Origin of the sequence: Trinickia sp. (assembly GCF_051954495.1) — a bacterium.
Lineage (GTDB): Bacteria > Pseudomonadota > Gammaproteobacteria > Burkholderiales > Burkholderiaceae > Trinickia.
In genome coordinates this window covers 1-40,964 of record NZ_JBQCHR010000146.1, presented here as the reverse complement: position 1 = coordinate 40,964, position 40,964 = coordinate 1, and the positions used below count along the sequence as shown (strand labels likewise).

Sequence of the window (40,964 nt, the reverse complement as noted above, 5' to 3'; positions counted from 1 at the left end):
TTGAAACCCCGCCCTTCAGGGCGGTGAGCTGGGACCCCGGCCTGAAGGCCGGGGTTTCAGCGATTCTTTGGGAGGGGTGCAAACCCCTTCCAAAAGTGTTCAGCCAAACCGGCCTGAAGGCCGGTTGTGGACAGTTGCTCGTTTGGAAGCCGCCGTTGAGGGTCGTGGAAGTGGCGAGTCCACCTGAGTTGACGGTCTGTATGTTGCCGCCTCCGAGCGTGAGGCCGGTGCACGACGAAGGGCAGGAGTACTGCGCGAGTGCCGATTGAACGAGCAGGCCGCGGGCAGCGATCGAAGCGAGCAGGAAGGTCAGTAGTTTCGACAACCTCCCGCGTTGCGGGTTGAACTCATGGGCGCCGGACTTGCCATGAACGAAACTCGGTTTCATGCCCGTGCTCCTCCGATATCGTTTTTTCTTGCCGCACCGGCGCCGCATGGGAATAATATGACGATTACGAGCCCTGTGTAGGCGGTGTAATTACGGGTTGCAACGCTGCTGCAACGCCGCATCCGGCGGCGAGCGCTTTTCGTGCCAGAGGTCCATTAGGCTCGCTAGGGGTCTCGCGTTTTCGCTGCGCGCTCGAGCGATCGCGCTACGCGGGCCTTAGGCTGCCAACGCCTGCGGTTTCATCTCGCGCGTCGAGAAAACCGCATGGGGTTTGGCATTAAACCGATCCTGAATTGCTTGCCGGCCGGCAATATTAGGATTTACATACTATGAAACACATTAATACGATTCGTCTAAGCGATCATGGTATCGTTTTGCCAGGCCAGTTTTAGCCGCGCGGCCCCGTGCGCGGCATGCCTGAACTTGGCAGGTAACGCATGAAAAATGCTTCGCGCGAATCGCTGAACGATGTGCAGGCGCTGCGGCGGGAGAACGATGCCTTGCGTGAGGCGCTGCAGGCGCTCGAACGGCAATTGGCTCAACGCGACGAGTGCATCGCTTCCAAAAACGACGTATTGCTCGAAACGGAGCATCGCTTCGAACTGCTCTTCGAGCACTCGGGTGATTTGCTCTTTCTGCTCGAGCCGGCGTCGAACGGGAGGTTGCGATTATTGCGGGTTAACCCCGCCTGCGCGCGATTGTTCGGGGCGCAGGCTGCCGAACTGTCCGGCGTGTTCATCGACGACACGCAACTGAGCGATCTTGCCGACTTCATTCACGGCGCCGCTTGCCGCTGCATGGCTCGGCGCGAAGCGTGCGAGGACGAACGCACGATTGAATTGGCCGACGGATGCCGCGATCTTCACGCGGTGCTGCTGCCGTTGTGCGATGCCTCGGGCCAGGTTCGGCGCATCCTCGGCATGGCGCGCGAAGTCACGGACGATAGGCGCACCGTCTCGCTCGAGTCGATCCGCAACGAACTCGAAGGGCAGTTTCGCAGCCTAGCCGAGAGCAGCTCCGACATCATTTGCCGATACGATCGCGCGTGCCGCCTCGTGTATGCGAATTCAGGGCTGACGGCGCTGATGCGCAGGCCCCTGCAGGACCTTTTGGGCAAGACGCCGAACGAGCATGAACCCGACCTGCGGCTGGCGCGGTATCAAGCATTGCTCCAGCAGACGATCGAAACCGGGAGCCAATGCGACATCGAACTGAAGCTGCCCGATGCGGGGAACGGGCCTCGCTACCATCACATCCGCATTTTCCCGGAGCGCACGTTATACGGCGAGACGATTGGCGCGCTGGCGCTCGGCCGTGACGTCACCGAACGCAAGTTGGCGGAAGATCGGCTGCACGCGAGCGAGCAAGCCTTTCGCGCCGTCGTCGAGCACTCGCCGGATTACATCGCGCGCTACGATCTGAGCTTCCGGCGCATCTACGCGAACCCGGCGCTGCGCTCGCTCACGAAAGATGACGTCGTCGGCAAAACACCCGCGGAAACGGGGGCGTTCGTCGATCCCGTGCATTACATGCGCCGATTGCGAACGGTGGCGGAGACATGTCAACCAGTGACGGAAGAGGTTCGCCTGCGCGATGCCGCCGGGCGGATTCGCTGGGGGCACATTCGCATCGTTCCGGAGTTTACGCCGAGCGGCGAGGTGGCGAGCGTACTCGCGATTAGCCGTGACGTCGACGATCTGAAGCGTAGCGAGCAGTTGTTCCGCACGTTGACGGAAAACTTCCCCGATATGATCGGCCGATTCGATGCGCAAGGCCGGTATTTGTACGTGAATCCGGCTGTGACCAAAGCGTTCGGCATCGAACAGGACGCGATCGTCGGAAGGCCGCTGGGCACGCTGGAGATCGATGGTTCGGCGGAACTGATCGATAGTATTCGGAAGGGCATCGAGCGGACTTTCGCGGAGGGTGTGCCGAACGAATCGGAGGCGCGTTGGTATTCCGGATCCGGCGTACGGGTGTTCGAGCTTCGACATATTCCCGAACACGATTCAGAGGGACATGTCGTGAGCGTACTCGGCGTGGCGCGCGACATCACGTGGCTGCGCGCAATGGAAACCGCGCTGCGCGATAGCGAACGCGCATTCAGAACGCTGGCCGAAAACGCACCGGACCCGATCATTCGATACGATCGCGAGTGCCGCCGTATCTATGTCAACCCGGAATTCGAACGCGTATGCCGCCGCGATGCGGCGGCCCTGCTCGGCAAGAAAGCCGGAAACGTGCTCGATGCCCCCGCTGCGGTCTCGCGCCGATTCCGCGATAAGCTGCGGGCCGTCATGAGATCCGGCGTGGGGGCCAAGTTCGAAATGAATTGGGAGACGCCCACCAAGCCGCAATGCTGGTCCGTGCAGCTCGTACCCGAGTATGACGCCCACGGACAGGTGCAGAGCGGGCTGACGATCTGGCGGGACATCTCCGATCGCAAGGAAGTGGAGCAGCGCCTGCGCGAGTCTTACGACATCCTGCGCGAGCTGACTTCACGGCGCGAGACCGCGCGCGAGGAAGAGCGCAAGCGCATTGCGCGCGAATTGCACGACGAACTCGGGCAGCAATTGACGGCTTTGCGCATGGGCGCATCGACACTTCGTATCCGATTCGGACCGGACAATCCCGAGCTGACCGAACAAGTGCAGAAGCTGCTGGAGCTGGCGGATCAAACGATGCAAGTCGTCCGCGATGCGGTGTCCTCGCTGCGTCCGGGCGCGCTCGACGCGGGCATCGCGGCCGCCCTCGAATGGCTGACCGCTGAATTTTCTCGGGGCACCCAGATCGGCCACTCGCTATCGGTGCCCGACGAGACGCTGCCTCTGGCCGAGGAGCGCGCGATCGCGCTGTTCCGCATCGTTCAGGAATCGCTGACGAACGTCGCGCGCCATGCGCGGGCTCGTCATGTATGCGTCACGCTCGAGCGCGTCGGCAACGATTGTCTTCTGCAGGTGCGCGACGACGGCTGCGGATTCGATCCGGTGGCGACACGCAAGCGATCGTTCGGGCTTGCCGGCATGAAGGAACGAATGCTGATGCTCGGCGGCAACATCGATATCGTGAGCGCGCCGGGTAAAGGAACGACGATCAAAGTCGAGCTGCCGATCGGGCAAGCGAACGATGCCGCCGTCGACCGTGTTGCCGAGCGGGCCTAGGGCGCGCCGCCAAGGTCCCGTCGAGCGCGCCTCAAGCCGTACGGGCGAATGCGCGCAACTCGCCGAGCAAGGCGGCATCGATCTTGCCGCGATGCACGGATCCCAAGGCGTTCGCCATTTGTTCCCATCGGGCGCCGAGCCGTCGATGGGCCTCCGTTTTGACGTGGATGGCCGCGAGTCTCCTGAACGGTACCGTGCCTGCCGTTGCAGCATCCATGAGTTCGGCCGTGTGCAAATGCACGAACAGCGGGCGCGCCGCCTCGCCGCTCGCCAGCGGCTTCGGCTGGATCGTCATTTCGAAGAGCGTGCCTTTGTCTTCCACGTCGCCGGTGGACCGTAGTCGGAGCGGGGCGCCGACGCGTTCAATTTGATTCAATTGCAACAGTCGCTTCAAGTGCTTGGCTTTCGGACAGGCGAGTGCCTTGAGTGCGTCCGATTCCACCGTGGCGATATGTTGGTGAATCACCGTCAGCGCATCGAGCCGGTCTGTCAGCTGCTCGATCCGCGCGGGGGCGGCAGACGCGCCCGTCGTTGCGCGCCGCAATGTCTTGCGAACGTTGTCGATGTCGCCCAGCCAGCTTTGCACGGCATTGCGTGCGTACTGCGCGGATTCGATGGGGTCGAACGACGCACCGCGCAATTGCTCCAGCGTGCTCGAATCTTTTCCTAGCGCACGGGCCATCGATACGACATCGCCGTCGACGCTGCGCGCCAGATCGCGGTAGCTGATTCGCGGCGCCGGAGCCGGTTCTTGCGTGACTGTCGGGCGTCTGCTCGGGACGGTGCGCTCGGCAGCTTGTTCGTGCGCGGTCGAGGCCGCAGGCGCCCGTGCGCGCTGGCGCGATGCGGCCGCCGTTTGGCGTCCCTGGCCCGCATCCCCGGACGAGGCGGCGCGCGCGTCTTCGGCGTTCGGCGTTGGTCGCGCCTGGGGCGTCTCGGCCGGCGCGGCCGGTGCGGCCGAAATGGACGACGATGCGGCCGCCCCCGGACGCGCTTCGTCACGCACCTGGCGCAAGTAAGCGCCATACGTCTGGAAGGCGCCGGCCGCTTCGAGCGCGCAGCGCCACAGAGGCGAGTCGTCGTTCACATCGATTCGGGAGGCCGCTTCGATACATAGCTGCTCGCTCAGCGCATCGACGCCGTCCAGATAGGCCGACGCCACCACCTTCGCATTGGCGAGTTGCTTTGCATCGACCTCTTGGGCCCGATCGATGACATGCCATGCCTCGTGCACGGCCGGCACGTCGCCGACCGCTTGGATCGATCTGGCATTCATTCGCCCCATGATGCCGTCGAGCGAAGTGCCCATCACCTCGAGCCGTGCGATGTGCAGTTGGATCGAAAGGCTATTGAAGTCGCGTGTGACGGATTGCGCGACGACCTTCGAGAGTCGTGCGAGTTCGTGCAGGGCGTCGTGTGGCGCGCCTTGCGCTTGCGGGCGCGGAAAGGCGTCGACGATGTGTTCGTATCGGGCGAGTTTCCCGCGCGCGTCGGACAGCATCTGTAGCCCGAGCGTGATGAGGGTCGCTTGCGCCGGAGGCGATGCTGAACGCGCATGCTGTTGCGCGCGCTCCGGTTGATGCGAGGGCCCAGCGGTTGCGCCGGCGGCGGACACGTTCTGCGCGCCGGAATCGTCCTTCGGCATACGTCTGTTGTCGACGGTCATGCCATTGCTTTGCCATTGCTGCATTTGGTCGCTCAGCGCGAGAATGCCCGATTCGGCCGCTTGCAGCAGGTATCGATTCAACTGCGCCTTGATCGCCTCGTAGCCTTGCGGTGGCTCGAAATTCAACGCGTTCGCGCTGTCGAGCGCTTGCAGGCCGCGATGTAGCTCGGCGATGAGGGCATCGGCTGAAGCGAGCGTTGCTTGCACATCGACATGTCCCCCCAAGGCCCGGAGCAGTTGCCACTGACTGCCGTGCCGTTGAGCAATTTCGACCGCCGCGACGTATTCGACGATTTGCGCTTGCTCGCTTTGTGTCACCGTGCGGTGGCGAGGCAGCGCCGCGACGCGAGCGCGGCGTTCGGGCGCGGACGATGCCGCGGCGGCTCGACGCCCCTGCAATCGGTTCAACGCTTCGGGGCGGGCGGGCGAGTTCGGTTCGCCCGCGCGGGAGTGGCCGGCTGTTGTGGCGGCCGGCGGGGGCGTGCCGGATGACGATGCGTTGCTCGGGTCTCCGGACGGCGTGTGGCGCGTGTGGCCGATTCGATCGTTAGACATGCCGCGCAGTATCGAACGGCGATGAACCGAGGCTGCGAGCGCAAGGCGAAATTCACGGGCCGCGAGCGAAACGGTGGAACGGTGATGCGTTCACGTACTGCGGGGGCTGTCCTACAGGCTTCGACAATTCGTCGTTGGCAAGGGCTTTTCGCTGCAAGCAGCGCTATCGATCGACGGGTGTCGATATCGTCCCGACAGAGCGACACGTTCGCCTGCCACTTCGGCGAACGGGGATCCATCGCGCTGCTCCCGCGAAAGGCCGGCCGTGCGAACACGTGACGGCCATATCCACCATCGAGGCCCTCATGAACGTGAATGTTTCCAGCAACAGCCAAGTCAATACCGATCAGCTCGGCAATTCCGATTCCAAAACCAAGTCGACGTCCGGCGGCGCGGGCATTACCGCCGACTACGAGGCGCTTTACGAGTCGGCGATGACGTCGCTCGAGAAAATGCTGCAGTCGGTGCTGGGTGATTTGTCGAAAATCGGTTCCGCTCCCGACACGGGCGCTTCCGACGCCGGCGCTCCGGCGCAGGGCACGCAAGCAGCCGATCCGACGCAGCAGGCGGCTCCCAGCATGACCGCGCAGAGCGCAGCCGGGGCCTTGGCCGCTTTCATGCATGAGCACAACGTCAACACGCTCAATCCCGACCAGCTTTATCAACTGGCCTATAAGCCGGCCGCGGGGACGCCTCCTGAAGTGTCGCAGGCCGCCAAGTTCATGCTGCAGAACCCCGACGCGTTCAATCAGATCGAGACACACGACGTGGCCGGCTCGGATGGCATTGCGGGCGTAAACGACTTCGATTGGGCCGCACAAGGCGGATTGGCCGCCTCGGGCGGCGCCCAAAAGGGGACGTCCGCAGGCGATCGAAGCGCGTTCGCTGGCGGGATTCAAGGCGCCTCGGGCGCGATCGCCGCGTTCATGAACGCGCATTCGATCGCTACCCTGACGCCGAGCAAGCTCTACCAACTCGCCTTCAATCCGCCCGCAGGCACGCCGTCGACGGTGTCGAAAGCAGCGAAGTTCATGCTCGCGAACCCGGATGCCTACAACCGTATTGAAACGCACGACGTGGCCGGTTCCGACGGGATCGCCGGTGTGAACGACTTCGACTGGGCAGCGCAAGGCGGCCTCGATCAGAAGAAGTAAGCGAAAACGGCCCGCTCGGCTTTCAGGCAACAGTGCCTGCGTCGAGCGGGTTCGTATCCGCATGGCGGCGCGCCGTCGCTGGACCGAGCGCGCGACCCATCCTGCCTCGATCGATCGGATCGATACGACCTCATGTGATACCGAATGCCTACCCCCATCAATCGACTCGCACTCGCCTCCCACGCCAACGCGTCCGCTGAACGATCCGGCGAGCGGCCGCGACTGTCCGCCCATGCGCCGTCGGCGGGGACCAAGCGTTCCGCCGCAGCCGCGGAACTCGATGCGTTGCAGCCTCGAATTTCGGCGGATGCCTCGGGCGCTTCCGCTGCGGCGCCATCGCCGGGGCCGGCTAGCAAGCGCCCAAGACTGGCGATGCAAGCGCTATCGCGTCTGTCCGCGCGGCCATCCGTGGACGCAGGGGCGGCTCGGTTGCAGCCGAACAGTCATTCACAGCACGATGACGTAGAGCCCGAGGCGATCAAACCGTCCGTGCTGGGGCGGCACTTCAATGCTCACGAAAGCCACCGATTGGAGGACATCATTCATCGGTTGAACAACCTGCATCACGAGTACGGTTCGGAATTGACGCCGAAATCGGTGGAGCAATTGAAGCGTGAAATTAGCGAATTGCATCAGATCGCGAAGATGGTTCTCGATATCAAGAAACGCTTGATGAGGAAGGTGAAATGATAAAACCGACTTTGGTGGTTTTTTAATTTGATGCAATGTCGTGCTTGATTAAAGCGCAAATCGCAATTGAAATTAACGCCGGGAAATAGGAGGTGAGACGAGAAGGCGGGAGATTTAAGAGGGGAAAGTGACGATTTCGCTATCAAGGCGCGAGCCGCGAAGGCTGGAACCTGTACTGCCGGTACGACACAGCGCAAAAAGGGTGCGCCCCGCGCGGCGCGAGGGCACACCTAAGCGCTGCTAGTGCATTAGCCTTGCGTCAAGCTCTTGGCATTCTTCGGGCCCGACTCAGCCAGCTGGTCCTTCGTCATGTCATTGTTGATCGCGTTTTCGAGCTGCGTTGCGTAGTCTTGCAGCGCGATGCTTTCCGCGGTGTTCTTGCCCCAATCAGCTGCAGCTGCTGCGTTTGCACCGGATCCAACCGACGACGGAACGGAAAATGCCATGATCAACTCCTCGATTCAAAGTTAAGCCCTAAACGGGCGGTGATTGCCATGGCTTCGCGGCTGCGAAGTATGGCCGATACGTACTTTCGTACGAATAACAACTTTCGGCTTTCGAGGTTTTCTACTCTGGGCCACGCAATGTTGTCTGCGTTGGATTGAAGTTTGCCTATGTTCAAAAGGCCAATTTCGTATGAGAACGAATTTTCTGGGACGATAGCGAATCGACGATGTGAGGAATAGACCGCGGTTCGATTCGAGGATCCAGTATCGAAAAGATATCGCGTCGGTTTCGCTTCGATGAGTTCGATTTCGTCGTATTGGCGGGTGTGCGATATCGATGCGCAATACGCTTTTGATTTCCTTGGCCTCCATCGGTGCTCGCGTAACGGTCGATTCTTCGGGCGACGCACGGACGATGGTCGAGGGCTAACGGAGGCAGTCATGGATATCAACCGAACGCATGCTTCGAGCGCGCAGAGCGAACCGCAATCGCCAAGCGAGGAATCGCGCAGTCCCGCTCGTGCCGCACCATCCAACCCACCGGCGGCGACGGAAGAGCCGGGAGGCGCGTTGGCGTCACTCGCCGGTCGCCGGCGATCGCGCTCGCCCGATGCGGATGAAGTATCCGAGCAGCCCGATGCGGCTACCGGTGCGCAGCCGCCGCGCAAGAAGCTTCGCACGGCACACGGCGTACGCTTCGCGGAGCCTGCGCGCGAGGGAGCCGCGAGCGGCTCGGGGCCGTCTTCGTCGCAGCCCATGGCACGCCAGCAAGCGATGCCGCGGCATGAGGCCGAGGATCCGGAGCAGCGCGACATCAACGAACAGATCGCGCGAAATCAGCGCGCGCTGATCGATCGCTTACATGTGGAGCGGCAACCCGCGGCAGCGTTCATGCGGCAGGATTGGTTTTTGGCGGAAGCTGGGCAGCATTTGACGCCTTCCGACCAGCACACGTTGTTGAACGACGTCCTGCATCTGCCCGAAGAAGCGCGTGTGGAATTCGCGCGGTTGCTACCGTCGGGGCTCGCCGGCGCCTACCTGTCGCGCGACGAACAAGCGCTCGCTCATGCGCTCGGCGGCGGTTCGCCCGATGTGGTCGTGAGACGCGCCGGCTGGCTGATGCGCGCTGGTCTCGCGGGCAGGCATTTCCCCGGGGCGCTGCGATCGGAGTTGATGTCGCGCACCATCGAGCAGGCCGAGGCGGATCTTCGCGCGCACTTCGAGCATGGCGGACCGAGCGCACAGGCCAACGCGGTACTCGATCTGGTGGCATCGGCGTTGTTCGCCCCGGCGCTGGAAGATGCCCACCGTTTCGCACAGCTAGCCTTGCAGCCGCAGTATTTTCGTGCGCTGCCCGATAGCCAGCGGGCAAGCGCACTCTCGTTGCTTTGCCACGGTTTGCTCTCCGCCAATGCGTTTGCGTGGATCGCGCTTTCTTCGACCGCGGGCGGCGCGGCGGCCGGCGACGAGCACGACGTCAATGCGGCGCGCGTCGCCGCTTTCGCGGCGGTCCATCGAAACGCGCTTGCCGAGATCATGCCGATGGTGCTCGAGACCGCCCGCGGGATAGCATCGATGACGTCGAGTGCCGCGCACGGCATCTTGTTTGCCGCGTCGCAGATGGCGGGGCGCGGTATGCCGGATGTGGATGCCCAGCGCGCGTTGCTGGATCTCTACGATCATCTACTTGCTCACGTTGAAGGGCCCGAGCGAGACCAGGCCTATACGGGCCTCTCGACGATGATTTCGGCATTGGGCGAGCCCGGGCTTCGACGTCGCGCATTCAATCTCGTCACGGGGCATCGTCCGGGTGCTGCTCGCGCGAGCGACTGGCTCGCTCACCTGGACCCGTCGACGAGAACCGGAGTGCTGCTGACCGTGATCTATCAACTGAATACGCTCGACGACGAATTGCGCGACGACGCGTTTGGTTTGCTGCTCGATCAAACGGCGCCGGGCACGATCGAGCAGTTTCCGGGGGACGCACGGCAACGGCTGCTCGAACAGGCGCGCGAGCTCGATGCGCCGCCGGGCGACAACTTGAGGTTGCTCGCCGTCGTCGGGCGCCTGCTCGACCACGCGCCGGTCAACGACATCGTGCAATCGTTGGAGGTCCTGTTCGGGCACGCGAACGAAGCGGTCGAAGACGATGCGCTCGAACAGGCGGTATGGCAGCAGTGGGACAGATTCCTCCCGCAGCTTCCAGCCGACGCCAGCGCGCACTTGCTGGCGCATGCGGTCGCCGTCGATCCGGCGTACATGCCGTTCGCCATGCGCCGCTTCGTTAGTGTGGACGCAAGCCGGTTGCACGCCATGCTCGGGGCACTGAACGACCCGCGAAGCGCACCGATGGCGAGCGATCTCGTCGAACGCGGCACGGACGAACCGGACGCGCTCCATGCGACCTTGCAGACCATTCTTGCGGAACTGCCGCCGGCGCAGCGTGCCGCGGCCGCGTCATCGATCGCTCAAGTGCTTGTCTGGTCCGCGACCGCGATGCCCGAGCCGGCGCGTCCTCAGGCCGTCAGAAACAGTGTGAGGGAAGCGGTGCGCATCCTCAACGATACGCCGGCGCAGGCGCGCGCCGCGGTGCTCGCCGCCTACCTGCGCCCCGAACCCGCGCAGCGGGTCGGCCCCGTGGCCTACCAGTACCTGGCCAACGCAATGTTCTCGGGCAATGCGCAGCAGTTTCACCGCTGGCTCGACGCCGTGCCCGTAAGCGAGAGGTTATCGATCGCGGTCGGCGTTGCACGCTTGCTTCCCTCCGCACGGGGGCAAGCGGCGGCCGCTCGCGCCGTGACGGTCGTCGAGGGGCTCTACCCGCGATCGCTCCAATCGTGGAGCGATCATCACGCGCTGGTGGGGGCGTTGACGGACGCCCTCGCGCGCTGGCCCGCGACGTTCGACGTCGAACGTCTGCGGATCGGCGCCATGATCGAACATGGCATTCGCGCGCTCCCGCCGGGCGCCGAGCACGCACAAGCGCTGCTCCAACTCGCCGCGATGGCGCGACAGCTTCCGCAGGGGGCTTCGTCCAGCAGCGAAGCGACACCCGGCACCCATGCATGGGCGATGCAGTTGATCCAATTGGAACTCGGTCGCACCGACGACGCAACGCGTGAGCGCGTCCTGGGCGAAGCGGGGGAATAAAGGCGGGGCGTGAGCGCGGTCGCGAGGGGCGCGGCCGCGCCCTACGCGCGAATCCAAATATAGTCGCCGTTGGCGAGATGGCGGAACATCTCGTCGTCGGAAAGCAGAATGTTTTCGCGCCAGTACCGCCCATGCTCGACATAATGCTCGATCAATTCGACCAACCATTGTCCGTCGGTGTTGGGCTCGAGCACGGCGCGCACGACGAGCACCACACCTCCGGTATTGGCTTCGACGCCTAGCTGCGCTTGATCCTGCGCGTAGACGGACAGATTGGCCTCGAGCAGCAGCCGAAAAACACGCAGCGTGCGCCCGCCCGACACGACGCCGAATTGGAAATTGACGTAGATCGCCGCGGGGTCTTCCTGGTAGAAATCGATCGCGACATCGAAGTCATCGATGGCGATGACTCCGCGTTCGATGACGAGATCGGCGCTGCCAATTCCTCGCAGGCTGCAGAGCTCCCGAATGAGCTGGTTTCGACGTTCGAGGCTCATAGGGCGGCCGCCTTTCTAGACCGATTGCGACCGCACGGCGGATCGCCGTTGTGCACGCGTCATTCGGGCCGCGCATCGAAGGCGGCGCGGCACAGTTGCGCTGCCGCGCTCAGCCCGTCGGCGACGGTCGTTGCGTGTTGGCGGGCCATCGGATCGGCGAGTTTGACGGCTTGCATGGCGATGCCGGCCGCTGTGCGTTCGAGTCCCGTTGCGGCCAGCGAGAGCGGCCGACGGTCGGAACCGGGGGTGTCCGCCAGCGTGCCGGCCTTGTCGATGGCATCGATCATTTCAGGCGTGATTGCGTCGTACATGATTAACCTCCGTTCGTGTGGCGTGTTTCGGTGTGCGAATCGATGAATTGCTTGGCGCCGTCGCTGGCTTCCACATACTGCAGGGTGTCCACGGCCAGCGCCGATTCGACGTTGGCCGGCGCCGCGAAGCTGTCGTTCAGCGCGAATCGCTGGTCGATGCGCGTGACCATCGGCGCCAAGTCCGTACTCATCCGATCGAGCGTCTCGTGGACGGCCGTCGCGTTTTTGGCCACGCCGGTCACCTCGAATTCGCGGCGTCCGAGATAGCCGACCTTCAGCGCCGGCTCGTGCAGGGATTCGGCCAGGTCGCGCGCGATCTGATCCGCGCACCCCAGCCGCCAGACGATCTTGCCCGGCGCAACTGCTTCCAGCGCGGTGCGCAACGTTGCGTCGTGTGCGCTGTCCGGCACGATGCCGACGACGGCGAAGCGCGCGCCGATCTGCGTGACTGATACGTCCTCCGCATGCAGGCGATCGAGTACGCGCTGCAGCGTAGCCGCTGTGGGGGCCGGGAGCGGCGCTTCGAGTGCGCTCCTTCCGCGCGGGTGGAGGACGGCAGGCAATGCAATGCCGGCGCATCCGATCGCCATCAGTGCGATACCGGCGACCGCCGCCGCATGGAGCCCGCGACGTGCGGCGGCGCCGGGGGCGGGTTCCGATGGCGGCGTCAATTCAAGGCTGGTCGTGATCGCCGGCGGCGCCGATGCGGGACCGGGCGCCGGGGCAGGTGAGGGCGACAACAGTGCCTCCAGCAACTCGATATCCGACGGCCATTGCGCATTGGCGTCGCCCACACACAGCACCACGTTGCCGAAACGATGCGGTTTGAAATCGTCCATGACGACGGCTTCGCCCGAATCGTCGCGGGAAACGATGATCAGGGCGCCGTCCTCGCGTCGGACCACCTGCATGGCGCGCTGGTCCCAGTCGCTGATCTGGATGTCCGATTGCTCGTCGTTTCCGATCACGGTCGGCATCGCGTTCAGCGTCACGCGCGCCCCGGCGTGGCGACCGGTCAGCAAACGTATTTCTTTGGTCATGATCGACTTCCTTTCGATGAAATGCCGCGCGTGGCGCGGCGGCTATTTTTGGGGCGATTAAGCGGCAATACGGCGGCGGCTGAGCAGCGACTTCAAAATGGCGGTACCTCGCGCGCGTTCGTCATCCGTTCGCCGGCGTGTGAGGTTGAGCAGCAACAACGGCAGCAGCAAGTTGGCGGACTGCTGGTGCTGCGGCGCGGCGCCGGCCGGTTTTTCCACCGCCTGCACGAGACGCTCGCGCACCTGCGCGAGCCGGGCCGGCGAAACGAGCTCGCCACCGGGAAGCGCCAAGAAGTCGAGCATCACTTTCATCGGCTCGTAAGTCGAACCGGCGGTCGGCAGCGCGGCGGCCTGCGCCTTGCGTGCATCGAGCAGCGCCTGCTCCGCGTCCTTTCTGGCCGTTTCGGTTTCTTCCGCGCTGCCCGCGCCGCGCAGGAACCGTTTGCCACTTACCCCGCGCACGACCGTGGCGTCTTCTTCGTCCTGCTCGCGCCCGTCGTCGCCGCCGCCCCTTGACCCCGAATGTTCCTGCTGAGAGCGATCGCCCACGCGCATGACGCTTTGCGAGTCCTTTTGCAAATGCTCGGTGAGCATCATCAATAGTTCTTCGCTGGCGCCGGCCTCGTCGATGCCATCCTGCGAATCAGCCCCGCGCCTGCGTTTCATGCGCGAGCGGTTCGTCTTTTGGGCGTGATGCGCATGGTGGTGCCGATGATGCGCCTGTTGCGCCTGTTGGGCGGAGGGGCTTTCGGCATCGCTCGCGTCGCCGACGGGAACGACGCTCGTGCCGGAAACGCGTAGGCGGCTCATGGGAACACCGTGTGCATGACGGATTGCGCGAACTGCAGGATGGCCGATGCGCCCCACGGCGCCGCGACGATGATGACGACGGTCACGACCAGGAACTTCACGCCGTGCGAGATCGTCGCGTCCTGCAGCGACGTGACGGCTTGCAAGAACGCGATTAGCAAGCCCGCGGCGGCCGCGACGCCTACCGCGGGCAGCGATACCAGCAAACACAATGTCAAGGCGTTGGTCGTCAAATGGGTAATCGCATCTGTATCCATACGTCACCTATACGTGGAAACGAGCCCGTGAATCAGCGTGGACCAGCCGTCCATCGATACGAACAGCAAGAGCTTGAAAGGAATGGCCACGTTGGTCGGCGTCACCTGCGAGAGGCCCAATGCCATCAACAGATTCGCCACGATCAGATCGATCACCACGAACGCCAGATAGAGCAGGAAGCCGATCTTGAAGGCGGAGGTCAGCTCCGTCAGCGTGAATGCGGGCGCGAGTACGATGAGGTCGTCGGGCTTGAGCGCCGCGACTTTGTCCGCCGGCCAAATCTGCTGGGCCGAACGCATGAAGAAAGCCTTCTCGCGTTCGTCCGTGTGTTTCAGCAGAAACTGGCGGAACGGTTCGCGCGCCGCATCGAAGATCGGCATGACCTGGCTCGTCGCGCTTTGCTCGCTCGACACCTGCGCGCGATGCATCGCTTCCATGCCGACGGGCGCCATGACGAAACACGTCACGATCATGGCGATGCCGTTGAGCACGGTACTCGGCGGGACTTGCTGCACGCCGAGCGCATTGCGCAGCAGACCGAGCACGACGACGATCTTCGTATACGACGTGACGACCATCGCCGCGAACGGCAGCAAGCCGAACGCCAGCAGCGCGACCAGCAGCGATGCGACATCAAGATTGCCGTTCATCGCTCGCCGCCATTCTTTCGATTTGCACGCCAAGATTCTCGCCGACCGCCACCAGTTTGCCGAAGGCGAGCGTTTGCCCGTAGGAGACGAGCCGCACAGCGGCGTCCTCGAGCGGCAGCGGCAGGTCGAGCACGTAACCGGGTTGCAGCGCGCTCACCTGCGCGAGGCCGAGATTGACACTGAATAGCTCGACGTGGACCGGCATCTCCATCGACGCCACCGGCACCAGGGGTTCGGTCAGCGGGAGGTTAGATGCGCCTTCAAGTGGGTCGAAGTCGTCGGGTTGTGCGGTGTCCAGAGTCACGGGAGTCTCCAAAGTGACGGTGTTCGTATCGACGCTTACCGCGGCACGCAGCTGGCGGCCGCGCGGCGCGCCGATACGCAGCATCGCTCCGGGCAGCGGCTTGCCCGGCACATAGGGGAAAGTCGGCTGCCATCCGAGCAGGATGTCGTTGCGATGCAGGGAGGCCAGCACCTGCGGCGAACAGCGGCGGCTGCGCATTCGGATGGCGCAGGCCAGCGTGAGGCCATCGAGCGTGTCGAGGTTCGCGTTCGCGCGGGGCGGCGTCCAACGGCGTTCGAATTCGGCGGCCAGCGCGGCCGGTAGCTCGAGCACCGCGCAGCGGCATTCGATGTCCGCGGCAATGAACGAAAACAGCAACCCGCGCCGCGTTTCCCCACGCCGAGTTGCCGTGAAGGACCGAACGATGGGCGCCGCCGCGTTGCCGGCATCGAAAGTTGCAAGGAGATCCGCCAGCCACAGATTGGCGAGCGCGGCCGATCGTACCGAGTCGCCATCGTGCGCGATCGTTTGCAGCGCGGTGTGATCGGCGACATCGACGACGAGCGTGACGGGACCGTGCACGGTATCGACGATCAGCGTTGCGCATTGCCCATCGCGCAATTCGCCCATCCCGTGCAGTCGCAGGTCGTGCCGCGCGCCCGGATGAACGGAGCCGCGCACGCCGAGTGCCCGCGCGAGTTGCGCGAGTTCGCTCGGATAGCGCTGCAGCTTGCCGTTGAGCGAGGTCGGGCGGGCTTCGAACATGATCCGGTGATCTCCTTGTCAAACGCTTGATGCGGCGACGTCGACGTCGATGTGTCGGCCTAGCGCATCGGCCAGCCGCACACGCAGCGCGTCGGCGTTATCGGAGATTAATTGCAGCGCTCGCGCGTTCGGCGTTTCAAAGCGAATTGCAATGGACGACGGCGAAAGTTGCAGATGCAAGAGCGTATCGGGCAACACGGCTGGATTCATCGGCAGCGTGACGGCCCACGACGAATCGCCGCCGCCGCCCGACATCGAACAAAATCGCGCGATGCGATCGGCGAGTTCGCGTGTGAGTAGATCGCCATGCGCGGCTACCGCGCAGGCGTGTACGATGTGTCGGCCGAGGACCGTGTCTTGTTCCGGCCGCGGCACACCCACGGCTTGCTTGCCTTGCGTGCGTTGAAGCCGGAGCGTGCGCGGCGCGCTGGTAGACGCGGCTTGCGGGGCAGGGTCGCCGGCGCGTGCCGGCGATGCGGCCTCGCCGCGCGCCTGCGGACCTATGGATTCGCCGCAAATTGCGTCGCCAATCGCGTCGCCGATCGCGCTATCGGCCGAACCTTGCTCCGGCTCGTCTTGCGCGTCGTGATCGGAAGCGCCGCCGCCGTCGGAGGAGTCGAACAGGGGGGCGGCGCCGCTTCCCGACTGCGCCGCCAGCAAGCGGGCGAATTGAGCAGCCGCTCCAGCCGATACGCGGCTCGGGGAAGAACCGGCTGGGGCGTTGGGGAGCGCGGCGGGCAAGATGCGAACGTCCCGCGCGTTGTGCGTGCGATTCGACATGGCGATGTCCCCGATGATCAGAGGCTGAGGCGACCGACCGGCGTGAGATGCGCGTCGGAGCCGAGTTCTTGGAAGGAGTAGACGGGCAGGGCCGGGAAGCGATGCTCGATCATTCGCCTCACATAGCGGCGAATGTCCATGGCGGTGACGATCGCCAGATGCTCGGCCGGCGCGGGGCCGCAGATCCCTTCGAGATGGCCGAGCAGCACATCGATCGTGCTGGGTTCGAGCGCGAGGAAGTTGCCGGCCGGTGTCGGCTTGATCGATTGCCGAATCGTTTGCTCGACGTTCGGATCCAGCACGATGGCGGGAAGCTCGCCCGTGCCGCCCGTCGCGCGGTGCGCGATGAAGCGGCCGATATCGCCTCGGACATACTCGGTCACCATCAGCAGATCCTTTTCCTTCGGCCCCCAGATGATCAGGCTTTCGAGAATCGCGCGCATGTTCCGAATCGGCACGCGCTCTTCGAGCATCCGGCGCAGCACCTCCGCGATGCGCTGTGCCGGCAGTGCTTTCTGCACTTCGGCGACGAGCCCGGGGTACTCGATGCCTGCGCGCTCGAGCAGCCATTGCGTTTCTTGCAAGCCGACGAACAGTTTGGCTTCGGCGCCGAGCTGCGCGATCGCATGCCCCGCGATCAGCGCTTCGCGGCTGACCACCGCATTGGCGGAATCCGGCGGCACTTTGTCGGCATCGATCCAGTAGCTCTGCGCGAGCCCTGCCACATCGCGCCGTTCCTCGCATTGCGGCACTAACGTATCGGGCGCTTCACGCAAGACGGAAAGCCCGGGCGGAAGATCGACGGGCAGCGACGGCACGTCTTGCACGATCAGTTGATAACTGTGCCCCGTCAGTTCCTCGGACACCCATAAGGCTGTGCGCGGAAACGGCAAACCGAGATCGGCGGTCAGTGCCCGGCGGCCCTTTTCGAAGGCGTCGTCGAGCTTTCCGGCGTCGATCAGCGACGCGAGCTGCGGCGAGAAGCGGATCGCGAGCGGGACCGCGAAGGACGGCGCCATTTTCGCGATGGTTGGCGCGCTTTCCTTGGATCCTTCACGCGTGAGCGCCGGCAGCTCGGGGCCGGCGGGCGCATCCGCTTTGCGCTGCTTGCGGGTGAGCGCAAAACCGCCCGCCGCCAGCGCGCCCGCCAATACGACGAACAAGACCGATGGGAATCCGGGCACCAGGGCGAAGCCGCATAGCAAGGCGGCGGCGCTGAATAAGGCGCGTGCGTTCCCCGACAACTGCTCGATGATTTCCGTGCCGAGGGAGCGCGGCTTGCTGTCGTCGTCGGCAACGCGCGTGATCAGCACGCCCGCCGCGACGGAGATCAGCAGCGACGGAATCTGCGACACCATCGCATCGCCGATCGACAGCACGGAAAAACGATTCGCCGCTTCGCCAGCGGTCATGCCGTGGTAGGTCACGCCGATGACGATCCCCGCCAGAATGTTGACCATCGTGATGACGAGCCCGGCGATCGCATCGCCTTTCACGAACTTCATCGCGCCGTCCATCCCGCCGTGCAGCTGGCTCTCCAACGCGAGCAGGGCGCGACGCTTTTGCGCTTGCTCGGCCGTGAGGTTGCCGGCCCGCACATCGGCGTCGATACTCATTTGCTTGCCGGGCATGCCGTCGAGCGTGAAGCGCGCGCCCACCTCCGCCACGCGCTCCGAACCCTTGGCGATGACGATGAACTGCACCGTGGTGATGATCAAAAAGACGACGAGACCGACGACGAGGTTGCCGCCCACGACGAGTTCGCCGAAGCTCTGAATGATGTGGCCCGCTTCGGCCTTCAACAGAATCGACTTCGTCGATGCGATGTTCAGCGAGAGCCGGAACAGCGTGGTGAACAGCAGCAGCGACGGAAACGCCGACAGCGAGGTGGCGTTCGGGATGTACATGGTCACCATCAGCAACACGACGCTGGCCGTGATGTTCACGCCCAGCAGCATATCGATGAGAAACGTCGGCAGCGGAAGGATCATCAACGCGACGACGGCGACGATCACACCGGCGATACCGACCTCGCCGCTGTATTGCGACACTCGTGAAAGCGATGCGGCTCTTGTCATGACGGCAGTCCTTCATTGGGTTGTACGTGCACGCTCATTACGGGGGCGGGGGAGGCGCGGCTGCTCTCGCCCTCGCCCGCTTGCATATCCTCGACCCATGCCAGAACGGCGGCCACGGCCTTGAAGCACGATTCGGGAATCGCGTCTTCGAGCGGCACCAGATAGAGCGTTCGCGCGAGCGGGGGATTGCCGACGATCGGCACGCCGTGGCGTTCGGCCATGCGGCGGATTTCCATCGCATCGGCGTCGACCCCCTTGGCGACCACGCGCGGCAGGTCATACTCGTCGGGCTCGTAGCGCACGGCGACGGCATAGTGCGTCGGGTTCACGATGACGGCGCGCGCGCCGGCGACGGCCTTGTCGGGGTTCTCCTGAACGATCTCGCGCGCGATCTGCTTGCGCTTGCCCTTCAGCTGGGGATCGCCTTCCGAATTTTTGAATTCGCGCTTGACTTCGTCCTTGCTCATTCGGTGATCGCGCATGAACAGCCAGCGTTGAATCCCGTAATCGACCGCACCGAGCACGAGATAGAGCACGCCGCCGACGGCGAACAGACGGCACAGCGACGACCAGGAAATTTCGATGAGATCGGGCACCGGCTCGTAAGCCACGCCGACGATCAGCGGCATGAGCGAGATCAGCGTCTTATAGAGCGCCGCGGCGATGATGACGGCCTTGATCGTCATCTTGATCAGATCGACGAACGAGCGCATCGAGAACATCCGCTTCAGTCCCGATCCGGGGTTGATGGCGTTGAATTTGGGCTCGAGCGGTTTGAACGAAATCACGAAGCCGATTTGCGCGGCCACCGAGGCGATGGCGGCCACCACGGCCACGCCCACGGGAATGGACAGCAGCAGCGCTTCGATGCCGATGCGGGCCATGGCGCGGCGCAGATCCGCATCCGTCGCGCCGGCTGAATGCACGTCGAGTGCGATGCGCAGCAGCGCACTCAGGTGCTCCCCCATCGCTGGGCCCGCCAGCGATAAGCCGAGCGCCGATGCGAGCAGCAGCATCGCAAACGACAAATCGGGGCTCTTGATCGTCTCGCCGTCCTGACGCGCGTCTCTGAGCTTCTTTTCGGTCGGCTCTTCGGTTTTCTCGTCGGACATGGGGGGCTCGCTGGTAGACCATCAATTCATCGATCGAATTGGCGGCGAGTGTCGCCCGGCGCCGCCGCGCCCGCGTTCGCGTACGACGAAACAGCGCGCCATCGAACGAAATCGCGACCTGTGATTCGTTGCCGGGTGAGGAAATTCGCCGGGTGCGCCGCGGTAGGCGGATCAATCCCGTTACGTTACGTGGCATCGGCGGCGCGCCTTTCGTGTCGGCCGTTTCGGGCGGTCAGCCCTGCTTTCGATTCGAACTTCGCGAGGGGAAAGATGGATCTCACGACATGCAGCAAAGACCTGGTATCCGCGCTGGTGGAGATGTTGACTTGGGCGGCTCGCAAGGGGCATTTGGACGAAGCCGAGCGAATGCTGGCTGCGCTTCACGTCATGCGGCCCGACTTCATCGAACTGCAAGCCTACGACGCATGGCTGCAGATTCGGCGCAATCGCCCCGCCGAGGCCGCGCAGTTGCTGCGCCAACTGGAAGGCCGGGATCTCAAGCCGCCTTTTGGGCCTTACGTCACGGCGCTGCTCGCGCTGTGCCTGTCCTCGCTCAAGGATCCCTCCTGGCGCATCTACGCCAATGAAGTCCTCGAGCGCGACGAAGACCCCGAATCCGTTGGCCTGATGAAGCTGTTGACCGGCAAACGCGACGAGATGGCTCAGGAGCCGGCGCCGACTGAAAGCAAGAGCGCGGACGCCGATCTGATGCGGCAAGCGATGTCGTTCAGCTACATGCGCGCGTGAGGTGCCGACATGACCGTTCCTATCACCGCTATTACGCCCCCTGTCTCGCTGTCGAACGTCGCCGCCGCGGGCGGGCCCGCCGACGCGACGCCCGCCACCTTCGGCAATCATGCACCGGAGGGTCTCGGCGCCCGCTTTCGCGAGGCGCTCGAACAAGCGCGCCTGGTTCCCGAGCAGTCGGGGCACATCCAGGGCCCGTCGACGATCTCTCGGGCGATCACGCAGCAGGACGAAGCATTCGGCGCATTGACCGAGCGCATCAACGCGTTCGAAGCGCAGAGCGGCAACATGTCGATTCAGCAAGTGGCGGCGCAGACGATGGCGATCCAGCACGCCGTTACCGATGAAATGGTCAAGATCTACACGGGTACCGCGGTCGCGCAAGGCGGCAAGAGTACCGTGCAGACCCTGATGAAGAACCAATGACGGAGGGCGCCATGCGCCGCTTTTTCAGCCTGCTTCGAACCCTGGCGATTCTTGCGGCCATGACGGCCGCACTTGCCGGGTGCAGCAAGCAACTGTATGCGCAGCTGACCGAGCCGGACGCGAACGACTTGATGCGGGTGTTGCTCGAAGCCGGCATCGACGCCAGCAAGTCTTCCCCCGACGGCGGAAAGAGCTGGGCCGTCGAAGTGGGCAGCGACGATTTCGCTCGTTCGATGGAAGTGCTCCGCGCGCACGGATTGCCGCATCCGAAATACACCTCGCTCGGCGACATGTTCAAGAAGGATGGGCTGATCTCCACGCCGACGGAGGAACGAGTGCGCTTCATCTACGGCGTGTCGCAGCAGCTTTCCGACACGTTGTCGAAGATCGACGGCGTAGCGGTGGCCGAGGTGCAGATCGTTCTGCCGAACAATGATCCGCTGTCGAACGTCATCAAGCCGTCGTCCGCGGCCGTCTTTATCAAATATCGAGCGGGCACCGACATTCAAGCGCTGGTGCCGAGCATCAAGAACCTGGTCGTGCATAGCGTGGAAGGCTTGACCTACGACAACGTCAGCGTGACGCTCGTGCAGGCGAGCCAGCCGATCCCAGAGGGGATGGTCGCGGAGCAGGAACGCGTCGGCGGATCGACGCTGTGGATCGCGGGGGCGGCCGTCTTGGGCGTCATCGCCGCCGCGGCCGCCCTGTGGCTGGCATTTGCGCCGCGCGCCTGGCGCGATGCTGGGCCGAAGCATTGGTTCAAGCGCGTGAAAAAGGAGAGCGGTGCACCCGCCGTCGCGCCATGAGTTCGAACCAATCGCTGATTCGCGTGCTGAGCGAGTTCGATGCGCGGGTGCGGGAATTGACCTCGGCACTGGCCAACGAGGCGGCGCGCAGGGCGCCGTTCGCCATGCCGGGTGCGGACTCCGAGCGGCGCTCGTGCGCGCTGCGATTGGCGTCGGCGCGGCGTTTGTGGTTCCTCGCGCCGGTGCCGGCGGAAGCATTTCTAAGCGCCGGTAATCGCTTGGCGACGGTCGCGGCGCACGCGTTGAAGCCGATTCTGTCCGCACGCGCGTTGTACGACTGCCGCGATGCGATTCGCCGCTGCGTCGATCGCGAGACCAAGCGTGCGCTGTCGCTCAGCATGGGGACGACGGCCTTCGCGGCGCTGCAAGCGCATGCGCTGACATCCACCTCGGGGCAGCCATTGCCCGACGATCTGACCGCCGATGCCCTGGCGCACCGCGGCTGGGCCTTAATCCTGGCGGATGGCGCGTGTGCCGATCCGACGCTGCGCCGGACCGTCGAATTGGGCCTGGCGGTGTCAGCGGGGGGCGACATCTGGCAGAACGTGTTGGCGGCCGAGCGCCATACCTCGCTGCTCGCGGGTGATTTTGCCGCCGATGAGGTGAAGCCCGGCATGAGCGCGACGGACGAGTTCCTTTCCATCGCAGGCAATTTGTTTCCGGAGTTCCAATGGCTATTTGGTTGAAGCAGCAGCCCAAGGTCATCGCGATCGACACCGATGTCGTCCGCGCGGGGGAGTTCGCACGGACGATGGAGTTGAACGATGCGATGCAAGCGCTCGACGAGATGGTGCGCGCGACGATGTACGACGCGCAGCAGCGCGCGGCGCATCTGATCGAAACCGCGCGGCGCGAGACGGAGGTGTTTGCCGCCGCCGCACGCCGCAACTTCGAGAAGAGCGCCCGGCTCGGGTATGCGGCAGGACAACGGCGTGCCCTGGCCGAAGCGCATGCGGACTTGCTCGCGCGTGCGCGCGACGCGCGCGAGGAGCTCCATGATCAATCGGCGCGACTCGCAAGGCTCGTGATGAGCGCTGTCGAGCAAGTGATTGCGGAGAGCGATCGCGACGCCCTGATGCGCCGCGTCGCGGCCGCCGTGTCGCGCGCGATCGACGATGCATCCCACCTGAGCGTGATCGTTTCTCACGCAGACGCCGAAAGCGCGAGGCGTGCGTTCGGCGTGCTCGCACGCGAAGCAAACCCGCCGCTGAACCTCGAGGTGGTGGTCGACGACGCGATCGACGAAGGCTGCTGCGTCTGCGAGTGGGATTACGGCGTGATCGAAGGCAACCTTCGCGCGCAATTGGCGGGGCTCGAACGCGCCTTGAAAGGCGCCGTCATGTCCGCCGCCGGGGCGCCGACCGCGGAACGCCTGCAGCAGGGCGAGTGGGACGAGCACGCGTTCGACGGCGAGGAAGCTTGAAATGAGCGCGATCGCCCGCGTTGCGGACCGGTTCGAGGCCGCGCTCGGCCAAAGCGCCTCGCTTGAAAGCTATGGGAAAGTGCTGGAGGCGGTCGGTACGTTGATCAAGGTGGGGGGATTGGATGCGCAGCTGGGCGAGCTATGCGAGTTGTGGGGCCCCGACGGATCGCTGATGCAACGTGCGGAAGTCGTCGGCATCGCGCGGCAGCACGTGTTGTTGGCGCCGTTCGGCAACATGACCGGCATTTCGCGCAGCACGCGCGTCACGGGCAGCGGCGCGCCGCTTTCGGTCCCCGTCGGCCCCGGGCTGCTCGGGCGAGTGCTCGATGGGCTCGGCGAGCCGAGCGACGGTCTGGGACCGATCGAAGCGCTGCAGCGCGTGCCCGTATTCGCGAATGCACCGGATCCGCTCGAGCGTCGGATGATCGAGACGCAGCTCGGCACCGGCGTGCGGGTGATCGACGGTTTGATGGCGCTGGGCGAGGGTCAGCGCATGGGTATCTTCGCCCCGGCGGGCGTCGGTAAGAGTACGTTGCTCGGCATGCTCGCTCGCGGCACCGAGTGCGACGTCAACGTCATCGTCCTGATCGGCGAGCGCGGACGCGAAGTGCGCGAATTCATCGAACTCATTCTCGGCGAACACGGTATGGCGCGCAGCGTCGTCGTCTGCGCCACCTCGGATCGTTCTTCGATCGAGCGGGCGAAGGCGGCCCACGTGGGCACGGCAATCGCCGAGTACTTCCGAGACCGGGGCCAGCGCGTGCTGCTGATGATGGATTCGCTCACGCGTTTTGCGCGGGCACAGCGCGAGATTGGGCTGTCGGCCGGCGAGCCGCCGACGCGCCGCGGTTTTCCGCCATCGGTGTTCGCGGAGCTGCCGCGTCTGCTCGAGCGCGCCGGCATGGGACGGGACGGCTCGATCACGGCGCTGTATACGGTGCTGGCCGACGACGAGGAAGGCGGCGATCCGGTCAGCGAAGAAGTGCGCGGCATTCTCGATGGGCACTTGATTCTTTCGCGCAAGATCGCAGCACGAAACCGGTATCCGGCGATCGACGTACTCGGCAGCTTGAGCCGCGTGATGCCGCAAATCGCGTCGCCGGCGCACTGCGCCGGAGCCGGGCGTATCCGCCGCTTGATGGCGAAATACGACGAGGTGGAAATGCTATTGCAAATCGGCGAATACAAGAGCGGTTCCGATGCGCTCGCCGACGAAGCCATCGCGATGCATGAAGAGATCGAGGGATTCGTGCGTCAGCGTACCGACGATTTGGCCGATCTAGCCGAGACGCGCGATGTGCTGTGCAGCTTCGGCGAGCCATGAGCTGCGCGATCGAGCAAGTTTGGAAGATCGTCGTCGCGTCCAAAGCGCGCGCCAAAGAGCGGCTCGAGCGCGCGCTCGCCGATGCCCGGCACGAACTGCAGCGACTGATGGATGCGGCGCAAGAAGCGGAGCACGCGCTCCAAGCGGCGCAGGATCGTCGCCTTGCACATGAAACGCGCATTGCGGAACTGCTGAGCGATCCGAGCGGACTGTCGCCCACCACGTATCTCGACCTCGATCGTTACCGGACGCCATTGATGGAGGCCGTCGAACAGGAACGCGCCGCGGTGCGTCGCGCGGCCGATGCCGTCGAGGCGCAGCAGGGGGTGATCGAACAACTTGGGATAGACGTACGTCGCGCCGATGCATCGCTGGAAGCCGCGCGCGAGCAATTGCGTAAAGCGGTTGCGGCGGCGCGGCGTCGCATTGAGGAGCGGGCGGACGACGAGGCGGGAGAAACCGCCGCCGCGCGTCTCGTTCGCGCGAGGGGGTAACGATGGGCGAGGGATTGGCGACGGCACGCGTGCTTGCGGAGCTGTTCAACGAGTATCAGGGTTTCTTCTTTACGCTGGCGCTGAGCGCGGCGCGCATCGCCGTGGCTTTCTCGATCTTTCCTCCTACGAGCGGCGATATGCTGCCGGGGACGGCGCGCAACGGCATCATCTATGTGCTTGCGGTGTTCGTCGCCGCCGCCCAGCCCGCCCACCACTTCGATGGGCTCGGCTCGGCGCAGCTCTTGATGATCTCGCTGAAGGAAATGTTTCTCGGCGCCTTGCTGGGCTTCGCCGCATCGTCGGTGTTTTGGATCGCGCAATGCGTCGGCACGCTGATCGACGATCTCGCCGGCTACAACAGCGTGCAGATGAACAACCCGCTGCGGGGCGATCAAAGTACGCCCACGTCGAACACGCTGATGCAATTGGCCACGGCGTTGTTCTATGTCGGAGGCGGCATGACGTTCTTGATGGGCGCCGTATTCGAATCGTTCAAATGGTGGCCGCTTGCGTCGCTGACGCCGTCGATGGCAAGCGTGGCGGAAAGCTTCATCATTTCGCAGACGGATTCGATCATGACGGCTACCGTGAAGTTCGGCACGCCGGTCATGCTTGCGTTGGTCTTCGTCGATCTGTCGATCGGCATGTTGGCGCGCGCCGCGGAAAAGCTCGAGCCGTCATCGCTCAGTCAGCCGCTGCGCGGCGCGATTGGCCTTTTGATGCTGATCCTCCTCGTGGGCGTGCTTTCTCAACAGGTGATCGGTTCGCTGCGTCTTGACGGTTTCGTGCGGCAAGCGGCTGCACTCGCATCGCCGAGCGCCATCCGTACGCCGAACTGACCTCCTTGTCGAAGCGTTTTCCCGCCTAATGGCGCAACGGGCATGTCGCCCGTTCGCCCCCCTCGATATCCCCTTGTTCACGAACGTTGCGCGACGCGTAGTGAGAATTTTTGTGCTTTGGCGCAGGCGATATCTTTGGGTCGAACACCGTAGTCAGAATTGTTGTGAATGCTCGTGAGATTGTTGAAATTATGCGAACGGCAGCCGACTAATATCCATTCAAGCACGGTGATGCGCGAGCGACTCGCGGTTCGATCCGATGCACGGCTTAGCCCGGTCGGCCGACAAGTGACGGGGCGTATTCGAAGAGTGTCGAGCTATGTATCCGACGGTCTATCTTGCGCTGCTGTCAGCCCTGAAATCACGTGACACCCTACCGCGTTATTGCGCTTCGATGCTCGAGGGCGATTTCGCACGGGCCTACTGTGTCGTCGACGATGTCGCCGATCAGAGCGAACGCGTGCAGTTGCAAGCGCGCGGGCAATCGAACCACGAACTGACGGCGTTGGCCGACGTGTCGGTCGTCGTTGGCGATTTCGAGGCAGCGGAGAATCACTACCGCCGCGCGCAAAAGCTGACCTGGAAGGACGATGACCAATTGCGCGTGCAGTCGTGTCGCAACACAGCCTGGATCAGCCTGTTCCGCGCGCGCCCAGCCGTCGCGCAACGCGGCTTCGCCCGTGTCTGCGCGGAGAGCGAGGCGCACGTCGAGCAACGGATCGAAGCCTATATCGGCATGGCGCTCGCGCATCATCAATTGGCTCAGCAGCAAGCGGCGGACGATGCATTGCTGCGAGCCGCGAAATTGGCCGACGAGCACGAGGAACCTCGCTTTCGGCTCGTCGTCGATTTGCTCGCGCAAGAGTTCGACATACGGTTGCAGGTGCGTGCATCGCGCGCGCTCGACGACCACGCATTTTGGCAATCGTCCTTGGCTTCGGTGTCGCTCGCCGCGGGCGGCCGCGTGCCGATCGAACCGGCGTCCGCGGTGGCCGTGCGCCCGGCCTTGCTGTCGTTGCATCAGGAATGGCTGCACGGCATGGAGCGTCTGGCGAGCGGCGAGTGCGGTACGCCGGCCTCGGTGATTGCGACGCGGATTTCACGCGTGGCACCGAATCCCGACTTCGAATTCCATGCACTGTTGGAAATGGCGTTGGCCGCGTTCGCCGGCGGTGGGGCCGATCTCGGCGTGGAAATCATGGGCGCTTTGGCGGCGCTCGACGGGCAAGCGCATCGCAACGTCGACTACTTTTACAGCATGGCGAAAGTGGCGACCCGCCGCGGCGAGCACGTGCAGGCGCTGAAATTTTATTGTCAATACACGGCTGAAGCGCTGCGTTGTCTGCGCAGCGACGCGGCGCCGATACGCCCGGCAGGCGCGGCGCGCACTCATGCCGTGGCGCCCGTGAACGACGACGTGTCGGCACGTCTTCCGGCGAAGTATCGGCGCGCCTACCGCTACATCATCGACAACATCGACCGCGAAGATCTGACGACGCGCGAGGTCGCGGCCGAAATGAACGTGACGATGCGCACGATTCAACTCGTTTTCAAACGCGCGCTGGGCGTTACCCCGTGCGGCTTGATCCGGGCGTTGCGGCTGGAGGGCATTCGCCGCGATTTGCTCGACGAGAACGGACCTGCCTCCTCGATCCACGATACGGCCAACCGATGGGGGCTGAAGAGCCGCTCGACGCTGGCGAAGGGCTATCGCAAGCACTTCAACGAATCGCCGTCCCAGACGATCATCGCCTGCACCCCGTAACGGCACCGATTTTCGCGGAGCAATCAAGCATGAAATATCAAGGACGCATGCGCTGCATCAGAGCGCTCGTGTTGTCGGCGTTGGTGGGGATAGGATCGAGTGCGAGCGATGCGCTAGCACGGCCGATTCCCTGGAAATCGAATCACTTCGCCTATGTGGCGGATCACAAGGACGTCAAGGAGGTCCTGCGCGACCTGGGTGCGAGTGAAGGCGTCATGACATGGATTTCGCCCCAAGTCGAAGGTGTCGTGACGGGGCGATTCGACGAAACCCCGCAGCGCTTTTTGGATCGGATGGCCGATTCATTCGGGTTCATCTGGTACTACGACGGATCGGTGCTGCGTGTATCGGGCCCGAACGAAGCGCGCAGCCAGACGATCGGGCTCATGCATGCGACGACCGACGATCTGCGTTCGGCACTTTCGCGGCTGGGTGTGAAGGATCCGCGGTTCCCGGTGCTCTACGACGACAAATCGCGGACCGCGGTCGTATCGGGACCTCCGCGCATGGTCGAACTCGCGTCGGACGTCGCCCACTTGATCGATCGCGACGTCGAGCGCGGCGATACGCCCGAGGTGCGTTCGTTCAAGCTGCACTATGCGTGGGCCACCGATCGATCGCTGATGGTCAACGGAGAATCGGTCATCGTGCCGGGCGTCGTGACGGTGTTGCGCAGTCTGTATTCGAACGACGCGGACCCGAGAGTCGGCAACGCCCCCACGCAGCTCGGGGCCGATGCGTATCGGCTGCGTAGCATCGGCGGTTCGTCGGGCGTTCAGGAGTCGGGCGCGAACGGACGACTGTTCCCGCCGCTGCCGGGTTTCCTCGGCGGATCCGGGCCATCGCAGTCAGCGCCCGCGGGCGGCGCCGATCCCGGGCATAACGCCTCGATCCCCCCGTTGCCGGACGACATGATGAGCGCGAGCTCTGGGGCGCCACCGGCGACAGGGTCGGCGTCGGCCCATCCCGACGCGCCGATCATCCGAGCGGACGCACGCGACAATGCAGTGCTTGTTCGCGCACGCGCTGAGTCGATGCCCGCGCTGGAACATCTGATCACGTCGCTCGATCGTCGCCCGGGCGTACTGGAAATCGACGCGAGCATCATCGAGATTTCGGAAACCGGCTTGAAGGAACTCGGCGTCGATTGGCGGCTGAACGCGAGCCATATCGATATCGAGACCGGAAACGGACAAAATGCACAGGCCAGCTTCCCGGGCTCGATCAATCCGCAGGGCTTCCCGAATACGAATTCGAATACATCGTCGACGCTATCGAGCGCGGCCGGCGCGGCTGCCGCGATGACACCGGCCGGCGGCGTATTGACGGCGGTGATCGGCGGCACGGGGCGTTATCTGCTTAGCCGCATCAGCGCGCTGGAGCAAACGGATAACGCGCGCATCACCGCGAATCCAAAGGTCACCACGCTCGACAACGTGGAGGCCGTGATGGACAACAAGCAGACGTTCTACGTGCCGGTGCAGGGCTTCGAATCCGGCAGCCTTTACAGCGTATCGGCCGGCGTGGCGCTGCGTGTCCTGCCCAGCATCGTGTCCGAGCAGGGTAAGCCGCAAATTCGGCTCGATGTGCATATCGAAGACGGTCAATTGACGAGCCAGACGGTGGGACAGTTGCCCGTGGTCAGCAAGAGCACGATCGATACGCAGACGTTGATCGATCAGGGGCAGAGCTTGCTGATCGCCGGCTATTCGGTGGATCAGGACGATCGCAGCGAGTCGGGCGTGCCGGTCTTGTCGAAGATTCCCGTCATCGGCGGGCTGTTCAAGTTCAAGCACCATCAAGGCCAGAAATTTCAACGGCTGTTCTTGCTGACGCCCCGCGTCGTGTCGGCGGCCGCGGCCGAAGATGCTTCCGCTTGCTGCGGGCAGGGTTCGACGATGTAGCCGTGGCTTTCCCTCGTTTAAAGCGTTGAGCTTTAAACTTTCAGCATCCGCGCCGCCGCAGGCGGGCGGATGCTTTTTTTCGTAATAAAAAGACCGGCTGAAACGCCGGTCGAAAGTCCTGCAATCGCTTACCGTGTGCGGCGGGTCGGCAGGCCCTTGTTTCAGCACGGGCCTGCCTGACGATACGACGCGATGCCTGGCGCTCAGGTCTTCGAGGTCGAGCCGTCGTCGCCGCCTACGAGGCTAGCGCTGCGGCCTGCGCCCGGCGCGCTCGGGGGCATCATGAATGGCATCGGGGGCGTGCCACCCGGCGGAGCGTTGGATGCCGTGTTGTAGGCCGCGGCGTTGTCGGCCGCATTTTGCGCGTTGTCGGCGCGCTGTTGTTTCTTTTCGTGCTCGTTTTCGGCGCTATGTGCGGCATAGTCCGCGTGGTTGTTGCTTCCCGCGCCGGCGTTCGTTTTACCGCCGAATCTGCCGAACTTGCCCGATTGACCCAACTTGCTGAAGGTCGGGAAGTGGCCGGAGAGACCCGAGCCGCCGGAGCTGCCTAGCTTGTTGAACGAGGCGAACTTGCCGAACTTGCCCGACCCACCGGACCCGCCGAACCCAGCACTCGACTCATGCGCGCCTTTCCGGCCGAACGAAAACCCGCCTGCCGCACCCGCCGCGGCGCCCAAGGCTCCGGCCGCCACCACGCTCGAACCCGAGCCGCCACCCGTCGGCATGAATTTCGATTCGACGCCGCCGAGCGCTTTTTGCGCCGCGTTGCCGGCTTCCATTTCGCCGACGTTCTTGACTACACCCTTCACGGTTTGCGCGAAGTTGCCATGCAATGCGCCACCGATTGCGGTGTCCAGTTGCGCGTTGCCGATGTGCGCATTGATGAGGACATTCGTGCCGACCGCGGCCATGGCGCCTTCGGGTGTGAGGTCCGACGCCACTTCGACGACATCCATACCGGCTTTGCCGAGATCGCCGAGCGCCGCGCCCCACTTGCCGTGCACTGCGTCCTTGCCCGCCTGGATCGTGCTCGAGATGGCGCCGACCGTGCCGTTGATCACCTCGGAGCCCACTTGATCGACGCTCGACTTGATGTCGTTGGTGAACGCATCGTAGCCCTTCTCGACCTTGCCCATCGCCTTGTCCATGCCCTTGCTCAGATGCATGTTGGCGAGGGAATCGACGGCCACGTGGCCCACCGCGGTGACGGCGTCGTAGTAGCCGTTGAACGCGTCCTTGCCCGTGTTCACGGCATCGTGCAGGGCGTCTTTGAAGTGCCCATGAACGAGATCGCTGCCCGTCTTTTTCAGGTCCTTGCCGACCGTCTCCGCGTCCTTGACGAGGTTCTTGCCGACTTGCTCGACGCCGTCCTTGATGCCTTTGCCGATCTTGGCGAACGCGTGCTCGATGCCTTCGCCGATCTTCGTATTGGCGAATGGATCGAGATGCTCGACGCCCTGCTTGATATCTTTACCGACTTTTTCCACACCATGCTCGACATCCTTGGCGACGTGCTTGATGTCGTCGCCAAGGTGCTCGAAGCCGTGCTTGATCTTCGAAAAAATGCTCATCACATTTCCTTTGGTTGCTGTAGCGATCAATGGGCGAAAGCCGGACCGTTGAGCCGGCCTTCGCCTCGCGCACTTACTTCGCGCCGGCGCTCGCCGACGCCTGGGGCATCATCTGCTGGAGCATTTGCGTGATCTCGCCGAGCATCTGCATGACTTGCTGATTGCCGTCGCCGCTGCGTCCGTCGCTGTTGCCCGAATGACCGTGCTGCGCTGTCATCTGTTGCAGCATCTTGAGGATTTCCTGCAGCATCGATTCGATCGACGATTGCGGATTGCCGCCCGTTGCCGCTTGCGAACCGCCGGCAGGCGCGGCCCCGCCAGCAGCATTGCCGCCGGCCGCGTCGCCCCCGGCCGCGCCGCCTTGCGCGCCGTTGGCTTGCTGAATCTGTCCGAGCATCTGAGTGATTTCGCCGAGCATTTGCAGCATCTGGCTGTTGTCCTGGCCGCCGTTCGCCTGGCTGCCGTTCGACTGCAGCTGCTGCAGCATCTGCAGGATCGTCTGCAACATCGATTCGATCGATTGCAGGCCGCCGGCGTCCCCGGCCGCGTCAGCCCCGCCGGCCGCACCGGCGCCGCCCGCCGCATCAGCGCCGCCGGCCGCACCCGAGCCCGCGCCCGCGCCGCTACCCGCATCGGAGCCGGCCGCGGGGGGCGGTGTCGAGCTGCCCTTGGTGTCGATGCCCGCGATTTGGTTTTGCTGCTGGATGGCTTGCGCCAGCATGTGTTCGATCATGTTGAGCATCATGCCCAGCATTTTTTCGATTTCCGCCGTGCCGCTGCTGCCGCTTTCCGCGCCGAAGGATGCCGAAAAGTCGACACCGTTGATGCCGCCTTGAGAAGAACCGCCGATCGATAAGCTCATGAATGACCTCGTCGTCATGAATAGTGAATGCACGCCGCCGAGAGGCAACGTCCGGGTGTTTCGCCGCGCGACGAGGCCCACGCGCATACCTGTCGGAACAGGAGACACTGGACGCATCGTTCAGCGTCGAAGATATCGACGAGCGGGTCTTTGCGCGGGAGTCGCGGCGAACTCTATTTGCCGAGTGCGAAAAGAATTCGTTGAATGAACGACGCTGTTCGAATCGCTCAGCCTTGCACCGGCGCGACCGCGAACGAGACGCCGAAAGCGCGGGACGCGGACTTGGACGGCGCCGAACGGGCGCGAGGTTGGTCCCATTGCATCGGCTCGTGGGCGAAGGCTTCCGTTGACGCGAGGTCGAGTTTGTAGCCGAGTGCGTAGACGGTCTTGAGGTTCGCGCCGCTTTGCCCGGACAGCCGAAGCTTTTTACGCAGCTTATAGATGTGCTGTTCGATCGATCGACCCGCGATGTCTTCGCACGCGCCCCATACGCTGCTCGCGATTTGCGCGCGGCTCAGGAATTTCCCGGCGTTGGAAAACAGCAGCCACGCCATCGCGAATTCTCGGGGCGTGAGCGGAATCTCTTCGCCGTCGATCGTCAACGTGCCCTCGTGGCGTCGCAGCACATACCCGCCGCACGAGACCACGTCGTCCTGCGTCTCGGGTGCATGGCGACGCATCGCGACATGCGCACGCAGTCGCACTTGTTGCAGGTCGTGACGATTGGCCACGTCCGTTGCGCCCGTGTTGATCCATCGCAGCATGGCGGACCAGTTTGAAAACGGCGTCAGCACGATGACCGGGAGCGAGGTCGCCCCGTTGCAGTTCTGCCATGAGAGCAGTGAGGTCACGAGCATGGAGTTGTTTTTCGCATCGATCAAGACAGCGTCGAACGCTTTCGTTCGCATCGCGCGAAATAGCGGCAACTCGGCCTCGAACGGTTCTATCGCGATGCTGTCTTCGGCGAAGCAATCACTAAGGTTGGTCGCTAGTTGCTGGTCATCGGTAACGAGAGCGAATCGCACTTTAGTTCTCCAGTCGGCGCTTGTCGTATCCGTTAGTGTCGTTCGTCGGCGTTCCGGATACTTCGGGTTTTCGTCTGTCCGCAAGCACCCTCCGACATCCTTACGCGGCTCAACGCCGCGCCGGCTGGCTTTGCGCGATTCATCGGGCGCCGGCTGTCAGAAAGTTCTTACATCTGAATCCGACTGATCTGATCGGCATCGGTCGGCTGCGAATATTTGATGTACGGCAATTGCCGTTTAAATGGCGGAAGGCGTCTCATGCGAACCAAGCGCGAATGCGGTCGGGAATAGCGGCGAACGCTATCGAGCGCTCACCGAAAACAGCGGGCGCGACAGGGGCGGTGGTATGCGGGGGTATGGCGATTTCGACCGTGGCCGGTCGACCCAGCATCCGCGATGAACGCTGGGGCCCGCGGATGGATGCGGGCCCGTACGAGGGGAGGGTCAGTCGAGTGTTCCGATGATGTCGCGCAGCCGCTCCTTCGCTCTGCGAATGCGCGCTTTGACGGCGGACTCCGTGGAGCGGGTGATGGCCGCGACCTCCTCGGTGGAGTGGCCCGAGAGGTAGGAGAGCGACATGACGACCTGCTGATCGATGGGCAGTTGCCCCATCGCTTTCGTTAGTAAATCCGCGCCTTCATAGTCGTGCGTATAGTGCAGCGCGGCCAGATGCTGCTCGTATGAAAGCGGCACTGTATCGGCAAAGCGGTGTTCGCTGCGAATCGCCTGGCAGGCGCACCGATACGCGATAGCCATCAGCCAGGTTGCGACCGACGACTCGCCGCGGAAATCCGGCGCTTTGTTCCACACCACGTGAAAGACGTCGTTTACGACCTCGTCGATCATGTGACTGCTCCACGTCATCCTGTTCAGGAACCGCTCGAGCCGCCGTGCGTACTGCCTGTGCAGATGCGCCAAGGCCGATGCGTCCTTGCGCGCAATACGCGCGAGCAGCATGCGGTCGGCGTCCGTACGCGCGTCGGCGCGCAGTGCCTCGGCCCCATGGGCAGTCGCATGGTGCAGCAACTCGCGAAGCGCTTCTTGAATTTGCTCTTCTGCCGCGGACGAGCCGATGTCATGAACGGTGCCCACGATGCCGGTTACGTTCGCTCCGTCGGAGATGACGCTCTTGTAGAACCGTACGAGCCCGATCTCGCCCGATGGCTTGGGCAGCCCGGTGGCGTAAATCTGCACGCCGCCGCGCGCCGCGAGCGAGAGGTCCGCCTGCTGATAGACGAGCGCAAGATCGGACGGCGCGATGTCGTAGACGGTTTTTCCGGCCAGATGCGTCCGGTCGCTGCCCAGCCGGCGTTCGAATGCCTCGTTGCAACCGGTATAGGCGCCCGCCGCGTTCTTGAAGAAAACGGGCGAGGCGATGTCGTCCGCGACGCGTTGCAGCCAGTCGGTATCGCGGGCGCACGATTTGGCAAGGTGTATCAGTCTCGCTTCATCGCGCGAGCGGCCGACAAGGGTGTCGGGGTTCAGCAAGTCTTCGCGCCCGGCGACATCGTTTGCGCCGTGGGTGATCAGCGAGACGACGATTTGCGGCGATGCGTTTTTCACGACCGGCACCAGGTACGGCGTCGTTCCATGACGGCTGCGCCACTTGGTCACTTCGGCTTGGGCGTCTGCTGCGATGCAGTCGATGAATACGATGGTCGGATCGGCGGTATGGGGCGCCCCGGCGGGCGCGGCTTGCGCCCCATGCGTTGCGAGCGCCGCCGGCATGGACCGGCCGTGCGCACTGGACCAAAGGAGACGAGGCTCCGTGCAGCTCATTGTTGCCATATCTTTATCTGCTCCCTACATACTGCCGCTTCGTTCTCGTGCGCGGCGGTTGCCGCACGTGAGCTGCGATGGCGATGCCGGTCGGGCAAGTCGCGCCGCCGGGTACGCTGTGCGCCGACCAATACGCGACGCACCTCGGCATAGATATCGATATTTCCATCGCTTGACCGCCGGCATTGCGGATGAGCATGGCCGGCCCCTATCGCCGCAATTTACTGCATCTATCGGTGCAGCCGGAATGCGTAACTCGGTCAGGTAATCCTGAAAATTCGGAAAGGAAGGATGACCAAAAAGGGACCAGCAACGGCTCCCCGTTGAGTCATCTTTCGCTCCGCCGGTACGGCCCGGTCGCAAAGCAGAGCACCGTCGCGGCGAGCGTAAGGAAATCCTTACGCGATAATCAGCAATTTGCTCAGGTTCTTTGCCGTCTTTTCCTCGGCCCCGAAGCCGCAACCGTTAGCGCAACGCATGCACAATATGCGTATGCCAACGATTCTCATTTGAAGGGGGCATGGATCGATGCGCGACATGCAAACCGCACTAATCAGGCAGAATCGCGAATTGCAGGAGCAGGTGCGGGTGGGGCGGCAGGCCGAGCGCGCATTGCTCGAGTCGCGCGAAGAGCTGCGTCAGCTCAGCGCGCATATGGAGGCGATCCGCGAGGAGGAACGCAAGCGGATCGCGCTGGAAATTCACGACGAGCTTGGACAGTTGCTCACCGCCTTGAAGATGGATGTATCGCTGCTCAAGATGGGGCTGACCGATACGCCCGAACTGCTCGGAAAAGTAGCCGACATGCGGGAGTTGGTCGAACAGACGATTTTGATGGTGCGCAATGTCGCCAACCATCTGCGTCCGGCGGCGCTGAACTTCGGTCTTCTTTCGGCGCTTGAGTGGCTTGCCGACGATTTCACCAAGCGCATGGGCATCTCGTGCCAGCTTCTTGCGATCGGTTGCGAGCCCACGGTTCGCGATTCGCACGCCACGGCCATGTTTCGCGTCGTGCAAGAGTCGCTGACCAACGTTGCGCGTCACGCGGGGGCGTCGCGCGTCAACGTCACGGTCGTATGTACGGAAGAGACGCTGCAGATTCACGTGTGCGACGACGGGTGTGGTTTCGACCCGGCCGCGGCGGGCAAGCGCGATTCCTACGGATTGCTCGGTATCCGCGAGCGCGCCCGCCTCATTGGCGCGTCGCTGCAAATAGACAGCGCTCCCGGTTGCGGGACCGTGATTTCAATTGGTATTCCTGCTAAAGATGGAAGCGAACATGATCAAAATTCTTATCGCGGATGACCATGCGGTCGTGCGCAGCGGATTGAAGCAGATCGTGGCGACGGCCACCGACATCGCCGTCGTCGACGAGGCGGTGAGCGGGGCGGACGTGCTGAGCAAACTGCGAGGCAAGGAAGTTCACCTGTTGATGCTCGACATGACGATGCCCGGTATCAGCGGCGTCGACCTCATTCGTCGCGTGCACGGCGAATACCCTGAGATGCCGATCCTCATTTTGAGCATCCATAACGAAGCGCAAGTCGTTTCCCGTGCTTTACGCGCCGGCGCCGCCGGCTATGTCACGAAGGACAGCGACCCCGAAGTGTTGCTGGCGGCCATTCGAAAGTTGGCCGACGGGGGGCGCTTCATCGACCCGAAGCTCGTCGACGCGGTAGTTTTCGAGCGCCACTCGAGCGATGTGCCGCCCCACGAAATCCTGTCGGACCGAGAGTTCGAAGTGCTGCGCGCGCTGGCGAGCGGACGCAGCATCAACGACATCGCCGATACGTTCGCGCTGAGCGCGAAGACGATCAGCACCCACAAGCGGCGCCTCATGCAAAAGCTCGGGTTGAGCAACAACGCCGAACTCATCCGCTATTCCATCCGCCACGGCCTCGCGGCGCAATGAGCGCCGCGGCGCTTGCCGCAAGCCACCGCCGTGGCGTGACATCGAATTGATTCGCCGCCGTACCAGGCATTTCGCCGGCACACGTCGGCGCTAGCGCGCCGCCCATCTAGACTCGACTCGCATGGTTGGATCCCCTATCCAACGCGACATGCGCTACCGGACTAGGAGGGACATGGACATGGCCAACACCGGCCTTCAGGCGAACGCGACGCAGCGCCCCGCGCATCGCGACGACGCCGCGCTCTTGACCGCGCTCGCGGGCATGCTGGGATTACAGGAAGACAACGCGCGGCGTTTTGCCGGCTCGGGGCGGTTGCAGCTCGACGACATCGAGTTCGCACTGCACACGAACGACCGATCGTCGCACCCTCCACAATGGATTGCCGAGGCGACACTGCCTTGCCCGCCGCAAGTCGATCGTTCGACATGGCACGACGCGCTGCTCGTGGCCAACGAGGCGGCCATGATCTCGGGCGAGTGGGGTTTCACGGTCGACGATGAAGGCTCCGCCAGCCTGCTCATGCGTGTCGGCGAATCCATGAGGACGCCTGCATGCCTTCGCGCTGTACTGGAAGGCATGTACGAGCTTTGCTCCGCTGTGCGCGCGGGTGCCTCGGCACTGCCCGCTTCGCAAGGGGTCTCGCAATGAAAACGATCGATACGCGCGAGACCGGCGATACGGCGACGCTGGACAGCTCCCATACAACGGATCAGGAATTCGACGCGCCCCAAGCGGTGCTCGACCTTGTCGTCGAAGTCATGGCGGCGCTCGGCGCTGCGCCGGACGTGTCGCGCGAAGCGGCGCGCACCGGCCGTATCGCGCTTGGAACGCAACGCTTGCTCCTTGCCTTGGCGCCCGACGAATCGGCACTGATCGTGAGTGTATTGCTCGACGAGCACTGGGCCGGCGCCCCCGAGCGGCGCGCACTTTTTCTGAAGGCTAACGCGTACTTGCTGTTGAGCGCCGGTATCAGTTTTGCCATTGGCCTTGGCGGCCCTCAGTTGCTGTGCAGATGGAGCCTTGAGCCACGCACGCCCGACGCGCTCGCGCATTGGCTGCGCAACTTCGCCGCGCTCGCGGCCGATTTCCAAGCCGTGCGTGCCTGACCGACATGTGCGCTGCGATCGGACCGGACCGATCGTCCGACCATTTAGTCCGGTAGTTTCGAAAGGGTAAGGCTATGCACAACAAAAGTATCGCGGGCACGTCGGGCGCTTCTTCGGCGCAGCACGAGCAGCCCGCGCATGAAAGCACGTCGCGGCAGCCGCGTTGGACACCGCCAGCCGGTGCGCACTCGGTGCGTACGACCGACTCGCGATTGTCCGGGTTGCCGTCGCCGAGACGAGGCCCCGTGCCGTGGGCGAACCGCGAGAGCGACGACGAAAGCGACGGCGACGAGAGCGATACGTCGAGCCTGTTCCACGGCGCGCCGTCCTCGCGTTACGGTTCCGCGCGGCTGCGCAGAGCGTTGGAGACGGATTTTCCATCGACGCGGACCACGGTCGCGCGGGAGCAGTCGGAGATTCCCCATGAACAGACGGCGACCGAGACGGCGCCTGGCGGTGGGCGGACTCTTACCGCTTCGCTCCACTACGCTTACGGCAAAGCTGCCGAGCTGGGCGCCAAAGCGGCGGGCGCCGCGGCCAGCGGCTATGCCGTGGCCAAGGACGGCGTCCTCGCGACTGCCGAGGGGGGCCGTAAAGTGATCGGCGCCGGCCTTCGTCACACCGCGCAGGCGGCGACGAGCGCGGCGTCGGGGCTCAGAGTCATGAATGTCGAGCCGCGACTGATCGGAGCGGCGGCTGGACACCTGATTCACCAAGCGACGGCGACCGGCGCGACGACGTTCGCGCGCGAAATGCTCTACGAGGCGCTGTACGCCGGGCTGCGCCAACTGCCGCGCCCGGCGATCACCGCGATGCAAGTCACGACCGGCGTCACGACGCTGGGGCTGCACCGGTTGCGCCAAGCGCGCGAGCAGCGCAATCCGGAAGCGGCCGCGCGGGGGTTTCACAACCTCAGCGCGGCACAGTGGGAGGCGCTGCCGCACGAAGAGAAGCAAGCGAAGATGGCGGAGCAGCGCTTGTACTCCGACGCCGTGACGTCGCTCGCGACTGCAAGTGTCATCACGAGCGTCGCGATGGGGCTGGGCGGGCCCAGCATGGGGCAACCCGATCTCGGTGCACAGGTGCTCGCCACGGATCTGAAGGTGATGGCTTATGCGGCCGCGCGAGATTCGATTCAGGCCGCATTCCGGATGGTCAACACTGCGCAGGAAACGAACGGCGGCGTCAGCGGCGCGCATTTGCAAGCGGCTGGCTCCTTCTATGCGGCCGCGAACTTCGTGGCGAACTATTCCTTCGGCGCCGTTCCCGCGGAGTTGGGCCAAGCGCGCACGACATTGGCTGCGACGTTCGGCGACAAGGAAGCACAAGCGGCGCTTGCTGCCCAGCCTTCTCCGCTCTCGCTGGGACAGGCGCTGGGTACGGTCGCCCACTCGTCCGCGGTCAAAGCGACGATCAATACGTTGCTGGAGACGTCCGACTGGTTCCATGTCACGCAACAAGAAGCGAACGAGGCGGGCACACAGCAGCGGTGGGAACCCAAGGCGACGGGAACCGACCACAGGCGGGTGCTGGATCAATCGGTCACCCGCACCGCGGTCATTGGCGCGAATATTTCGCTCGGCAACGTGCTGGGGATCATTGCCGCCAAGGCCCATGCGCCGGCGTGGTTGAGCGACTTGATGACCAATGGCGCCACCGCGGTTTTTGCAGGGGCGACGTACGGCACGATTGCGCGAACGTGGCAGGCGGAATCGGCGGTGCGCGACGTCGCGGACCCTCGCCCGAACAGAGGCGGCGCGCAAGAGGCCAGGGCCAGTACCGAAACGCCGCGAGGCGACGACAACGTTTGAGCATAGCGAGCAGAGCCGCCGCTGATTCGATTCAAGACCGAATTCAGCGGCGATTAGCGGGTCGCCCGGTTGACATCGGGTGGCCCGCTTTTTTGCGTTACCGCTGCTTTTGCGGCGTATCGGGTAACGTTTCGTCCGGTAGGGTGTCGGCGCGTTCGGGCCGGCGCAAATTCCTCGCGGCATCGACGATAGCCTTCGCGTCGCTCACCGCTTCGGCTACGGTATTGGCCATACCTAGGCTCCGCGCGATGCCGATGGCCTTGATTTCGTTGCGAACACCGGTTTGCGCCGCGGCGAACTTGGCCTCGGCGTCGCTTTTCGTTTTGGACGGGTTTCGGCGCAGGGCCGTGAATAGGGGCGATCGTATCGCCTTGGTCAACGGACCGGCGCGGCGCGCGGCTTGCAGGGCCTCGGTCGCGGTGATCGGTTGCGCGAGTTTCTGTTCGACCTTCCGCGCGAACGCGCGGTGGACCACGGGTGTGGCGTCGAACAGCGCGCGCTTTGGCAATGGAGTCTGCGCAAGTGCGCTGCGAAATTCGTCGATCGCCTCTGCCGGTGTTTCTCTTGCCAACGTTTGCACCGCGCGTTCGGCGCGCTCGCTTGCACGCGCCGCCGTCGCTGCGTCGTAGTGGCCATCGCTTCGCACACCTATCGACAGCCGCGTATGACGGGCATCTTCGCTGAACACGGCGGGACCCTCGGCCCAGGGGTCCATGACGATGACGCGGTTACGCTTGGATTGAGCGCGAAGCTCGCTCCATGCGTGGTTCACGCCGGGCCTGGACGCCAAATGGACGGTGTCTGTCGTACCGGCCAACCTGTTCGCATGCAGATGCATCGCGACGACGGCATGTTCCCGGCAGGTGCCGGCTTCCGAGAACATTGCTGCGCCGGCTAGTTCAGGGGCGTTTTCGAAGGTAAGACTATCTTTTTGTGCGAGGTCGAGCGCCAAGTTCTGCGCCATATAGCTCCGGGCGAGGCTCTCGTTGCCGGTGGCCGCATTGTCTTGGCGCACGTTGCCGCGCCCCCATCGAAGGTGGCGACGCGTTTGCACGACGGTGTCGTGCGCGGAACGTAAGCGCCCGATCTCGCCCTCGGGGACGGGGCGGGAATCGACGGCCCGGCCGAGCAGATAGCCGGCCAACGGAATGTAATCTTGCTTGCTTGTGGTCGGCTGCGAGCGTTCGGCGCTTGCGCCGGCGCCGGACGAGACGTCGCTGCTTTCCGCTTCGTCTTCCTCTTCCTCGGATCCTTCTTCGCCGATTTCGGCCAGCATTGGCTTGGACAGCGCATTTGCGCGCTGCTCGCGATCTTCCTGTTCGAACAGCTCGGCGAGCGTCATGCGCCTCGGATTACGTTGTGCGTACGTGTTGTC

The 40,964-nt window shown here is 63.9% G+C and carries 36 protein-coding genes and 1 pseudogene; 19 read left to right on the top strand and 18 right to left on the bottom strand.

Annotated features, from left to right (window positions below; translation table 11 throughout):
* Positions 1–388, bottom strand: a 388-nt coding sequence (locus ACTHNR_RS19565; protein WP_440549315.1) for a hypothetical protein, incomplete at its 3' end; no start/stop codon positions are given.
* A gap of 437 nt (positions 389–825) precedes the next feature.
* On the opposite strand from ACTHNR_RS19565, the gene ACTHNR_RS19560 reads away from it, so the two are divergent.
* Positions 826–3,549 carry a PAS domain-containing protein gene (locus ACTHNR_RS19560; protein WP_440549314.1) on the top strand — a complete coding sequence of 908 codons (2,724 nt, stop codon included), beginning with the start codon at positions 826–828 and terminating at the stop codon, positions 3,547–3,549.
* Positions 3,550–3,580: 31 nt separating this feature from the next.
* Here the strand turns inward: ACTHNR_RS19560 and ACTHNR_RS19555 are convergent, their stop codons facing one another.
* A complete protein-coding gene (locus ACTHNR_RS19555; protein WP_440549313.1) occupies positions 3,581–5,770 on the bottom strand; it encodes a hypothetical protein in 2,190 nt (729 codons plus the stop codon).
* Positions 5,771–6,075: 305 nt separating this feature from the next.
* On the opposite strand from ACTHNR_RS19555, the gene ACTHNR_RS19550 reads away from it, so the two are divergent.
* Both ACTHNR_RS19550 and ACTHNR_RS19545 read left to right on the top strand, forming a co-directional pair.
* On the top strand, positions 6,076–6,924 hold the full coding sequence (locus ACTHNR_RS19550) for a hypothetical protein (protein ID WP_440549312.1): 849 nt from the start codon (positions 6,076–6,078) through the stop codon (positions 6,922–6,924).
* Positions 6,925–7,296: 372 nt separating this feature from the next.
* Positions 7,297–7,614 (top strand): hypothetical protein, encoded by a 318-nt coding sequence (locus ACTHNR_RS19545; RefSeq protein ID WP_440549311.1) that lies wholly within the window; start codon positions 7,297–7,299, stop codon positions 7,612–7,614.
* A gap of 248 nt (positions 7,615–7,862) precedes the next feature.
* On the opposite strand, the gene ACTHNR_RS19540 is transcribed toward ACTHNR_RS19545, so the two are convergent.
* Positions 7,863–8,060 carry a hypothetical protein gene (locus tag ACTHNR_RS19540; RefSeq protein ID WP_102644461.1) on the bottom strand — a complete coding sequence of 66 codons (198 nt, stop codon included), beginning with the start codon at positions 8,058–8,060 and terminating at the stop codon, positions 7,863–7,865.
* 441 nt (positions 8,061–8,501) lie between these two features.
* On the opposite strand from ACTHNR_RS19540, the gene ACTHNR_RS19535 reads away from it, so the two are divergent.
* Entirely contained in the window at positions 8,502–11,210 is a 2,709-nt protein-coding gene (locus tag ACTHNR_RS19535) for a hypothetical protein (protein ID WP_440549310.1), read from the top strand.
* A 41-nt stretch (positions 11,211–11,251) separates the two neighbouring features.
* On the opposite strand, the gene ACTHNR_RS19530 is transcribed toward ACTHNR_RS19535, so the two are convergent.
* Genes ACTHNR_RS19530 through sctU form a run of 10 tightly spaced genes read right to left on the bottom strand, consistent with a single transcriptional unit; the run spans position 11,252 to position 19,794 of the window.
* On the bottom strand, positions 11,252–11,707 hold the full coding sequence (locus tag ACTHNR_RS19530) for a CesT family type III secretion system chaperone (RefSeq protein ID WP_440549309.1): 456 nt from the start codon (positions 11,705–11,707) through the stop codon (positions 11,252–11,254).
* 59 nt (positions 11,708–11,766) lie between these two features.
* Positions 11,767–12,018, bottom strand: coding sequence for a hypothetical protein (locus ACTHNR_RS19525; protein ID WP_440549308.1), 252 nt, complete (start codon positions 12,016–12,018; stop codon positions 11,767–11,769).
* A 2-nt stretch (positions 12,019–12,020) separates the two neighbouring features.
* Entirely contained in the window at positions 12,021–13,058 is a 1,038-nt protein-coding gene (hrpD5, locus tag ACTHNR_RS19520; RefSeq protein WP_440549307.1) for an HrpD5 family protein, read from the bottom strand.
* A 57-nt stretch (positions 13,059–13,115) separates the two neighbouring features.
* Positions 13,116–13,868 carry a hypothetical protein gene (locus ACTHNR_RS19515; RefSeq protein ID WP_440549306.1) on the bottom strand — a complete coding sequence of 251 codons (753 nt, stop codon included), beginning with the start codon at positions 13,866–13,868 and terminating at the stop codon, positions 13,116–13,118.
* Positions 13,865–14,125 carry a type III secretion system export apparatus subunit SctS gene (gene sctS, locus ACTHNR_RS19510; protein ID WP_102644455.1) on the bottom strand — a complete coding sequence of 87 codons (261 nt, stop codon included), beginning with the start codon at positions 14,123–14,125 and terminating at the stop codon, positions 13,865–13,867. The genes ACTHNR_RS19515 and sctS overlap by 4 nt, the downstream gene beginning before the upstream one ends.
* 3 nt (positions 14,126–14,128) lie before the next feature.
* Positions 14,129–14,776, bottom strand: coding sequence for a type III secretion system export apparatus subunit SctR (gene sctR / locus ACTHNR_RS19505; protein ID WP_440537618.1), 648 nt, complete (start codon positions 14,774–14,776; stop codon positions 14,129–14,131).
* Complete coding sequence (locus ACTHNR_RS19500) at positions 14,760–15,824, bottom strand: FliM/FliN family flagellar motor switch protein (RefSeq protein WP_440549305.1); 1,065 nt, start codon at positions 15,822–15,824, stop codon at positions 14,760–14,762. The genes sctR and ACTHNR_RS19500 overlap by 17 nt, the downstream gene beginning before the upstream one ends.
* Before the next feature lie 18 nt (positions 15,825–15,842).
* Entirely contained in the window at positions 15,843–16,604 is a 762-nt protein-coding gene (sctP, locus tag ACTHNR_RS19495) for a type III secretion system protein SctP (protein ID WP_440549304.1), read from the bottom strand.
* Positions 16,605–16,621: 17 nt separating this feature from the next.
* Positions 16,622–18,682: a type III secretion system export apparatus subunit SctV gene (sctV, locus tag ACTHNR_RS19490; RefSeq protein WP_440549303.1), complete on the bottom strand. Its 2,061-nt coding sequence runs from the start codon at positions 18,680–18,682 to the stop codon at positions 16,622–16,624.
* Positions 18,679–19,794, bottom strand: coding sequence for a type III secretion system export apparatus subunit SctU (sctU, locus tag ACTHNR_RS19485; protein WP_440549302.1), 1,116 nt, complete (start codon positions 19,792–19,794; stop codon positions 18,679–18,681). Before sctU ends, sctV begins: the two co-directional genes overlap by 4 nt.
* A 270-nt stretch (positions 19,795–20,064) precedes the next feature.
* On the opposite strand from sctU, the gene ACTHNR_RS19480 reads away from it, so the two are divergent.
* From ACTHNR_RS19480 to sctC, 10 genes are all read left to right on the top strand, one after another.
* Positions 20,065–20,541: an HrpB1 family type III secretion system apparatus protein gene (locus ACTHNR_RS19480; RefSeq protein ID WP_440549301.1), complete on the top strand. Its 477-nt coding sequence runs from the start codon at positions 20,065–20,067 to the stop codon at positions 20,539–20,541.
* Positions 20,542–20,550: 9 nt separating this feature from the next.
* Positions 20,551–20,967 carry a hypothetical protein gene (locus ACTHNR_RS19475; protein WP_440549300.1) on the top strand — a complete coding sequence of 139 codons (417 nt, stop codon included), beginning with the start codon at positions 20,551–20,553 and terminating at the stop codon, positions 20,965–20,967.
* Positions 20,968–20,978: 11 nt separating this feature from the next.
* A complete protein-coding gene (sctJ, locus tag ACTHNR_RS19470) occupies positions 20,979–21,773 on the top strand; it encodes a type III secretion system inner membrane ring lipoprotein SctJ (RefSeq protein WP_440549299.1) in 795 nt (264 codons plus the stop codon).
* The gene (locus ACTHNR_RS19465) at positions 21,770–22,459 is read left to right on the top strand and encodes a type III secretion protein HrpB4 (protein WP_440549298.1); all 690 of its coding nucleotides are present in this window, start codon (positions 21,770–21,772) and stop codon (positions 22,457–22,459) included. Before sctJ ends, ACTHNR_RS19465 begins: the two co-directional genes overlap by 4 nt.
* On the top strand, positions 22,444–23,196 hold the full coding sequence (gene sctL, locus ACTHNR_RS19460; RefSeq protein WP_440549297.1) for a type III secretion system stator protein SctL: 753 nt from the start codon (positions 22,444–22,446) through the stop codon (positions 23,194–23,196). Before ACTHNR_RS19465 ends, sctL begins: the two co-directional genes overlap by 16 nt.
* A 1-nt stretch (position 23,197) precedes the next feature.
* The gene (locus tag ACTHNR_RS19455) at positions 23,198–24,520 is read left to right on the top strand and encodes a FliI/YscN family ATPase (protein WP_440549296.1); all 1,323 of its coding nucleotides are present in this window, start codon (positions 23,198–23,200) and stop codon (positions 24,518–24,520) included.
* Complete coding sequence (locus tag ACTHNR_RS19450; RefSeq protein ID WP_440549295.1) at positions 24,517–25,014, top strand: hypothetical protein; 498 nt, start codon at positions 24,517–24,519, stop codon at positions 25,012–25,014. The genes ACTHNR_RS19455 and ACTHNR_RS19450 overlap by 4 nt, the downstream gene beginning before the upstream one ends.
* Positions 25,015–25,016: 2 nt before the next feature.
* Entirely contained in the window at positions 25,017–25,853 is an 837-nt protein-coding gene (sctT, locus tag ACTHNR_RS19445; protein ID WP_440549294.1) for a type III secretion system export apparatus subunit SctT, read from the top strand.
* 319 nt (positions 25,854–26,172) lie between these two features.
* Positions 26,173–27,618: a helix-turn-helix transcriptional regulator gene (locus tag ACTHNR_RS19440; RefSeq protein ID WP_440549293.1), complete on the top strand. Its 1,446-nt coding sequence runs from the start codon at positions 26,173–26,175 to the stop codon at positions 27,616–27,618.
* Positions 27,619–27,647: 29 nt separating this feature from the next.
* The gene (gene sctC / locus ACTHNR_RS19435; RefSeq protein WP_440549292.1) at positions 27,648–29,522 is read left to right on the top strand and encodes a type III secretion system outer membrane ring subunit SctC; all 1,875 of its coding nucleotides are present in this window, start codon (positions 27,648–27,650) and stop codon (positions 29,520–29,522) included.
* Positions 29,523–29,725: 203 nt separating this feature from the next.
* Here sctC and ACTHNR_RS19430 read toward each other — a convergent pair whose 3' ends face one another.
* From ACTHNR_RS19430 to ACTHNR_RS19415, 4 genes are all read right to left on the bottom strand, one after another.
* Positions 29,726–31,093 (bottom strand): hypothetical protein, encoded by a 1,368-nt coding sequence (locus ACTHNR_RS19430; RefSeq protein ID WP_440549291.1) that lies wholly within the window; start codon positions 31,091–31,093, stop codon positions 29,726–29,728.
* A gap of 73 nt (positions 31,094–31,166) precedes the next feature.
* On the bottom strand, positions 31,167–31,955 hold the full coding sequence (locus ACTHNR_RS19425; protein WP_440549290.1) for a hypothetical protein: 789 nt from the start codon (positions 31,953–31,955) through the stop codon (positions 31,167–31,169).
* Between the two features lie 227 nt (positions 31,956–32,182).
* Positions 32,183–32,980, bottom strand: a complete 798-nt coding sequence (locus tag ACTHNR_RS19420) for a winged helix-turn-helix domain-containing protein (protein WP_440549289.1) — start codon at positions 32,978–32,980, stop codon at positions 32,183–32,185.
* A 444-nt stretch (positions 32,981–33,424) separates the two neighbouring features.
* The gene (locus tag ACTHNR_RS19415; protein ID WP_440549288.1) at positions 33,425–34,768 is read right to left on the bottom strand and encodes a sigma-70 family RNA polymerase sigma factor; all 1,344 of its coding nucleotides are present in this window, start codon (positions 34,766–34,768) and stop codon (positions 33,425–33,427) included.
* A 585-nt stretch (positions 34,769–35,353) separates the two neighbouring features.
* Here ACTHNR_RS19415 and ACTHNR_RS19410 point away from each other — a divergent pair.
* From ACTHNR_RS19410 to ACTHNR_RS19390, 5 genes and pseudogenes are all read left to right on the top strand, one after another.
* Positions 35,354–36,064, top strand: a pseudogene (locus ACTHNR_RS19410) (sensor histidine kinase); the annotation flags it as partial.
* A complete protein-coding gene (locus ACTHNR_RS19405) occupies positions 36,039–36,671 on the top strand; it encodes a response regulator (RefSeq protein WP_440549287.1) in 633 nt (210 codons plus the stop codon). The pseudogene ACTHNR_RS19410 and the gene ACTHNR_RS19405, both read left to right, overlap by 26 nt.
* Positions 36,672–36,849: 178 nt before the next feature.
* Positions 36,850–37,320 (top strand): hypothetical protein, encoded by a 471-nt coding sequence (locus ACTHNR_RS19400; protein ID WP_440549286.1) that lies wholly within the window; start codon positions 36,850–36,852, stop codon positions 37,318–37,320.
* Positions 37,317–37,778 (top strand): hypothetical protein, encoded by a 462-nt coding sequence (locus ACTHNR_RS19395; RefSeq protein WP_440549285.1) that lies wholly within the window; start codon positions 37,317–37,319, stop codon positions 37,776–37,778. The genes ACTHNR_RS19400 and ACTHNR_RS19395 overlap by 4 nt, the downstream gene beginning before the upstream one ends.
* Positions 37,779–37,852: 74 nt before the next feature.
* Positions 37,853–39,589, top strand: a complete 1,737-nt coding sequence (locus tag ACTHNR_RS19390; protein ID WP_440549284.1) for a hypothetical protein — start codon at positions 37,853–37,855, stop codon at positions 39,587–39,589.
* A gap of 97 nt (positions 39,590–39,686) precedes the next feature.
* Here ACTHNR_RS19390 and ACTHNR_RS19385 read toward each other — a convergent pair.
* Positions 39,687–40,964, bottom strand: a 1,278-nt coding sequence (locus tag ACTHNR_RS19385; RefSeq protein ID WP_440549283.1) for a hypothetical protein, incomplete at its 5' end; no start/stop codon positions are given.

Excerpts from the sequence above, each read along its gene's own strand:
- ACTHNR_RS19560 (WP_440549314.1), top strand. The coding sequence starts at position 826 with ATGAAAAATGCTTCGCGCGAATCGCTGAACGATGTGCAGGCGCTGCGG.
- ACTHNR_RS19555 (WP_440549313.1), bottom strand. The coding sequence starts at position 5,770 with ATGTCTAACGATCGAATCGGCCACACGCGCCACACGCCGTCCGGAGAC.
- ACTHNR_RS19550 (WP_440549312.1), top strand. The coding sequence starts at position 6,076 with ATGAACGTGAATGTTTCCAGCAACAGCCAAGTCAATACCGATCAGCTC.
- ACTHNR_RS19545 (WP_440549311.1), top strand. The coding sequence starts at position 7,297 with ATGCAAGCGCTATCGCGTCTGTCCGCGCGGCCATCCGTGGACGCAGGG.
- ACTHNR_RS19540 (WP_102644461.1), bottom strand. The coding sequence starts at position 8,060 with ATGGCATTTTCCGTTCCGTCGTCGGTTGGATCCGGTGCAAACGCAGCA.
- ACTHNR_RS19535 (WP_440549310.1), top strand. The coding sequence starts at position 8,502 with ATGGATATCAACCGAACGCATGCTTCGAGCGCGCAGAGCGAACCGCAA.
- ACTHNR_RS19530 (WP_440549309.1), bottom strand. The coding sequence starts at position 11,707 with ATGAGCCTCGAACGTCGAAACCAGCTCATTCGGGAGCTCTGCAGCCTG.
- ACTHNR_RS19525 (WP_440549308.1), bottom strand. The coding sequence starts at position 12,018 with ATGTACGACGCAATCACGCCTGAAATGATCGATGCCATCGACAAGGCC.
- hrpD5 (WP_440549307.1), bottom strand. The coding sequence starts at position 13,058 with ATGACCAAAGAAATACGTTTGCTGACCGGTCGCCACGCCGGGGCGCGC.
- ACTHNR_RS19515 (WP_440549306.1), bottom strand. The coding sequence starts at position 13,868 with ATGAGCCGCCTACGCGTTTCCGGCACGAGCGTCGTTCCCGTCGGCGAC.
- sctS (WP_102644455.1), bottom strand. The coding sequence starts at position 14,125 with ATGGATACAGATGCGATTACCCATTTGACGACCAACGCCTTGACATTG.
- sctR (WP_440537618.1), bottom strand. The coding sequence starts at position 14,776 with ATGAACGGCAATCTTGATGTCGCATCGCTGCTGGTCGCGCTGCTGGCG.
- ACTHNR_RS19500 (WP_440549305.1), bottom strand. The coding sequence starts at position 15,824 with ATGTTCGAAGCCCGCCCGACCTCGCTCAACGGCAAGCTGCAGCGCTAT.
- sctP (WP_440549304.1), bottom strand. The coding sequence starts at position 16,604 with ATGTCGAATCGCACGCACAACGCGCGGGACGTTCGCATCTTGCCCGCC.
- sctV (WP_440549303.1), bottom strand. The coding sequence starts at position 18,682 with ATGACAAGAGCCGCATCGCTTTCACGAGTGTCGCAATACAGCGGCGAG.
- sctU (WP_440549302.1), bottom strand. The coding sequence starts at position 19,794 with ATGTCCGACGAGAAAACCGAAGAGCCGACCGAAAAGAAGCTCAGAGAC.
- ACTHNR_RS19480 (WP_440549301.1), top strand. The coding sequence starts at position 20,065 with ATGGATCTCACGACATGCAGCAAAGACCTGGTATCCGCGCTGGTGGAG.
- ACTHNR_RS19475 (WP_440549300.1), top strand. The coding sequence starts at position 20,551 with ATGACCGTTCCTATCACCGCTATTACGCCCCCTGTCTCGCTGTCGAAC.
- sctJ (WP_440549299.1), top strand. The coding sequence starts at position 20,979 with ATGCGCCGCTTTTTCAGCCTGCTTCGAACCCTGGCGATTCTTGCGGCC.
- ACTHNR_RS19465 (WP_440549298.1), top strand. The coding sequence starts at position 21,770 with ATGAGTTCGAACCAATCGCTGATTCGCGTGCTGAGCGAGTTCGATGCG.
- sctL (WP_440549297.1), top strand. The coding sequence starts at position 22,444 with ATGGCTATTTGGTTGAAGCAGCAGCCCAAGGTCATCGCGATCGACACC.
- ACTHNR_RS19455 (WP_440549296.1), top strand. The coding sequence starts at position 23,198 with ATGAGCGCGATCGCCCGCGTTGCGGACCGGTTCGAGGCCGCGCTCGGC.
- ACTHNR_RS19450 (WP_440549295.1), top strand. The coding sequence starts at position 24,517 with ATGAGCTGCGCGATCGAGCAAGTTTGGAAGATCGTCGTCGCGTCCAAA.
- sctT (WP_440549294.1), top strand. The coding sequence starts at position 25,017 with ATGGGCGAGGGATTGGCGACGGCACGCGTGCTTGCGGAGCTGTTCAAC.
- ACTHNR_RS19440 (WP_440549293.1), top strand. The coding sequence starts at position 26,173 with ATGTATCCGACGGTCTATCTTGCGCTGCTGTCAGCCCTGAAATCACGT.
- sctC (WP_440549292.1), top strand. The coding sequence starts at position 27,648 with ATGAAATATCAAGGACGCATGCGCTGCATCAGAGCGCTCGTGTTGTCG.
- ACTHNR_RS19430 (WP_440549291.1), bottom strand. The coding sequence starts at position 31,093 with ATGAGCATTTTTTCGAAGATCAAGCACGGCTTCGAGCACCTTGGCGAC.
- ACTHNR_RS19425 (WP_440549290.1), bottom strand. The coding sequence starts at position 31,955 with ATGAGCTTATCGATCGGCGGTTCTTCTCAAGGCGGCATCAACGGTGTC.
- ACTHNR_RS19415 (WP_440549288.1), bottom strand. The coding sequence starts at position 34,768 with ATGGCAACAATGAGCTGCACGGAGCCTCGTCTCCTTTGGTCCAGTGCG.
- ACTHNR_RS19405 (WP_440549287.1), top strand. The coding sequence starts at position 36,039 with ATGATCAAAATTCTTATCGCGGATGACCATGCGGTCGTGCGCAGCGGA.
- ACTHNR_RS19400 (WP_440549286.1), top strand. The coding sequence starts at position 36,850 with ATGGCCAACACCGGCCTTCAGGCGAACGCGACGCAGCGCCCCGCGCAT.
- ACTHNR_RS19395 (WP_440549285.1), top strand. The coding sequence starts at position 37,317 with ATGAAAACGATCGATACGCGCGAGACCGGCGATACGGCGACGCTGGAC.
- ACTHNR_RS19390 (WP_440549284.1), top strand. The coding sequence starts at position 37,853 with ATGCACAACAAAAGTATCGCGGGCACGTCGGGCGCTTCTTCGGCGCAG.